This is a genomic window from Promicromonospora sp. NPDC060204 (assembly GCF_042728455.1).
Lineage (GTDB): Bacteria > Actinomycetota > Actinomycetes > Actinomycetales > Cellulomonadaceae > Promicromonospora.
In genome coordinates this window covers 1-40,539 of record NZ_JBHWZO010000018.1, presented here as the reverse complement: position 1 = coordinate 40,539, position 40,539 = coordinate 1, and the positions used below count along the sequence as shown (strand labels likewise).

Genomic DNA, 40,539 nt, shown 5'->3' with positions numbered 1-40,539 from the left:
CCCGGGGGCGCGTCGCGGCAGCGGGCCTGCGCGATGAGGCAGGGAGAACACGGGACCGTCAGCCCACCGCGGTGAGCGTGAGCACGCTCGCGTAGTCGCCGGCGGGGGTTTCCAGCGGGATGCGCAGGTCGAGCGCGGCGTCCGCCGTCACCGAACCGGACGCGTGTCCCGCCGGCGCGGACACCAGGGTGGCGCCCGCGGTCAGGCCGGAGCCGGTGCCGGGCCGCACCAGCGCGCCGGCGACGGCGCCCCCGGTGTTCTCAGAGACCGACGGCGACCAGCCCAGGCTGCTGCCCGGGAAGGACGCCGAACCACCGGTCGCGAAGAAGTCGGTCGCCGTGCCGTTGATGCTCCACGCCGGGCCGCCGGCCCGCGTGTCGCTCACGGTGACCCGCTTGAGGTCGCCCGTCGCGGTCAGCGCGCCCGCGCCCGCCTCTGCGGTGCCGAGACTCACGGCCCCGGCGCCGCCCACGACCGTCCACGTGAACGCGCCGGGCTCGCCGGGCTCGCCCGGGTCCTCGCCCTCGGGCACGGTGACCTCCAGGTCGATGTCGCCCGAGGAACCGCCCGGCGTCGCGAACGACACCGGGACGCCCAGCTCCTGGGCGGCGTTGGCCGCCGCCCCGCCCGCGGCGTACGTGTAGACGCCGTAGGTTCCGGTCGCGGTGTCCGACGGCGCCGCCGCGAGCTCCGCCGTGAACGTGCCGTCCGGGTTGAGCAGCACGAGCTGCCCGGCCACGTTCGGGAAGTCCGCCTTGACCTGCGAGTACGACGGCTCCGGCAGCGCCCACTTCTGGGTGAGCACCGTCCGGGCGCCCGAGCCGGCGCCCTCCGACGGCCGCCACGGGTTCCCGAAGGAGCCGAAGACCACGTACACGCCCGTGGGCGCGCCCGCGGCGACCGGCGGTCGGCCCGAGGTGTTCACGTTGGCCGCCGGGTCGAAGCCCGAGCCGGTGGCGGTGACGGTCTCGCCGTCGGGGTCCAGCCCCGACGCCTTCGACAGCGTGACGGTCGGGTTCCACTCCTCGGGCTCCTCCGTCGGCGCGCTGGTCTGCGCGCTCACGGTGAAGCTGTCCAGCGCGGCGCCCTCGGCCAGGAAACCCTGGAGCGCGGCGGCGCCCTCCGCCGTCAGGGTCACGCCGGTCCCGGAGACGGTGACGGCGTCGGCAGCGACGTCCACCGTGGTGGTCGCCACCTCGCCGAGCACCACGTCGTCGCCGCCGTAGGTGCCGGGCTCGTAGCCCAGGTTGTTCTCCGGGATCTCGACGGCGAGGTCGCCCACGACGCTGCCCGCACCGCCGTCGACCACGACGGCCACGTCCTTGACCGTCACCGTGAAGGCGTGCGACGGGAAGTGGAAGACGGCGCCGCCCGCGCTCGCGACCGTCAGGTTGTCCGCGTCGGTGACCGTGCCGCCCGTGACAGGCAGGAGGTAGGGGAGGGTCTCGTTCGGCGGGGTGGTGTCGAGGTTGGCGGCCGGCGTGCCGTCCTCGTCGAACTCGCCGGGCGCGACGAGCGTGATGCGCTCGCCGACCGCGACCGCCCCGATGGGCGGGAGCGCCGCCGTCTGGCGCCCCACGTAGTTGCGGAAGCTCTCGCGGAAGCCCCAGGCCAGGTCGCCGCTGTCCGCGGTGACGTCGGTCGGTTCCGCCGCGGTGGCGGTCAGTGCGACGAGCGGCGCGGCGGCGAGCGCCGTGCCGAGCGTCGCGGCCAGTCCGGTGGCGATCAGAGCGTGCCCGCGGTGCCGCGTGCGGCCCGCCGGTCTGCTGCGTGTCATCAGTTCTTGCCTTTCTCTGGGGATGGACTGCGGACTGGGGGTCTCAGGGGTCGCGCCGCCGGAAGGGCAGCACGAGCCAGCCCTGCCGGAAGCCGAGGATCGCCACGGACGCGGCGACCAGCAGCACGGCGGTCAGGACGGCGAGCCGGCGGCCGGTGGCGCCGCCCGGGATCAGGCCGTCGGGGATCAGGGCAGCGCCGGCGGCGTCGAGCGTCGCGGCGGCGACGGGGAGGAACGAGGCGGGGGTGTCGGCGTCGGGCGTGGTGGTCGTGCCGCCGCGGGTGCCGCCCGTGCCGGAGCCCGATCCGGCGCCGGAGCCTGAACCGCCGCCGTTGCCCTCGGGTCCGGTGGTGGCTGGTGGTGCGGCAGTCGGTGGGTTGTCGGTGCCGCTGCCCCCGCCGCCCGTTCCGGTGCCGCCGTTGCCTGGGCCGGCGCTGCCGACGGACTCCGCGGCGTCGAAGCTGACGCTCACGTTCGCGGGTGTCTTGATCTCGTCCCGGGTGCCGGTGGAGTACCAGAACTCGGGCTCGCCGACGAGCTGGTGGAAGTTCACGAAGCCCTGCGGGAACGAGCCCCAGCAGCTCCCGGCCGGGTCCTCGCGGAGCTGTGGCACGCGGTCGCCGGTGCTCGCGCGCACGCCGCAGTAGTCGGGCACCAGGTGTCCGCCGCGGGAGTCGGGGTCGAGGCGGCGTCCGGTGAAGGTGACGAGCGACGCCCGGGTCGACGGCAGCGGCTCCCAGCGGGTCATGTCCTGCTGGTCGGTGCCGTAGCCGCCGAGCGTGCCGGTCAGCGCGCCGTTCCCGGCGGAGTCCAGGCGCAGCTCCGGGTCGGTGACCCACCAGTAGACCAGGCCGCCGTAGAACACCACGGTGAAGCTGCCCGTCCAGCGGATGCGCACCGAGCCGTCGGCCCCGCGCGTGCCGGTGCCGCCGGTGAGCACCACCTCGGCGCCCGTGGTGCGGCCCGCGGCGTACGAGACGGGTCGGCCGTCGGGCGACGTGCAGCGCGTGCCGAACGTGGCGGTGCGCTGGGCGGCGTCCGCGCCCCGGCCGACCGTGCGCAGCACCCGGACGTCGCCCGACCGCCCGTGGTAGAGGTCCTCGTCGGCGTCGGTCCAGATGCGCCCGTCGCCCGTGTTGCCGTCAGTGCCCGGGCGGCCCGCGACCAGGAAGTTGCACTGCCCCGCCAGGTGGCTCTCCGACCCGGCCTGCACGCTCACGGCCCAGCGCAGCTCGGCGTTCGTCAGCCTGCCGTCCTCGCCCCCGCCGGGCGGCTCGGTCCCGTCCTCGGGCACGGTCACCGTCAGGAGGAGGGGACCCTGGTCGTCGGACGTCGCTGCGGATGTCGCAGCCGACGCTGCGGTCGCCGCGGACAGGAGCAGCGTGAGCACGAGGGCGGCGGCCGTCGCGGCGCTGCGCCGACGGCGGGTTGCGCGGCTCATGCGTGGGCCTCCTGCTCGGCAGGGGCACTCGGTGCGCGCCGCTCCGATGCCGCGCGCCGGGGTGCGGCGCGCTCCGTCGCGGTGTCGCCGGCCGGTTCGTGCCCGGCGGCCTCGCCCGCGCTCGGCTCCCCGTCGTTCGTGTCGGCCTCGTTCGTGCCTGCGTCGTTCGCGCCTTCGTCGTCCGCGCCTGCCTCCGTGTCGTCGACAGGTTGTTCCGCGTCCGGCTCGGCGGACTCCGGTCCCGGAGAATCCTGCTCGGTCGGTTCCTGCTCCGCACGCCGCCGGTCCGCGCGGCGCTTCAATGATGTGACCAGGGACGACAGGATCACGACGAGCAGCAGCAGGGCCGCGACACCCACCGCGATCTCCTCCGGGCGCCAGGTGCCGTCGGCGTTCGCCCCGGTGCCGCCGTCGGCCCCGGACGCTTCCGCGGCTCCTGTTCCCGCAGCCCCTGTTCCCGCGGCTCCCGCGGCCTCCGCGGCCGAGACCTCGGCCGGGTCGCGGGTGACCGTCACCTCGGTCTCGATCGTCGTCCCGGAGGACGCGCCGGACAGCCGCAGCACGTGCGTGCCCGTGCGCAGGTACGAGGGCAGCTCCAGGAGGCCCGCGATCTCGCCGTGGTTGCCCGCGACGAGCGGCCCGACGGCGACCAGACCGTCGTCGAGCGTGACGCTCACCTGCTCGCCGGGCTCCAGGCCCTGGGCGCCGAAGCTCAGCACGCGGCCCACGACGGCCGTGGCCTGGTCCACGCCGAGGCTGGCCTTGGTGGGGCGGTTCTTCGTGTCGTCGGAGCCGGCGTCGTCCGAACCGGCGCCGTCGCCGGACCCGGTGCCGCCGCCGGGTGCGTCCGTCCCGGACCCGGCCGCGTCGTCCTGCGCGCTGCCCGAGCCCGCGCCGTCGCCCGATCCCGATCCCGATCCCGAACCCGAGCCCGATCCCGAGCCGGCGAACGTCACGGGCGTGAACGTCTCGTTGTTCGCATTGCGCACCCCGTGCGCGCCGATCGTGATGATGCCGCACTGCACGGCGGTGCAGTCCACGGTGCCGCCGTCGGCCGCTTTGAAGCGCGCGCCGGGGATCACGAGGTCGGTGGACCAGGTGCCGTCCGCGGCGATGGTGCCGCCGTTCGCCTCGGCCTCCGTGCTCGACCCCGGGAAGGCGACGAACCGCTGGTATCCCGCGTTTTGCGCGGTCTCGGCGTCGGGCACGTAGCGGTAGGTGTCGCCGGACACGCCGCCGCGGCTGGGCGCCCACGACCCGCCCGCTGGGTCCGCGACCCAGCCGAAGAACACGTACACGCCGCCGAATGCCTTGGGTACCGACTGGAACCCGCTGCCCGAGATGCGCACCGTCGAGGCCGCGCCCGGGTCGGGCTGCCCCGAGACGGCGACGCGGGCGGCGGCGTGCGCCGTCAGCACCGGGCCGAGCAGCGCGAGGGCGACCACGACTACGAGGGCGACCAGCGAGATCGCCGGGCGGGGCAGGTTGCGGGAGGTCATGCGGGGTCCTCGCTGAGGGCGTCGGTTCGGGCAGGGGTCCAGGCGGGGACCTGGGCAGGGAATCCGGTGCGGGCCTGCGCGTGGATCGGGTCGGGGGTCTCGGCGGGCGCCGAGGCGGGCTCTCCGCCGTGGCGGGGGAGCACCAGCAGCCCGCCCGTCAGGGGGTGCCGCACCACGTCGACGGGATGCTCGTAGACGCGGGTCAGCAGGTCGGCGGTGAGCACCTCGGCGGGGGCGCCGAGGGCGGCGACCCGACCGCCGTCGAGCACCAGCACGCGGTCCGCCCAGGCGGCGGCGAGCGCCAGGTCGTGCAGCACGACGACGACGGCGCCGCCCTCGGTCGCGTGCCGCCGCGCGTGGCGCAGCAGGTGCTCGGTGTGCCGCACGTCGAGGGCGGCGGTCGGCTCGTCGAGCAGCAGCAGCCGGGTGTCCTGGGCGAGCAGCCGCGCGAACGACGTGCGGGCCTTCTCACCGCCCGACAGCGTCGGGAAGCGTCGCCCGGCCAGACCCGCGACGTCGGCGGCGTCGAGCGCGCGGGCGACCACGGCGTCGTCGTCGGCCGGGATACCCGAGCCCTGCCTGCCCAAGCCCTGCCCGCCCAAGCCCTGCCCGCCCAAACCCTGCCTCCCGGCGCCCTGCCACGGCGCGCGCCCCATGCGGACCACGTCGATCACCCGGAACGGGAAGCTGACCTGGTTCTCCTGGAGCAGCACCGCGCGCAGTCGGGCCAGCTCGCCGGGCCGGACGGCGCCCAGCGGGGTGCCGGTCCAGGCCGCCTCGCCGGCGTCAGGGGCGCGGTCGCCGGCAAGGACGGAGACGAGCGTGGACTTTCCGGCCCCGTTCGGGCCGACGACGACGAGCACCTCGCCGGGGCGCACGTCGAGGTCGACGTCGTCCAGGAGGACGGCGCTCCCCGCCTCGACCCGGACCCCGGTCAGCGTCAGCAGCGCGCTCATGCCCAGCCTCCCGCGGTGCGCCGGGTGCGGCGGATGAGCCAGAAGAAGAACGGGCCCCCGACCAGCGCGGTGAGCATGCCGATCGGCAGGTCGGCGTAGCCGACGGCGGTGCGCGCCACGAGGTCGGCGGCCAGCAGCAGGACGGCGCCGCCGAGCGCGCTGAGCGGCACGAGCACGCGGTGCGCCGGGCCGACGGCCATGCGGACCAGGTGCGGCACCACGAGGCCGACGAACGCGATGATCCCGCAGAACGCGACGCCCGCGGCGGTGAGCACGGCGACCACCACGATGCTGAGCACGCGCAGGCGCTCGACGTCGACGCCGAGATGCCGGGCCGACCGCTCGCCCAGGGACAGCAGGTCGAGGCGGCGGGCCAGGAGCAGCGCGCCGACCAGACCGAGCAGCACGAGCGGCGCGACCACGCCGACGTACGCCCAGCGGGTCCCGTTGAACGAGCCGAGCTGCCAGAACACGATCTGCTCGCGGGCCTGCGTGTCGCCCAGGAAGGTGGTCAGGGCCAGGCCCGCGCCGCACACGGCGTTCACGGCCACGCCGGTGAGCACGAGCGTGACCACCTCGGTGCGGCCCGCCGACCGGGCGAGCCCGTACACGAGGAACGTCGCGCCGAGTCCGCCCGCGAAGGCCGCAGCGGCGGTGGTCCAGGGGCCGAGGGCGGTCAGCCCGAGCACGATCGTCACGGACGCGGCCACGGCCGCGCCGGACGAGACGCCGACGACGCCGGGCTCCGCCAGCGGGTTGCCGAACACGCCCTGCATGACGGCGCCCGCCGTCGCGAGCGCCGCCCCCACCAGCGCCGCCATCACCACGCGCGGGAACCGGATGGTCCACAGCGCGGCGTCGCCGTTCGGGTGGGACGGCATCGGGCCGACGTCGAGGCCCGCGTGGTGCAGCAGTGAGCCGATCACCTCCGCGGGCGGCACGTGGAGCTGCCCGGACCCGGCGGACACGACCGCGAGCACGCCGAGCGCGACCACGAGGCCGGCGGTGACGGCCGCGGTGCGGGCCGGTCGGGCGGGCGGCAGCACGCGGACGTCGGTCGCGACCGCGGTCACGAGACGCTCTCCGGCGCGTAGAACGCGCGGGCCAGCGCGTCGAGCACGTCCGCCGACCTCGGCCCGAACGACAGGATCTCCGTGTCGTCCATGGCGACGAACCGCCGGTTCTCGCCCGCCGGCGTCTGCGCCAGGGCCGGCACCTGCTCCAGCAGGCCGTCGACGCCGCCCACGGACTCCAGCCCGCCGGTCATGAGCAGCACGAGGTCGGGCTGCATGGAGATCAGCCCCTCGTCGTTCAGGGGGCGCATGCCCTTCCAGCCCACCTCGGCGGCGGCGTCGACCCCGCCCAGGCCCTCGATCAGCGAGTCCGCCCCGGACTCGTCGCCGAACAGGTAGTAGACGCCGGACTGCCCGCGCACGTAGAGGAAGATCACGCGCGGCAGGACGGCGGGGTCGGCGGGCGCCAGCGCCGCGACCTGCGCCAGCGTGTCGTCGACGGCGGCCTCGGTGCGCTCGGCCAGGGCGGCGCCCTCGGCGGGCAGGCCCAGGGCCTCGCCCGTGGCGCGGGCCAGGTCGGCGGAGGTCTCCAGGCTGCGGTGGCTGTCGAGCACCACGACGGGGATGCCGGCGTCGCGCATCTGCAGCACCACGTCCCAGGGGCCGAGCGTGGTGTCGGTGAGGATGACGGTGGGCGCCAGGTCGAGGATCGCCTCGCCGGTGAGCTCGTGGCCGTTCGACGTGACGAGCGGCCGGTCGGCGATCTCCGGGAAGCCCGACGACACGTCGCGGCCCACGACGCTGTCGCCCAGCCCGAGCTCGAAGACGATCCGCGAGAGCGAGCCGTACAGGTCGAGCGCCAGGATCCGGCTGGTGTCGGTGACGGTCACCTCGGTGCCCTGCGCGTCGGTGACGGTCGCGGGCAGCTTCGGCCGGGGGTCGTCGGTGATCGGGTCGACGGGACGGTCGGGCGTGCCGACCGTGATCTCGCCGGTCCAGGCGCGCGGGTCGGCGATCGGCTCCAGCGCGCTCAGGGGTTCGGTGCCGACCACGGCGCCGCCGTCGTCCGCGTGCCCGGCCGACGGGAGCTGCAGGCCGCACCCTGCGACGAGGACGGCGATGGCGAGCAGCACGGCGGTGCCGATGGCGCGGCGTCGGCGGGCCGGCCTGCTCGGGGTACGCGTCGCGGCGCGATCGGGGCCGGCTCCGGGCAGGCGCAACATCGGACAGCTCCCTCGTACGCCGGGACGGAGCCCGGTCTGGAATTAGGTGTACCTAACTTAGGCGAGGCGAGCCTGAGAAAGTCAAGTCAGGTCGACACTTGAGGTGATAAATCACCCGAGCCCTCGACCCCTGACAAGCAGGCGTTGGCCACAGCAGTTGCTGCCAGCCTGGGGCCGCATCTGGCAGCGACTGCTGTGCTCAACACCTGGGGGTGGCCGGGCGCGGGTGGCCGTCAATCGGTCGGGTGAGGTCGGCGGGTGATTGTCGGGACCCACCCGAAACGGAGGTGGTGGCGCGGTCGGCCCCGCCGCCACACTGTCCGGATGACCGAATCGACCGCCGCCGGACAGGTCCCCGCCGGTGGGGCCGGGCTCGGGCCCCGGATCGGCGTGGGGCGCGAGGCGGAGGTGTTCGCCTGGGGCGGCGACGCCGTCGTGAAGCTCTACCGCTCCGGGTTCGACGGGCACCACGCCGAGGCGGCGGCCCTGGCCGGGCTGGCCGGGCACGACGTCGCGCCGGGCCTCGTCGACGTCCTGACCTGGGACGGCCGCCCCGGTCTGGTGCTGGAACGGGTCGCCGGCGCGGACATGCTGGAGGTGCTCCGGCGTCGGCCGTGGCGGGTGCGGGCGCTCGCCCGGGCCCTGGCCGAGACGCACCTCGCCGTCCACGCGGTGCCCGCGCCGGCGGACCTGCCCGACGTCCGCCAGGTGCTGGCCGCCCGCATCGAGGGCGCGACCCTGTCCCGGGAGCTGCGCGGGTTCGCGCTACGCCTGCTCGACGGGCTGCCGTCCGGGGACCGCCTCTGCCACGGCGACTACCACCCCGGCAACGTCGTGGTGTCCGGCGAGCGGGTCAGCGTCATCGACTGGCCCAACGCCGCGCGCGGCGTGCCCGAGGCGGACCACACCCGGGCGATTCTGCTGCTGCAGTGGGCCGACGCGTCGCCCGCCGCCCCGCGGGGCGTGGCCGGGCTGGCGAACCGTGGGCTCGTCGCTGCCGGCCGGTCGATGCTCACCCGCGGGTACGCGCTGGCCTACGCCGACGGCACGCCGGAGCCCCTGCGAGACCTGGAGTCGTGGCTCGTGGTGCACGTCGCGGCGCGGCTGTCCGAGGGTGTCGTCGCCGAGCGCGCCCGGCTCGTCGACTGGCTCGTGCGGGCGCTGCACGCCTTCGAGGCCTGAGATTTCTTCGCTTTGAGGCGGCTCAAAGCGAAGAAACCCGGGCCTCGAAGGGGATCGGCCCCCGGGGGTCGCCGGGTCGGGCGACGTAGGGCCGGCCCGTTCGCCCGGCCCGTTCACCAGGCCGGACACCCTGCGCCCGGCGTAGCGTGGATCTCGGAGGTGCGGTCATGAGCGACTCACGGACGGGCGCCGCGGGCGGCGGCGCGATCTACGGGCTCGGCGTCATCGGTGCCTGGTTCTACTTCTGGCAGCAGGCCGACGGGTTCTGGGAGTTCGTCTGGGCCATCGTCCAGGGCCTCTTCTGGCCGGCGTTCATGGTGTACGAGGCGTTCTCGGCCCTGGGCGGATAGCCCTGCGGTTCCCGGCGGCACCGACGGCACCGACGGCACCACCGGTCCGGCCGCTCGCGCCCTCGAGCTCCCGGCCCGCGGCCCCTGCTCCGGCGACCGCCGCGTCCCGCGCTCCGTTACCTGCCGCGTCCCGCTCCGCCGCCGGCACCACGTGCCCCGTACCGAACCCGCGCGCCAGCGCCCCGCGCAGCCGCTCGGTCCCGCGCAGCCGCCCCTGGCCGTCCGTACGGCCCGGCGCCGCCGGGACGGGGACGACGGTCAGCCGCGCCCGCTCGGCGTCGTCCACCGGCTGGTGGATCTCGGCGTACCCGCCGTTCGGCATCCGCACCACCCGTCCCGTCTCGTGCCCGTGCAGCGCGATCTCCCGGTCCTTGCGCTGCAGCCCGATGCAGACCCGCCGCGTGACCTCGAACGCCAGCGCCGGCCCGACGAACAGCAGGACCTGCAGCGTGGTGATCACCGACTCGAAGGTCACGTTGAACTCCGTCGAGACGATGTCGGCGCTCGCGGCGCCCCACAGGATGCCGTAGAAGAGCGCGCCCGCCACGCCGATACCGGTGCGGACCGGGAAGTGGCGCGGCCGGTCCAGCACGTGGTGCTGCTCGCGGTCCTGGGTGACCCACGCCTCGACGTACGGGTAGACGACCAGCAGGCCGAAGTACACGGCGACGACGGCGAGCGGGACCAGCATGGCGAAGGTCCACGTCCAGCCGAACCACTCGGTCTCCCAGCCCGTCGGGACCAGGCGCAGCGCCCCGTCGAGGAACCCCATGTACCAGTCGGGCTGGCTCCCGGCGCCGACCTCGCTGACCGACGCCGGCCCGTAGGTCCAGACGGGGCTGATCGTTGCGGTCGCGCCGAGCAGCACGAGCACCGAGCCGGTGATGCCCATCATGCCGAAGGCACGGAAGGCGGCGTCGGGCCACAGGCGCAGCCCGAGCGACGCGACCGGCTCCGGCCGGAACTGCTTGGCCTGCCCGTCCCGCAGGGTGAGCGCCGCCCGCGCGATCAGGACGACGACGAGCAGCCCCGGCGCGATCGCCACGTGCAGCGGGTACAGGTTCTCGATGATCTGGCCCGGGAACGGCCCGCCGAACATCAGCCCGGCGATCCAGGTCCCGAGGAACGGGATGCTCAGCACCACGCCCTCCACGATCCGCAGGCCCGTGCCCGAGAGCATGTCGTCGGGCAGGGCGTACCCGCTCCAGCCGGCGAGCAGCACCAGCACGAACGCCGCCACCAGCAGCACCCAGCTCAGCTGCCGCGGCCGGCGGAACCCGCCGGTGAAGAACGTGACGAGCAGCTGCACGATGACCGACGCGGGCATGACGAGCGCCGCCCAGTGGTGCGTCTGGCGCAGCAGCAGGCCGCCGGTCTGCTCGAACGAGATGCGCATGGTCGAGGCGAACGCCTCGGTCACCGTCGCCCCCTGCAGCGGCCCGTACGGCCCGGTGTAGGTGACCAGCTCGTTCGACGGCGTGTAGGTGAACGCCAGCAGGATGCCTGTCACGGCCAGCACGACGAAGCACGTGAACGTCACCACGCCGAACAGGTTGGACCAGTGCAGCTGCACGCGCCGCTCGCCGAGCGCGGCGGCCCGGGCGCGCAGGCCCGCGGCCCGACGGCGGAGGTCAGCCCGCATCGCGCACCACGCTCAGCTCGGGGCGGACGGCGTCGGCGGCCGGCGCCCCGGGTGCTGTGGCTGCGGGCACGGTGGCCGCCGGTGCGGTGGCTGCCGGCGCGGTAGCCGTCGGCGCTGCGCCTGCCGGTGCCGCGGCCGGCGCGGCCGGGGCCGCCGTCTGCTGGCCCGAGCCCGCGAACGGGTCGCCGCCCGCGAGGAACGCCGCGCGGGGCGCCTGCACCGTCGAGAGCGGGATGATGTCGCGGCCGAACAGCACCGCGGACACCCACACGAGCAGCACGCGCACCTTGCGCTCCCAGGTCGGGACCGCCAGGACGTGGTAGCCGCGGTGCATGATCCAGGCCGGGAAGCCCTTGATGACCAGGCGCTTGTACTGGAAGATCCCGCGCCCGATGCCGAGGGTCGCGACCACGCCGAGGCTGTGGTGCAGGTACGGCCGGGGCTTTCGGCCGCGCAGGACGGCGACCAGGTTCTTCGCCAGCAGCTTGCCCTGCCGGACGGCATGCTGGGCGTTCGGCACGGTGCGCGCGCCGGGGACGGTCGAGGCCAGGTCGGGCACCGCGGCGTTGTCGCCGGCGGCCCAGGCGTCGGCGACGAGCTCGTCGTCGGTGCCGACGCGCAGGTCCGCGCGGACGCGGACCAGGCCGCGCTCGTCGACCGGCAGGTCCGTGTTCCGTGCCACGACGGGGTTGCTGCCGTTGCCGGCGGCCCAGACGAGCAGGCCGTTGCCGTACGACTCGCCCGTGGAGAGCATGATCCGGCCGTCGGCCGCCGAGACGACCTGCGTGCCGAGGTGGATGCGCCCGCCGCGCTCCTGCAGGTGCCGCACGACCCAGCGTCCGGGCTCGTCCGTCACCTCGGGCAGGATGCGCTTGTTGGCGTCGACGAGGTGGAAGGCCAGGTCGTCGCGGCCGAGCTCCGGGTACGAGCGCAGCAGGGCCGTGGCCAGCGAGAGCAGCTCGCCGAAGACCTCGACGCCGGTGAACCCGCCGCCCACGACGGTGACCGTCAGCAGGCGGCGGCGCTCGATCCCCGGCGGGAGCAGGGCGGCGCGGTCGAAGGCGGTCAGCAGCGCGTCGCGGATCGCGACGGCCTCCTCCACGTGCTTGAGGCCGATCGCCTCCTGCTCGATGCCGGGGACGGGGAACGTCCGGGTCACGGCGCCGGCGGTGACGACGATCGTGTCGTACGCGATCTCCCGCAGGGTGCCGTCGTTGGTGCGGACGGTCGCGGTGCGGTGCGCGTGGTCGATCTTGGTGGTGTGTCCGGCGATGATCGTGGTGTGGTGCAGGTGGCGCCGCAGCGACACCATGACGTGCCGTGCCTCGATCGAGCCGGCCGTGACCTCGGGCAGGAACGGTTGGTAGGTCATGTAGCCGTGCGGGTCGACGAGGGTCACCTCGGCCTCGCCCCGGCGGAGCTTCTTCTCCAGGCCCCACGCTGCGTAGAAGCCCGCGTAGCCGCCGCCGACGATCAGAATCTTCTCCATGACACCCTCCTGGTGGTCTTACCAGTTCGACAACACAGCGGGCCCGGACGTGACGTGGTGCTGGTCACACCCCTCTAGCCACGGACAACCCGAACCTGGATCCGGACCTCCGCCGCGCGCACGCTGATCGGGACCGGTCGGCCGACCGGTGGAGAACCCGTCGTGAGGAAGACCTGTCGTGAGCAAGCCCGCCGTGAACAAGACCGCCGTGAAGAAGACCAGCAGCCTCGCCACCAGCAGCCCCGTGAAGCACCGGCCCCGGAGGTACACCGACGTCGTCGTGCCCGACCTCACCGACCGGCGCGCCCTCGTGACCGGGGCCAGCGACGGGATCGGGCTCGGGATCGCCGAGCGGCTCGCGCGGGCCGGGGCCGAGCTCGTGCTGCCCGTGCGCAACCCGGCCAAGGGCGCGGCCGCCGTCGAGCGCCTTCGTGCGGCGGTGCCGGACGCCGTCGTCGGCACGCGCTCGCTCGACCTCGCCTCGCTGGAGTCCGTGGCCGCACTGGCCGACGGCCTCCTGGCGGAGGGCCGCCCGATCGACCTGCTGGTCGCCAACGCCGGGGTGATGACGCCGCCCAGCCGGCACACGACCGCCGACGGCTTCGAGCTCCAGCTCGGGACCAACCACCTGGGGCACATGGCGCTCGTCGGGCGGCTGCTGCCGCTGCTGCGGGCAGGCGACGGTCGTACGGCCGGCGCGCGCGTGACCACGATGTCGAGCGCCGCGGCGCGGTTCGGCAAGATCGACTGGACCGACCTCAACAGCGAGCGCGACTACTCGCCCGTACGCGCCTACAACTTCTCCAAGCTCGCCCAGCTCATGTTCGCCCTGGAGCTGGACCGGCGCAGCCGGGCGCACGGCTGGGGCATCGTGAGCAACGCGGCCCACCCCGGCACCACCTACACCGGCCTCTACGCGGCCGGCCCGGCCATGGGCACCGGCACCGGCACGGGCGCGGGCACCGGCTCGGGCTCCGGCTCGGGTGCCGGCGAGCCCCCGCGGATGGACACGGTCATGCGTCGGCTGCTCGCCCTCGGGGTGTTCGTGCAGCCGGTCGAGATGGGCATCCTGCCCGCGCTGCAGGCAGTCACCGACGTCACGGCCGGCGGCGGGACGTTCTACGGGCCCGACGGCGTTGGCCACTTCACGGGCAGCTCGGCACCGCAGCGCGTCTACGCCGCCGCGACCGACGAGACGGCCGCGAGCCGGCTCTGGGACGTCTCGGAGGACCTGACGGGTGTCCGGTTCCCGGGCGCGGGTTCCTGACCCGGCGCGGGTTCCCGAGCGAAGTCCGCAGAAGCAGGGCCTGCACACGCAGAGCTCGCACGACGAGAGTGAGGCGACGGCGATGGACCGCCAGCAGCTGGCCGACTTCCTGAGGACGCGCCGCGAGGCGCTCCAGCCGGAGGACGTGGGCCTGCCGCGCGGTCCGCGCCGGCGCACCAGCGGGCTGCGGCGCGAGGAGGTGGCGGCGCTGAGCGGCGTCTCCGCCGACTACTACAGCCGCATCGAGCAGCAGCGCGGGCCGGTGCCATCGGAGCAGGTGCTCGCGGCGATCGCGCACGGGATGCGCCTGAACCTCCAGGAGCGGGACCGGCTGGTCGAGCTCGCGGGGCACGCCCTGCCGCGCCGGGTCCGGCGCGGGGACCACGTCAACGTCGGCATGATGCGGATCCTGGACGGCCTGACGGACGCGCCCGCCCAGGTCGAGAACGTACTGGGCGAGACCTTGCGGCAGACCCGGCTCGCGGTGACGCTGCTGGGCGACGAGACGTCGTACACCGGGCCCGACCGGGTGCGGGCCTACCGGTGGTTCACCGACCCGAACGCGCGGGACCGGGTCCCCGAGGAGGACCACGAGCACCACGGGCGCACGCTCACGGCGCGGCTCGCGGCCCTGCAGGCGCAGACCGGCCCGCGGTCACCGGCGGGCGAGCTCGCCGTCCTGCTGCGCGACCGCAGCCCGGAGTTCTCACGGCTGTGGGACGAGCACCCCGTCGTCGGCCCGTACTGCGAGCCCAAGCGCCTGAACCACCCCGAGGTGGGCCTCGTGGAGCTGCACGGGCAGACCCTGCTCGACCCGGACCAGAACCAGGCCCTGACGGTCTTCACCGCCGTGCCCGGCACGGAGAGCTACGAGCGGCTCCAGCTCCTGTCGGTGGTGGGCTCCCTCTAGGCGCTCGCGGACGCCCGGGCGGACGGCGCAGGGACGACGCCGGCCGGGATGCTGGCGGGCTCCCGGCCGGCGTCATGTTCCAGCGCAGTTTCTAGCTCAGTCCGAGGTGGCGCGGACCGCGGTGACGATCGTCTCGGCCACCGTGACCGGGTGCGACACGCTGATCGCGTGCGACGCCCCGGGCACCCCGGTCACCACGCGGGCGCCGGCGCGCTCGGCCATGAAGCGGATCAGCTCGGCCGGGATGTTGCGGTCGGCCTCGCCGTACACGACCCACGACGGGAGTGTGCGCCAGGCCGGCTCGGCCGCCGACAGGTCGTCGGTCAGCGCGGCCTCGGTCACGGGCCGTTGCGTGGCGGCCATGAGGGCGGTGAGGTCGGCGTCGACGTCGGCGGCGAACTGCTCGCCGAACACCTCCGGGCGGATCGCGAGCTCGTTGCCGCCGGTGGAGACCGGGTAGGCCTGGAGGGCCGCGCCGAGGGTGCTGCCGGGGAACTTGGCGGACAGGTTGAACGCGTTCTCCCCGGTGTCCGGCGTGAACGCCGCGACGTAGACGAGGCCTACGACCTTCGGGTTGCCCGCAGCCGCCTCCGTGATGACCATGCCGCCGTAGGAGTGGCCGGCCAGGACGACCGGCCCGGGGATGGACGCGACGACGTCGCGCAGGTACTGCGCGTCACCCGCGACGGACCGCAGCGGGTTGGCGACGGCGACCACCGGGATCAGCTGCTGCTGCAGGTGCCCGACGACGGCGTTCCAGCTCGACGACTCGGCGAACGCCCCGTGGACGAGGACGACGGTGGGTGTGGTCATGACTGCTCTCCCTTGCTCGGTGCTGCCGTGTTGGGTGCTGCTGTGTTCGTCGGGTCGGTCTTGAGTACCTTGCGCAGCACGTGGACGGCCTGCTCCAGGGCGGCGGTCGTCGCGGCGGTGCCGCGCAGCGGGTTCAGCATCAGGAAGTCGTGGATCGTGCCGTTGTAGCGGACGGTCGTCGTCGGGACGCCGGCGGCGATCAGGTGGCGGGCGTACGCCTCGCCCTCGTCCCGCAGCACGTCGTTCTCGTCCACGACCAGGAACGCCTCGGGCAGCCCGGCGAGGTCCTCGGCGGTGGCCCGCAGCGGGGACGCGGTGATCTCGTCGCGCCGCTCCAGGTCGGGCAGGTAGGCGTCCCAGAACCACGCCATCGCCTTGGCCGTCAGGTGCGGGCCGTCGGCGAACTCGCGGTAGCTGCCGGTGTCCTGACCGGCGTCGGTCACCGGGTAGTACATCGACTGGTGCACGAAGGTCACGTCCCCGCGCTGCTTGGCCAGGATCGCCAGGGCGGCGGTCATGTTCCCGCCCACCGAGTCGCCGACGACGGCCAGCCGCGTGGCGTCCAGCCCCTCGGCGGCGCCGTGCCGGGTGATCCACTGCGCCGTGGCGTAGGCCTGCTCGATCGCCACGGGGTACTGCGCCTCCGGCGACCGGGTGTACTCCACGAAGACCACGGCGGCGCCGACGCCTACGGCCAGCTCGCGCACGAGCCGGTCGTGGGTGCCCGCGTTGCCGAGGATCCATCCGCCGCCGTGCACGTAGAGGATGGTCGGCAGCGGGGTGGGCAGCAGGTCCGGCAGCAGCTCCGGCCGGCTCGCACCGGACGGGTCGGTGCCGAGCGGCCTGACGATCCGCACCCGCACGTCGCCGGCGTCGGCCGGGACGGTGATCCACTTCTCGTCGACGTCCGGCTTCTCGATCGGCGCCGCCTGGACGTCGTCGAGGAGCTTGCGAGCTCCCTCGACGCCCAGCTCGTGGAGCCGCGGGGGCTTCGCGGTCGCCTCGGCGAACGCCTGGGCCGCCGGTTCGAGCACGTGCTCGCTCATGTTTTCTCCTTGCTCGCTCTGTCACTTGCTCCGTCGTGCCTGGTACCGAGCCTGTGGATGCATCTCGATGGTCTGCCGGGCCGGGGTGGCGGCTCGCGCAGCGCAGGACAGGAGTTCCGGGCCGTGCTTTTATCGGCCTCACACGTACGACCGGTCGGGGGCGCCGGCTGTGACGGCCGTTCGTCCCCGAGGTGATTCCATGACAGCAGGCGCCCCCGAGGCGGGCAGTTCCGAGCCGGGCAGTTCCGAGCCGGGCAGTTCAGAGCCGGGCGATCCAGCGCCGGGCGATCCAGAGCAGGGCCTTCCAGCGCCGGGCGATCCAGAACAGGGCCTTCCAGAGCAGGGCCTCGACGTCGCGGCCGCCGTCTTCACGGAGGTCCGCCCGCAGCTCTTCGGGATCGTGTACCGGATGCTCGGCTCGGTCGTCGAGGCGGAGGACGTGCTGCAGGAGACCTGGATCCGCTGGCACACCACGGACCGGGCCGTCGTCCGCAACCCGCACGCTTTCCTGACGACGACCACCACGCGGCTCGCCATCAACGTGCTGCAGAGCGCGCACACACGCCGCGAGACGTACATCGGCCCGTGGCTGCCCGAGCCGGTGGACACGAGCCACGATCCGGCGCTCGGCGCGGAGCGGGGGGAGGCCCTGGACGTCGCGGTCCTGGTCCTCCTGGAACGCCTCACGCCGACCGAGCGCGCCGCGTACGTGCTGCGCGAGGCGTTCGACTACGCGTACGCCGACATCGCCGACATCGTCCAGCTCTCGCAGGCGGCCGCCCGCCAGCTCGTGAGCCGGGCGCGCAAGCACATCACGTCCGGGCGGCGCAGCACCGTCCTCGCGAGCCAGCGCCGGGCCCTGCTGGAGGCGTTCGTCGCGGCGGCCCGGGCCGGCGACCTCGGGGGGCTGGAGCGGCTGTTCGCCGAGGACGTCGTCAGCCGGGCCGACAGCGGCGGCGTCGTCCGGCCCGCGGCGCGCGTCCCCGTCGTCGGACGCCGGAAGGTCGCCCGGCTCCTGGAGGCCTACGCCGAGACCTTCTGGGCCGGCGTTACCACGGGACCGCTGGAGGTCAACGGGCACTCGGCCATGGGTCTGGAGCGAGGCGGTGAGCTGTTCTGCGTGCTCACGCTCACCGCCTCGGACCAGGGCGTGCACGAGGTGCTGTGGCAGATGAACCCCGGCAAGCTGGGGCCGGTCAGGCTCGGCCGGCCGGGGAGCCGGCCCGCCGGAGAGCCCGCGAGCCGGCCCGGGACTAGGCCGCCGGGTTGAACGGGATGCCGGCCGGCTTCATGCGCTCCAGCCAGTACGTGAAGTCGCCGTCGTCGATCTTGATGCTCGCGCCGCCGAAGTCGGCGGTCATGAGGCGGTCGCGCAGCGACGTGCTGGGCCAGCCGTTCCAGCCGACGATCGGCGGGTAGCGCCAGGTGCCGTAGTGGTTCTCGGGCGGGTCGTCGTTGCCGTTGGCCAGGCGGAACAGGTGCGTGCTCGGCCCGTCCTTGTGGTAGACGATCTTGGGGTGCGAACCCTCGAACCGGACCTGTGAGCGGGGGTACGTCGCCGAGCCGCTGTGCTCGGTGATCGAGACGTGCTCCACCTGGTTGGTCGACTGGTCGACCCACACCACGACGTGTTCCCAGTCGTGCCGATGGCTGCCGACGGCCACGGGGCCGTCCATGGTCTGGTCCTTCTCGAAGTAGCTCGCGTACATGACGGCGCACCAGCCGTTGTTGCACTTGTCGCGCGCGTAGGTCTGCGACGCGTCCAGGTCCCACTGGTCGCGGCAGCTCCCGTTGACGGCGCCGCCGATCGCGAGGCCGGTCGCCAGGGTCCCGTCCGGGCCGATCGCGGACGTCGCGTAGCAGCCGTCGGTGTCGTAGTCGTAGGCGGGGGAGAAGGACTGCTCGTACCCGCCGGCGTTCTGCGGGAGGTTCGGCGGCGGGTCGGCCTGTGCGGCCGTGGCCGGGGCGACGAGCGCGAGCAGCGTGACGACGGCGGCCGCGACGATGCGGGCCGGTGCGTGAGGTGTCGGTCGACGGTCCGTGCGTTCCATGACGGGCCTCTCGTGAGTCTGCACTGTGGGTCCTGCACTGTGGGTCCTGCGGCGCAGGTTCTGCGCTGCGGGTTCTGCGCTGCGGGTGGGAACGGGTGAAAAGCCGGGCAGACGGATGGTATTGCCGCTGGGTACGCCGGGCAATGAGGGTGATCGCTTACGCGGGCGGACGCCGTTGACCGCGCACCGCCGGGGTCGCTATGTTCTTTATGGGCACAATCGTTCGGATAGCGAACATCGGGTCACGCCTGCGCGAGCATCACGTACAGCACCACGTTCAAGGGAGAACCTCAGTGCGACGTACTTTTTCTGCTGCCGCCCCCGTTCTTGCCGCCGCGACGGCGGTCCTGCTGCTGGCCGCGTGCGGGGGCACGTCCGGGGCCGGGTCCGGTGCCGGCGGCTCCGGGGACGGCGGGTCAGGGGCCGGGTCGGACGGCGGGCTCACGCCGGTCACGGTCGGCGTCATCCCGATCGTCGACGTCGCACCGATCTACTTCGGCGTGCAGGAGGGCTTCTTCGAGGACGAGGGCCTCGACGTCACGCTCGAGCTCGCGCAGGGCGGCGCCGCCATCGTGCCCGCCGTGGTGGCCGGCGAGTACCAGTTCGGGTTCAGCAACGTGACGTCGCTGCTGGTCGCGTCGTCGCAGGGACTGCCGCTCAAGGCCGTGGCGCCCGGCAACTCCACGACGGGCGTGGCCGGCGAGGACTTCAGCGCCGTCGTCGTCCCGGAGGACTCCGACGTGCAGGACGCCGCCGACCTGGCCGGCCGGACCGTCGCGGTCAACACGCTGAACAACATCGGCGACACCACGATCCGCAAGGTGGTCGCCGACGCCGGCGGCGACCCGGCCGCGGTGGAGTTCGTCGAGATGGCGTTCCCCGACATGCCCGCTGCCGTCGCCGGGGGCCAGGTCGACGCCGCGTCTGGCCGCGAGCGTGGCGCTGATCCTGACCGTGACGGGCGAGCTGCTGATCGGCACCCCCGGGATCGGCAAGCTGCTCGGGGTGGCGCAGTCCTCGGGGGCGGTCGCGTCGATGTACGCCTACGTGGTCGTCGCCGGCCTGCTCGGGGTCGCCGTGAACGTCGTGGCCCGCGCGCTGGAGCGCCGGACCCTGTTCTGGCACCCCTCGGTCCGCGGGGAGGTTGCGGCATGACGGGCACTCGGTCGGAGACGACGGCGGGCACTGAGTCGGAGACTGCGGCGGGCACCAGGTCGGCGACCGCGGCGGGCACTCGGCCGGAGACCACGACCGACATCGCGCGATCTCGCCGGTCGCGAGGGCCGGCGAGGTCCGGGGGCGAGGGTTCGGTGCGCCGAGGATCCGGGCTCGCGCGGGCCCTGCGGTCCGTCCTGCTCGTCGTCGGCCTGCCCGCCGTCCTGCTCGTCGCGTGGTGGTTCCTGACCGCCGGCAGCACCGTGTACTTCAACCCGCCCCTGCGCACAATCGTCGGCACGTTCGGCGAGACGTGGTTCGAGGCCCCGCCCGGCGAGGGCTTCGGCGGGAGCCGGCTCGCGACCGACGTGGTGCCGAGCGTGCTGCGGCTGCTCGCCGGGTACTCGGTCGCGCTCGTCGTCGGCGTCGGCCTCGGGGTGGCGATCGGGTCCTCGCGCGCCCTGCGCGCGTACTCCGAGCCTGTGCTGGAGTTCTTCCGCGCGATCCCGCCGCCCGTGCTGGTGCCGGTCCTGATGCTGTTCTTCGGCATCGGCACCCCGATGAAGATCGTCGTGATCGCCACGGGCTGCCTGTGGCCGATCCTGCTCAACACCGTCGAGGGCGTGCGCGGCCTGGACCCGGTGCTGCGCGACACGGCCCGGGCCTACCGGCTGGGCCGGGTGGCGACGGTGCGGCACCTCGTGCTGCGCGGCGCCGGCCCGCAGATCGTGACCGGCGCCCGGCAGGCGCTGTCGATCGGGATCATCCTGATGGTGATCAGCGAGATGTTCGCGGCCAAGGACGGACTGGGGTTCTCGATCGTGCAGTTCCAGCGCAGCTTCGCGATCCCGGAGATGTGGAGCGGGGTCATCCTGCTCGGCGTTGTCGGGGTGCTGCTGTCCCTCGTCTTCCGGGCCGTGACGAACACGGTCCTCGGCTGGTACCTCGGGTACCGGCGGTCACAGAACGGAGGTGCCTGAGATGAGCAGCTCGGCTGACGGAGCCGGCCCGGTCGAGAGGGCTGTGCAGGTTGAAAGGGCAGCGCAGGATGGGAAGAGCGCGCAGGCCGATAGGTCAGGGCCTGCGGGCGGGGCGCGCCTCGCCGTGCGCGGCCTGCGCAAGGTGTACGACGGCGGTGCGGCGCCCGTCGAGGCGATCGCCGACCTCACGTTCGAGGTGCGCCCGGGCGAGCTGGTGTGCGTCGTCGGACCCTCGGGGGCCGGCAAGACGACGCTGCTGCGCTGCGTCGCGGGCCTCCTGCCGCCGACGTCGGGCGAGGTGGTGCTGGGGGAGATGGCGATCACCGAGCCGCCGCAGGGCATGGCGGTGGTGCTCCAGGAGTACGGCCGCTCGCTGTTCCCGTGGATGACGGTCGCCCAGAACGTGGAGCTGCCACTGCGCGAGAAGGGCGTCGCGAAGGCCCGGCGGGCCCAGCTCGTCCGGGAGACCCTCGGGGCGGTCGGCCTGGACGACGTGACCGGCGCCTACCCCTGGCAGCTCTCCGGCGGCATGCAGCAGCGGGTGGCGATCGCGCGCGCCGTCGCCTACGAGCCGCAGGTGCTGCTCATGGACGAACCGTTCGCCGCCGTCGACGCGCAGACCCGGTTCGACCTGGAGGACCTGGTCCGCGAGCTGTGGCGGCGGCTGGGCATCACCGTCGTCTTCGTGACGCACGACATCGACGAGGCCATCTACCTGGGCGAGCGGGTGCTCGTGCTCTCGGCCCGGCCCACGGTCGTCCTGGAGGACGTCGCGATCGGCCTCGGCCCCGACCGCGACCAGCTCGAGACGCGCTCCGCGCCCGAGTTCGCCCGCCTGCGCACGCACGTGTACGAGCTGGTGCAGCAGGCCAAGCAGGGCGTGCGCAGCCTCGCGGAGGCGCGGCTCACCCATGCGGTCGGGGGCCCTGTCGGAGGCGCGGTCGGGGGAGCGGCGGGGGGACAGGATGCCTGATCCATCGGGGTCTGGTCTGTCTGGGTCTGATCGGCCTGGGCCTGGTTTGCCTGAGCCTGGCGTGGCCGGGCCCGGGCCCGGTCCGGACGGCGCGGGTCGGGACGGCGCTGGCCGGGACGGCGGCGCGGGCGATGTCGCGGACGTCGCCGGGACCGACGCCGAGGCAGAACCCGAGACTGGACCCGAGACGGAACCCGAGACGGAACCCGGCCGGTCGCCCGAGTTCGTGCAGTCCCTCGAACGCGGCCTCGCGGTGATCCGGGCGTTCGACGGCGACCGGCGGTCCCTGACCCTGAGCGACGTCGCGCGCGAGACGGGGCTCAGCCGCGCGTCGGCGCGCAGGTTCCTGCACACGCTCGTCGAGCTCGGGTACGTCGCGACGGACGGCCGCGCGTTCACGCTGCGGCCCGCCCTGCTCGAGCTCGGTTACGCCTACCTGTCGAGCCTTACCCTGCCGGACATCGCGACCCCGCACCTCGAGAAGCTGTCCGAACGGGTGAGCGAGTCCTCCTCGGTGGCGGTGCTCGACGGCGCGGACATCGTCTACGTCGCGCGCGTCGCCACGCGCCGCATCATGAGCGCGACGATCCGGGTGGGCACACGGTTCCCGGCCTACGCGACGTCGATGGGCCGGGCGATCCTGGCCCACGCCGAGCCCGCAGCGCTCGACGCCTACCTCGCGCAGGCCGCGCCGTCGGGCACCCTCGCGGCGCTGACCCCGCGCACGATCACCGACCCCGAGGATCTCCGGGCAGCGCTCGCCGAGGTGCGCGGGCAGGGCTGGGCGCTCGTGGACCAGGAGCTGGAGGACGGCCTGCGGTCCGTCGCCGCGCCGCTGCGCGACGGGACAGGCCGCGTGGTCGCGGCGGTCAACGTCTCGGCGCCGGTGCGGCGCGGCGAGATCGCGGAGATCCTGCGGCACGTGCTGCCCCCGCTGCTCAAGGCGGCCGCCGCGATCGAGGCCGACCTGGCGCGGATGCGGTAGGGCGGGCATGTCGAACCTCTGAACTGCTGAATTTCTGAAAAGCCGGGCCTGTGAACTGCCGAATCTCTGAACTTCTGAACCCTTGATGCCGAACCTCTGAACCCTTGAACCGTCGAACCTCGGGAGGACGTCTTGCCCGCACCAGCACCTGAGCGCACCGTCGTCGGCATCGTGGGCGGCGGACCCGCCGGGCTGCTGCTCTCGCACCTGCTGCACCGGTCGGGCGTCGACCACGTGGTGCTGGAGGCGCGCTCCCGTGAGGAGATCGAGCACACGCACCGGGCCGGGATCCTGGAGGCGGGCGCGGTGCAGGCCCTGGTGGACGCCGGCCTGGACCGCGTGCTGCGCGACGGGTCCCGGCACGACGGCATCGTGTTGCGCTTCGACGGCGCCGACCACCGCATCGACCTGACCGGCCTCACCGGCCGCAGCGTGTGGCTCTACCCGCAGACCGACGTCTTCGTCGACCTCGCGAACCGGCGCGCGGCCGACGGTGCGGACGGCGTCGGCCGCGAGGGCGCCCAGGTCCGCTGGAGCGCGACCGCCACGCACGTGCTCGACGGCGACTCCGACCGGCCCGGCGTGCTCTGGACCGACCCGGAGGGCGACACCCACGAGCTGCGCTGCGACGTGCTGGTCGGCGCTGACGGCTCCCACTCGACCCTCCGGCACACCCTGCCCGAGGCGCAGCGTCGCACGTTCGTCCACGAGTACCCCTACGCGTGGTTCGGCGTCATCGTCGAGACGCCGCGCAGCGCCCCCGAGCTCGTCTACACGGCGTCGGAGCACGGGTTCGCCCTGATCAGCCAGCGCACCGACACCCACCAGCGCCTCTACTTCCAGTGCGACCCCGACGAGGACCCCACCGCCTGGAGCGACGACCAGATCTGGGCCGAGCTGCAACGCCGCGTGGCCGGGCCCGACGGGTTCCGCCTCGTCGAGGGTCCCGTCGAGGAACGGTCAGTCCTGCGCTTCCGCTCGTCCGTCGTCGAACCCGTGCGGCACGGCCGCATGCTCCTCGCCGGCGACGCCGCCCACACCGTCCCGCCCACGGGAGCCAAGGGGCTGAACCTGGCGCTCGCGGACGTCGTCGTGCTGCACGACGTGCTGGAGACCTGGCTCGCGCGCTCGGGCTCGGGCGCGGGCGCGGGCTCGGGGTCGGACGGTTCGGGCGGCTCGGCCGGCTCGGGCGGACCCGGCGTTCGGGGAGGACGGGGCGGACGCCGGGACGACGCCGTGCTCGACGAGTACGGACGCCGCGTCGCCGAGCGGGTCTGGCGCGCCCAGCACTTCTCCGCCTGGATGAGCGGCATGCTGCACTCCCACCCGGGCGAGACGGGCTTCGCCGCCCGACGGCGCCTGGCCGAGCTGCGCACGCTCACCGCCTCGGAGTCCGGCCGGCGCTTCCTGGCGGAGGGCTACACAGGCTGGGGCCCGGTGCTCGGGCAAGGGGCGCTGTGAGCGCTCCGGAGCAGGACACGCGCGGGACCGACGACGACGTCGAGAGGGAGACGAGATGACGGAACGAGTACCCGCCCAAGGAGCCGCTGCAGCGCCTGCTGGTGCGCCGGCGGCTGCGCCCGCTACGGCATCTGATGCGGCCGCCGACACGCAGGCGCAGCTCAGCGCCGAGATCGAGGCCGCGCACCGGGCGTACGAGGAGGGCCTGGCGCAGGGCGCGCCGCGGGAGCACGGTCCGCGGCGGGACTGGCCGCCGTACCGCAGCTCGCTCCTGCGGCACCCGACCAAGGACCTGCACCACGCCGACCCGGAGACGATCGAGCTGTTCGCGCCCGTCTTCGGCGAGCGGGACATCGGCGCGCTGGAGTCCGACCTGACGGTGCAGCGGGGTGGCGAGCCGATCGGGGAGCGGATCGTGGTGCGCGGCCGGGTGGTCGACGGCCAGGGCCGGCCCGTCCGGCGCCAGCTCGTGGAGGTGTGGCAGGCGAACGCGGCCGGACGCTACGTGCACAAGCGCGACCAGCACCCGGCGCCGATCGACCCGAACTTCACCGGCGTCGGACGCTCGCTGACCGACGACGACGGCTGGTACCGATTCCAGACCATCAAGCCCGGCCCGTACCCGTGGAAGAACCACTTCAACGCGTGGCGTCCGGCGCACATCCACTTCTCGCTGTTCGGGACCGAGCTCACCCAGCGCGTCGTCACGCAGATGTACTTCCCGGGGGACCCGCTGTTCGCCCTGGATCCCATCTACCAGTCCATCCAGGACCCCCGGGCCCGCGAGCTGCTGATCGCGACGTACGACCACGACTTGTCACAGCACGAGTGGGCGACCGGGTACCGCTGGGACATCGTCCTGTCCGGGTCACACCGCACCTGGACCGAGCCGGAGGACGGCGATGAGTGAGCGGACGGCCGGGCTGACGTCCGAAGGGTCGCCCGAGCCCACGATCGAGCCGACGTCCAAGGGGTCGCCCGAACCGACGTCCGAGCCCGCGCGCGACGACCCGCTCCCGCCGACGCCGGGGCAGACCGTCGGGCCGTTCTTCGGCTACGCCCTGCCCTACGCCCGCGGTAACGAGCTGGTCGAGGCCGGCACACCGGGCGCCGTGCGCCTGCACGGGACCGTGTACGACGGCGCGGGCGCCCCCGTTCCCGACGCCCTGATCGAGATCTGGCAGGCCGACCCGGCGGGCGCCGTCGTCGGCCGGTCCGGCTCCCTCCTGCGCGACGGGACCTTCACCGGCTGGGGCCGCGCCGAGACCGACCGTGAGGGCGGCTACTGGTTCCGGACCCTCACGCCGGGCGCCACGGAGCCGGGCCGCGCGCCCTTCTTCGCGGTGACGGTCTTCGCGCGCGGCCTGCAGGACCGCCTGCACACCCGCGCATACCTGCCGGACGCCGGCCTGGGCGGTGCCCCGCGCAGCCTGGACCCGGACAGTGTCGCTCCGCGCGATGCCGCTCCGCGCGATGCCGCTCCGCACGATGCCGCTCCGCACGATGCCGCGCGGCACGACGTCGCCCCGCACGATGTCACCCCGCACGATGCCGGCATGGCCAGTGCTGCCCTGCACGACGCGGACCCGGCCGGTGCCGGCCTGCTGGCCGCAGAGCCGCTGCTCGCCTCGCTCGAACCCGGTCGGCGCGCCACGCTGGTCACATCGCGCGAACCCGACGGGTCGCTGCGGTTCGACATCCGTCTCCAGGGCGGCCCGGAGGGCGAGGAGGAGACCGTGTTCCTGACGTACGACACGGCAGCGCACCGAAGCAGGACGCACGGTGACCTGCGGGGCGGCGCCGATGCCTGACGTCGGCCTGCTGACCCCCGGCGCCGACGTCGCCCCGGGGTCCCCGGCCGCGCTCACCGACGACGTGGCGGTGCTGCGGGCGATGCTCCGCGTCGAGGCGGCCTGGGTGCGGGTCGTCGTCGGACACCAGGGCGACCACCACGTTGACGCCGCCGGTGGTGTCGAGTCCGCCGTCCGTGATGACCTGGACCCCGCAGCTGACTCGGCAGGTCCGTCCGGTGCGGTTGCCTCTGTCCGCGTTGCCGATCCCGATCCCGAATTCGACGCCGTCGCCAACATCCACGTCGACACCGATATCGACGCCGACGCCAACATCGACGGGGACCCCGACATCGACGCCGTCGTCGAGCGCCTCGCTGGGTCGGACGACGACGCGCTGGCCCTCGCGACGCAGCTGGCCCGTGCCGGCGGGGCCGGCGGAAACCCGGTGATCCCGCTGGTCGCCGCGTTGCGGGAGGCGGCGGGGCCGCGTCTCGCGCCGGCAGTGCACGCGGGCCTCACGTCGCAGGACGTGCTCGACACCGCGCTGGTCCTCGTGCTGCGCGACACCGCACGCGCCGCCGTGGCCGACCTCGACCGAGCAGCCGCGGCGGCGGCGCGCCTCGCGGCCGAGCACCGCGCCCGGCCCTCCCTCGCCCGCACCCTCGCCCAGGCGGCGGTGCCCACGACGCTCGGCGCACGGTTCGCCGGTTGGCTGCAGGGCATCCTCGCCGCGCGGGCCTTCCTGGACGCGGTCTCCGACGCGCTCCCGCTGTCCTACGGCGGCGCGGCGGGCGAGCTGTCCGGGCTGGTTGCGCTGTCGGGGGCGACCGAACTGTATGGAACGGTCGTACCGCCGGGGGCCACTGAGCCGTCCGTAGCGACTGAGCCGTCCGCCGCGACCGAGCCGTCCGCAGCGACCGAGCCGTCCGCAGCGACCGAGCCGTCCGGAGTGACCGGGCCGCTCGGGCCGACGGAGCCGGCAGGCGACACTGGGACCTCGCGCCCCGAGTTCGCCCTCGTCGAGGCCTGGGGTGCGGAGCTCGGACTGCCGGTCGGCCCGGCGCCGTGGCATGCCACGCGGACGCCGGTGGTCCGGATCGCCTCGGCGCTCGCCGAGACCTGCACGGCGCTCGGCAAGGTCGCGAACGACGTGCTGCAGGCGGTCCGGCCGGGCGTCGGTGAGCTGCGTGAGCCGCCCGCGCCGGGACGTGGGACGTCGTCGGCCATGGCGCACAAGCGCAACCCCGTGCTGTCGGTGCTCGTGCGGCGCTCCGCGATCGCCGCGCCGCACCTGGCCGCCCAGGTGCTCGGGGCGGCGGGGCTCGCCGTGGACGAGCGGTCCGACGGCGCCTGGCACGCCGAGTGGCCCGCCCTGCAGCTGCTCGCCCGGCATGCGATCGCGTCGGCGCACGCGGCGGCGGAGCTTCTGGAGGGTCTGGAGGTCGACACCGACGCCGTGGCCCGGAACCTGCGCGACGGCCTGCCGGGCGGCCTGTCCGACGGTATGTCCGACGGTATGTCCGGCACCGGACCGGCGCCCGACGTCGCGGCGGCTGCCGCCGTCGTCGGCCGCGTGCTGGACCAGTACGCCGAGCAGACGGGGCAGGGCGCATGACCGCGCGACCCAGGCTGGGCGCCGTCGAGTTCGTGCTGCGCGACGCCACCCGACCGCTGCTGGTGCTGGGCCCTTCTTTGGGCACGTCGGTGGCGGCGCTGTGGGGCGACGCGGTCGGGCTGCTGGCCGGAGCCAGCCGTTCTGTCGACGGCGATCGAGTCGCCGGGGGCGCCGGCGAGCTCGACGTGATCGGCTGGGACCTGCCGGGCCATGGCACGGCGCCGGCGCCGTCCGCGGACGAGCTCGAAGGGCTGAGCATCGGTGATCTCGCCGATGCAGTCCTCGGCGTCGTCGAGCGTGCGCAGGCGCGGCGCGGGGACGTCGGGGCGCCGTTCTGGTACGCCGGTGTCTCGGTCGGCGGGGCGGTCGGTCAGCGGTTGCTGCTGGACGCGCCCGACCGCGTGCTCGGCGCGGCCCTGATCTGCACGGCGACCTACTTCGGCGAGCCGTCGGGATGGGCCGAACGGGCTGAGCTCGTGCGGCGGGCGGGCACACCCACCCAGGTGGAGGCCGCGGCGCGGCGCTGGTTCGGGCCCGGGTTCCTCGACCGTGAACCGCAGGTGGTCCTCCGCCTGCTCGCCGGCCTGCAGACCGCCGACCGGTTCGGCTACGCCGCGGTGTGCGACGCCGTGGGCGCCCACGACCTGCGAGGACGGCTCGGCGCGGTCGGCGTCCCCGTCGTCGCGATCGCAGGCGGCGCGGACCCGGCGACGCCGCCCGCGAAGCTCCAGGAGATCGCCGACGCCGTCCCTGGCGCACAACTCCAGGTGCTGGACGGAGCGGCACACCTCGCGCCGGCGGAGCGGCCGCAGGCCGTGGCCGACCTGGTGCGCGATCTCGTCCGGGGAAGGGTGACAGCGTGACTGACAGCAGCAAAGTCCCGAACAGCGAGGTCCCGGACAGCGAGGTCCCGAACAGCGAGGTCCCGGACAGCAGTGAGGTCCTGGACAGCAACGAGGCCTCGGACAGCAGCAAGGTCCTGAGCAGCAGCGAACGGCCGAACCGCGGCGAGATATCAAGCATCGACGTGTCGTTGGACAAGGGCGAGATGTCGACTGCGGGCGAAGCATTGAGCATCGACGTGTCGTTGGACCAGGGCGAGGGGTCGGGCAAGTCGGGGTCGTCGATCGGGAGGGACGTGCCGGACAGCGGCGAGGTACTCCGTAGTGGCGATGCGCCGAACGCGGGCGACGCGCCGAACGCGGGCGATGCACGGAACGCGGGCGATGCACGGAACGCGGGCGGGGCACCGACCGGCGACCCGCCGGACAGCGGTGACACGGTGCGTGGTGGGGCCGTGTCCGGCAGCAGCGTCCCCTCAGGCAGTGCCCGCACAAGCGGCGCTCCCTCAGGCAGTGCCACCTCAGGCAGTGCCACCTCAGGCAGTGCCCGCGCAGGGGGTGTTCGCGCGAGCAGTGTTCCCCTCAGCGGCCCCCTGAGTCGTCGGCCCGAGCGGGGGGACGACGTGCGGCGTCACGACGGCGCCGCCGTCCGGCGTCAGGTGCTGGGCGACACGCACGTGGACAACGCAATCGTGGGCACGACGGCGTTCACCGCCGACTTTCAGGACCTCATCACCCGCTACGCGTGGGGTGAGATCTGGACTCGCCCGGGCCTGGACCGGCGGAGCCGCTCGATGATCACGCTGACCGCACTCATCGCCGGCGGGCACTGGGACGAGCTGGCGATGCACGTACGGGCCGCGGTCCGCAACGGGTTGAGCGTCGACGAGGTCAAGGAGGTGCTCCTGCAGACGGCGATCTACTGCTCGGTGCCGAGCGCGAACCACGCCTTCAAGATTGCCCAGCAGGCGCTGGCCGACGAGGGTCTCGTCTGAGTCCTGCAGCAGCCGTACTGCACCCCCTGTCCCGCACTATCTTTGGGGCATGACCAGCGCGACGCCGCCCGAACCGGGCGGCCCAGATTACGCAGTCCCGGAATCTGCAGCCCTAGATTCTGCAGCCCCGGATTCCGTCAGTTCTCCCGCCGACCGTTCTACCGCCGACCGCTTCCCTGCCGACCGCGGCGTCGGGGCCACGCTCACCCCGGGTTTTCGCGGGCGGCCGCGGCCCGCGGGCGTGACTCTCCCTCCCGGGCAGTACAAGGAGGAGGGCTTCCCGGTGCTCTCCGCCGGGCCGACGCCCAACGTCGACAGCCGGACCTGGAGCTTCACCGTCACCGACGAGTCCGGTGCCGCGAAGACCTGGTCGTGGGCGCAGCTGATGGAGCTGCCCCAGGAGAAGCCGACGGTCGACATCCACTGCGTCACACGCTGGTCCAAGTTCGGCACCCGCTGGCGGGGCGTGTCCCTGGACGTGCTGCTCGCGGACGTCGAGTCCACCGCCGACTTCGCGATGGTCGGCTCCTACGGCGGATACACGACCAACCTTCCGGTCGCCGACCTGCTGGGCGGCAAGGCGTGGATCGCGCACACCTTCGACGGCGCGCCGCTGCACCCCGAGCACGGCGGCCCCGCGCGGCTGCTCGTGCCGCACCTGTACTTCTGGAAGTCGGCGAAGTGGGTGCGCTCGCTGACGCTCATGCCGACGGACCGGCCCGGCTTCTGGGAGAAGCTCGGCTACCACGACCTCGGCGACCCGTGGCGTGAGCAGAGGTACCAGGGTGACTGAGGCGGTGGGCGCCCGGCTCGGGCAGCGCTACGCGGTCCCGTCCGGCTGGCAGGTCGCGACCCTGCTGGAACGACGTGCGGAGAGCGCCTCCGCGGAGACCCTCGTGCTCGACATCCCGCAGTGGCCCGGTCACCAGGCGGGCCAGCACCTCGACCTGCGCCTCACCGCGCCCGACGGCTACACCGCCGAGCGGTCGTACTCGCTGGCGAGCGGCCCCACGCCGTCCGGCAGCGGGGGTGTGGAGGTCACCGTCCAGCGCGTCCGAGACGGCGAGGTGTCGCCCTACCTGGTCGACGACTTCCCGCCCGGTGCGGCCATCGAGGTGCGCGGGCCGATCGGCGGATGGTTCGTCTGGGACCCGGAGCGGGACGCGGGCACGCCCGTCCTGCTCCTGGCCGGCGGCTCCGGGCTGGTCCCCGTGATGTCGATGGCCCGCGCACGCCGCCAGTCCGGCGACCGGACGCCGTTCCGCCTGATCTACTCGGTGCGCACGCCGGAGGACCGGCTGTACACCGACGAGCTCGACGCGCTCGTGGCCCGCGGCGACGGGTTCGAGGCCAGCACGATCTTCACGCGGGCGGTCTCCCTGACGGCACTGCGCGGCCCGCGCCGGCTGACGTCCTCGGAAGTGGCCTCGTGGGGTTGGCCGCCCGAGCTGGAGCCGCGGGTGTACGTGTGCGGTCCGACAGGGTTCGTCGAGGGGGTCGCCCGCATGCTTGTCGCCCAGGGCCACGACCCGGCCCGGATCCGGACCGAACGGTTCGGGCCCGCGGGGAGCTGACCAGCCCCCGGCGTCGATGGTCGGGTGGCGGGGCGCGCCCCCGCCTGGTGTCGATGGTCGGCTGGCGGGGCGTGCCTTTCCTGGTGGTGGTGACGGCGTGGTCGGACTCCGCCCGGACCGGGTGACGGTGATCGGTCGTCGGGCTCCGCCCGGCTCCGGTGGCGGCGGCCGGTGGGACTGCCCGGCCGGGTGGGACTGCCCGGCCGGGCCGGGCTGCTTCGGCAGCGCTTCGGCAACGGAACTGCTTCGGTGGCGGTGCGTCGTCGTGCGGCGCGGGTCGGTGACTCCCTTGGTCATGTGGTGCTCGTGCCTGTGGGGTGCGTGACGTGGCCGTTCGGGTGCGTGAAGTGCCAGCCGTCGTCGTAGTGCATGGCGATGTTCTGCGTGTCGACGAGGTCGTGGTGGTGGTAGCAGAGCAGGGCGGCGTTGGTGGTGGAGGTCTCGCCGCCGTGCGCCCAGTGGCGCAGGGCGTGGTGGACCTCGCACCGCGTCGGCGGTTGGTCGCACTCGCCGTAGACGCAGTGCTGGTCGCGGGCGATGACCGCCCGGCGCAGCTGCCCGGTGACCGTCCGTCTGCTCCGGCCGACGTCCAGGATCTGCGAGTCGGCTCCGAACACGATCCGGGTGACCTCGCTGTCGCAGGCGATGCGGCGCAGGAGCGAGGTCGGCACCGGGGTGCTCGTCTCGGTGAAAACCGCAGGACGCTTGATGTGGGGGACGCCGTCCGGGCCGATCGTGCTGGTCGGCCCGGTCGGCCCGGTCGGCCCGGACGGGACCGTCGGCCCGGTCGGCCCGGTCGGCCCGGACGGGACGGACGGGACGGTCGGCCCCGTCCGGACGCCAGGCTCGCTCGGCCTGCCCGCGCCCGGCTGCTCGGTGCCGCTCCGGGCCGTGAGGGCCTCGAACTCGGTCCACGAGACGGTCACGCTGAGGTGCGGGCGGACGGAGGCCCCGGTGCCGGTGCAGCCGTTGTCGAGCACGATGCGGCTCAGATCGGCGAGAGCCTGGGCGCGGCGCTGACCGGGGGTGCGGTCGTCGTCGGCGGCCGGTGCGCCCATGATCGAGCCGATCGCCGTGGTCAGCGTCTGGCCGTGCTCCTCGGTGAGGAACCCGCTCAGGTGGTAGCCGCCCAGCGTGGGTGCGACGTCGAGGTACTCGCGCTGTCTGGCCTTCGTGTAGCCGCGCTCGTCGGCCTCGGGGTCCGCGTGGCGGGCGAAGTAGCGCACCAGACCGCGGAACCGGTCGGGCCCGTTCTGGGTCGACCAGTCAAGCAGCTGCTCCTCCCAGGTCGGCGCAGCCGAAGTCGTCGGTGTCCCCGTCGTCGGGTCGCCCGGTACAGACACAGGCACAGGTCCAGCGGGTGCGTCCCCAGCGGGGCCCGGGTCAGGTACGGAGCCGGCCTGGTCGATGGTGGGCACGTCGACCGCCGGGGCGGCCAGGGCCTCGGTTCGGTTGGTGCTGGTGGTGGCGACGTCGACCAGCGCGCGGAGCTTGTCGACGCCGACCCGACCCGCCAGGGCCGCCGACAGCGTGGCGGGCAGATGGTCGCGCAAGGCCCTGGCCGTGCGGACGTCGCGTCGTGCGGTCCCCGTCTGGACGTCCTCGGCGCGGGCCAGCCAGACGGCGAACGTGCGAGCGCCCGTCTGGGCCCAGAGCCCGGCGGACTCGATCCGGGGCAGGATCGACCAGCGCACGGCATCCATGCGGGCGCCGGCCACGCGCAGGCGGGCGGACGCCGACACCAGACCCGGCGTCGTCATGACCTCATGCGCTGGTGTGGCGAGCTCGTCCAGGAGCGCATCGAGGTCGGTCAGGACATCCTCCAGGGCACGTGGGGTGCCTCCACGTTCTTCCCTTGCCATGGTTCACACCACCTCTCGTGCGCGGTCTCGAACGCCAGGACCGGGTCGGTCCAAGCCGCTGCAACGAGCCTATCGAACGAATGTGCTGCTGTTTGGGTGAGCAAAAGATCTGTGGATAACTCTTCGGTCCGCGAAGCGGCGGCTCCGGCGCTCGGTATCGCGCGCCTGACCGGCACCCACCCAGAAGAGCAGCGGGCCGGCCGGCCCCCCAGGACCGGCCGACCCGTCGGCCACCTCCGGGATCCGGCGGCGAGACGACCAGAACCCGCTACCGCCTACTTCCTACCGCCTACCTCCCACCCCGCCCCAGCTTCGACGGCCACCAGACCTTCCGGCCGATGTCGTACGTGAGCGCGGGCACCAGCAGCGAGCGGACGGCGAACGTGTCGAGCAGCACGCCGAACGCCACGATGAACGCGAGCTGCGCGAGGAACAGCACCGGGATCACCGCCAGCGCCGTGAAGGTCGCCGCGAGCACCAGACCCGCCGACGTGATGATGCCGCCAGTCAGCCGTAGCCCGCGCAGCACCCCCTCCTGGGTGCCGTGCACGAGCGACTCCTCCCGGACCCGGGTCATCAGGAAGATGTTGTAGTCGATCCCGAGCGCCACCAGGAACACGAACCCGAACAGCGGGACCGCCGGGTCCGCGCCCGGGAAGCCCAGCACGTCGTTGAAGACCAGCGCGGAGACGCCCATGGCGGTCCCGAACGACAGCACGGTGGTCAGGACGAGCAGCACGGGCGCGAGCACCGCGCGCAGCAACAGCATGAGGATGACCAGGATCACCACGAGCACGATCGGCACGATGACCGTGCGGTCGCGGATCGACGCCTCGTTCGTGTCCAGGTCCGTCGCGGACTCGCCGCCGACCAGGGCCGCGGGCAGCTCGTCGGCGTAGGCGGCGCGCAGATCGCGTACCGTCTGCTCCGCGGCCAGCGAGTCCGCGGCGTCGCCGAGCGTGCCCTGCAGGAGCACCGCGCCGTCGGACACCACGGGTTCCGGTGCCGGAGACCCGGGCGGGCCGAACGGCTGGACGCCGTCCTCGGTCACCGTGGCGGTGTTGCTCGCGGTGTCGGCGGTGATCGCGACGCCCTCGATCCCGTCGTCCGCCAGCAGGACGTCGGCCGCGCGCTGCAGGTCCTCCTGCGGCGCGATCACGTAGACCGGGCTGCCGGAGCCGGCCGGGAAGTGCTCGGCGAGCACCTCCTGCCCGTCGCGGGCCTCGGAGGAGCCCAGGACGAGCTCCGACTGCGGCACGCCCGAGGCCTGGAGCTGGGTGATCCCCACGCAGCCGAGGGCGAGCACGGCCGCCGTCGTGATCCAGATGGTGCGCGGCCTGGCGCGGATCGCGCGCGAGACCCGTCCCCACAGCCCGACCTCCTCGGCGCCGGACTCCGCCGCGGCGGGGTCGTAGACGGGGCGTCGCGGCCAGAACGCCGCCCGGCCGAACGCCAGCAGCAGGGCCGGCAGCAGCGTGAGCGCGGCGAGCATCGAGAAGGCGATGCCGACGGCGGCGACCGGTCCCAGCGTGCTGTTGGACCGCAGCTCGCTGAACAGCAGGCAGAGCAGGCCGGCGATGACCGTGCCGCCCGAGGCCAGGATCGGCTCGACCGAGCCGCGCAGCGCGCGCAGCGTCGCGGTCCACTTGTCCGGGGTGTGCAGCAGCTCCTCCCGGAACCGCGCCACGTACAGCAGGGCGTAGTCCGTCGCGGCGCCGATCACGAGGATGAACAGGATGCCCTGCGTCTGCCCGCTGAGCAGCAGCACGCCCGAGTTGGCCAGGTGCCAGACCGTCAGCAGCGCGATGCACAGCGCGAACATGCTGGTGGCGAGCACCGCCAGGGGCAGCAGCAGCGACCGGTAGACGATGATCAGGATGACCAGCACCGCGGCCAGCGCCACGCCGAGCAGCAGCCCGTCGATCCCGGCGAACGCCGAGACCAGGTCACTGGAGAAGCCCGCGGGGCCTGTGACGTACAGGTCGACGCCGGCGGGCAGGTCCTCGGCGAGGGTCGCGCGCAGCTCGGCGGTCGCCTCGCCCACGTCGGCGTCGCCGGACAGCGGTACGAAGGCCTGGGCGGCGACGCCGTCGTCGGACGGGATGGCGGGGGAGACGTCGCCGTCCACCACGTCCAGGTCGCCGGCGGTGGTGAGCCGGTCGCCGATGGTAGTGAGCTGGTCGTCGGTGAGCTCGTCCGGCGAGACGAAGACGACCAGCGCCGGGATCGCGTCGCCCTCGGTGAAGCCCGAGAGGCGCTCCTGCACCTCGGTCGCCTCGGCGGTCTCGGGCAGGTAGGCGGTGCGGTCGTTGGAGGAGACCTCGTCGATCCGGCCGAAGTACGGGCCGCCCACGGAGGCGCCCACGAGCCAGACGAGGATGAGGACGGCGGGCAGGGTCACCCGCAGCCAGCGCGGTACGCGCGACGTCGTGGTGCGGGGCGACGGGCCTGGGTTGGGTGCGGTGCTCATGCGACGACCCGCTCCCAGCTCGCCACGTCGCCGGGCACGGCGACGAACAGCGGGTGGGCGGCGGGCGTGCCGGTCGAGGCGAGACCCGACCGGTGCTCGGGCGAGCGGACGGCGACCTTGCGCAGCAGGTGCTGCCGCTCGAGGTCGAGCTGTCCCGTGGTCACGACGATCCTGCGGACGTCGCGCGTGCTCCGGTCCAGCGGCCGGGAGATGCGCTCGGCGTCGAACTGGTAGCCCCGCCGCGTCGCCTCGTCCCGCACCCCGTGGAGGTAGCTGGAGATGGCGGCGACCGGGTCCGGGTGCGCGGTGAAACGTTCGAGCTGGGGGTGTGCGGTGTATCCCGCGGTCCGGCCGAGGAGTACGGCCTGCGCGAGGAGCGCCTCGCGCCAGCAGGCGACGAGCCCCTGGCGGTCGAGCAGTGCGGGATCGAGCGACCAGAGCCTCATGGGCGTCGTCGGCTCCTTCTCTGAGAGGGGGCGCCCGCACCCCGCACCAGCCGCGGAGACCGGGGTACGAGGCACAGGCATGCCAGGGATGCCCGGAATTTAGCTAGCCAGGCTATATTCAAGTGTATGACGCAGTATGTGCAGGGGTAAAATCCGAGCGTGGAGCCAGAACCCGTGCCGGATGCCGAGACCCAGCCGTCGATGCTGGACCCCCGAGTCATGGACCCGGACGAGGAGATCGTGCACCGGGCCGGCATGGACGAGCGGGACGTCGACCAGGTCGTGCGCGTCCTGGAGGCCCTGCGCGGCTGGCACGAGACCGAGCGCCGCATGAGCGAGGCGTCGCGTCGGTACATGAAGCTCGGCGAGACCGACATGCGGGCCCTGCGCTACATCATCGCCATGCAGAACCACGGGCGCATCGTGACGCCGGGCGCGATCGCCGAGCACCTGGGCATCACAACTGCCTCGACCACCAAGCTGCTCGACCGGCTCGCCGCGGGCGGCCACGTGCACCGGTTCCCCCACCCGTCCGACCGGCGCAGCCTCGCGATCGAGGTGTCCGTCGAGACGCGGCGCGCGGCGCGGGAGACCGTGGGGCGCAGCCACGCCCGGCGGTTCGACGCCGCGGCGCGGCTGACGCCCAAGGAGCGGGAGATTGTCGCGCGGTTCCTCGACGACCTGGCGAGCACGGAGCACGAGCCGGACTAGCGCCGGGCCGGGCCGCGCGCCCGGCCCCGCCCTCGGGCCCGGCCCGGGCGCGCGCTGGGCGCACCTCACGCCCGGCCCGGCCTCCTGCCCGGCGCACCCTCACGCCCGGCCCGCCCTCAGACCTCCAGCAGCACCCGGACGTCCCACGGGCCGAGCTCGATCCGCGCGCCCTCGGCCAGCTCCTCGCCGCTGAGCAGGTCGCGGACCGCGCCGGGCAGCACGAAGACGCTCGGGTCCCAGGACCACGAGTGCACGAACCGCACCCGCTGACCGGCCGGGTTCCGCGCTCCGGTCACCGTCTGCGACGGCGCCTGCGGGCGCCACCGCGGCGGTTCGGACCCGTCGTCCGACGCCGGCCCCACCGCAGTCGGCCCAGCCGTCGGCCCGGCCGTCGGTCCGTCCAGGACCGCCGGCCCGCTGTGCCGCGCCGCCCAGTCCAGGACCGCCCGGGCCAGCGCAGGGTCGGGCACGGTGCCGACCGTGGTGACCCGGCCTGTGCCGTGCGCTCTGGTGGTGACGGCGGGCCAGCGGCCGAAGTGCGGGTGGTCGTAGCTGACGAGCACGTCGGCGTCCAGGACCTGCAGCCCGTCGACCCAGCTGGTCGCGTGCGCGCCGGCAAGGGGGTCGTCGAGGGCGCCGTCGGCCACCTTGGAGCCGTCCGCGGCGTGCACGGGCAGCGGCGCGTCGATAGTGGCGAACTCGTCGTAGAAGACGCCGGCTGCCGCGCTCAGGTGCGCGGGCTTGCGCTCCGCTCGCGCGCGGGCCTCCTCGTCCTCGTACCCGGTGCGGATGCCCAGCACGAGGTGGCCGCCGGCCGCGGCGTAGCGCTCCAGCCACTGCAGCCAGGCGTCGTCGGCGATCGTGACGCCCGCCGCGACCAGCACGGGATGCTCGCGCGCGGCGTCCTCGGGGGTGGCGCCGGTGAGCTGGGCGTCGTGCACGAGCCGGGCCTGCAGGCCGGCGTCGAACGCCCCGCGGTAGAAGGCGTCGAAGATCCGGTGCCAGCCGCGCGGGTCCGGTCCCGCGCCGCCGCCGAGCTGCGGGAACTCGGCCAGCGACCACTTGCTCGGGTTGGACCAGACCAGGGCGACGTCGGCGTCCGGCGTCAGGTTCGCCACCGCGGGACCGGCCGTACGCAGCTCGGCGCCGAGCTCCGCGATCTGCCGGTAGACCCGGCCCGGCTCCAGCGAGTGCGGCAGCACGCCGCCCCAGTACGTCTCGGTGCCGTAGGGGAGCGTGTGCCAGTGCCAGTACTCGATCATGGTCGCGCCGCGCGAGACCAGCGCCCAGGCGGCCTGCCGCCACTGGCCGTCGTAGGCCGGCTCGTTCTGCCAGGGGCCGCCGATCGCCTGCGCGTTGGTCTCCGTGACGAGGAACGGCGCCTGCTTCGAGGCGTACATGCGGTCGGCCGTGGCGTACAGCGACCACGTCCCCGTGGTCATCCAGGCCTGGTCGTCGGTGACGCTCGGGGGCAGGGCCAGGTGGTCGCGCATCCGGTAGTACGGGTTGCCGGCGGTCACGTCCAGCTCGCGCGTGAGCGCGTCGTCCTGCACGCCCGGGCGCTCGTACGAGATGCAGGTGGTGACGAACTGGTCCTCGCGCGCGTACTCGCGCACGACGTCGGCCTGCCAGCCGATGAAGTCAGTGGTGAGCTGCGCCTGGAACCGGCGCCAGGCGAGCGCGTACTGCGGCTGAGCGTTGCCCGACGGCGTCCACAGGTCCGCCCACGAGGACAGCCGGTGCGACCAGTACGTCAGCCCCCACTCGTCGTTCAGCCGCTCGACCGAGCCGTACCGGCTGCGCAGGTGGTCGACGAACCGCTCGAAGACCTGCCGGTTGTGGAAGATCTCGTTCCCGGGCTCGTTGTCCACCTGGAAGCCGACGACGGCGGGGTGCGCCGCGTACCGCGCGACGACGGCGCGGATGACCCGCTCGGCATGGAACAGGAACGACGGGTGCGTGTAGTCGATCTCCTGGCGTGCGCCCCAGCCCATCGCCCGGCCGTCCGCCCGGACGACGTTGATCTCCGGGTAGAGCCGCGCCAGCCACATCGGCACCGCGTACGTGGGCGTGCCGAGCACCACCCGGATGCCGCGCTCGTGCGCGCCGTCGAGCACGGGCTGGAGCCAGTCGAGGTCGAAGCGCCCGTTCTCGGGCTCCCACGTGGACCACACCGACTCGCCGACCCGGATCACCGAGAACCCGGCCTCGACCATGAGGTCCAGGTCCTTCTCCAGCCGGTTCGAGAGCCGGTCCTCGGGCCGGTGGTACTCGGGGTAGTACGCGGCGCCGAACAGGACGCCGTCGGTCAGGTGGTGCAGGGGGCTCATGGCGGCCTCTCGGGTCTGTGCTGGTCGGGTGCGGGTCAGACGTGCGGGTGGGTGCGGGGGTGAGTGCGCAGCTCAGGTGTGCGGGTTCTCGGGTGGAGTGCCCTCGGGCGGCGGCGCCGTGCTCTCCCGGACCACGAGCTGGGTGGGGACCAGCCGGTTCCGCTCCGTGGGCGGCCGCCCCTCGACGGCGCGCACCAGCCGGTGCACGGCCAGGCGGGTGACCTCGGCGAAGTCCTGGCGCACGGTCGTCAGGGGAGTGGACAGGTACTCGGCCTCGGGGGCGTCGTCGAAGCCCACGACGCTCACGTCGTGGGGCACCCGCAGCCCGGCCAGCTCCACGGCGCGGACGGCGCCGATCGCCATGTGGTCGTTGGCGGCGAAGATGGCGGTGACGGGCGTGCCGGGGCGCGTGTCGTCGGTGGAGTGCGTGTCGTTGCTGGAGCCGGCGCGGCTGGAGCCGGCCCGCCGCAGCAGCTCCGCGGTCGCCTCGTACCCGGACCGGGGGCTCCAGTCGCCGTGCACCACCGGCGGTGCGGGGATGCCGGCGTCCGACAGTGCGCCGCGCCAGCCGGCGATCCGGCGGGCGGTGGCCGACCAGCCCGCGGTGCCGGCGACGTGGTGCACGGTGCGGTGCCCGAGCGCCAGCAGGTGCTCGGTGGCGGCCCTGGCCCCGGCCAGCTCGTCGGCGCCCAGCACCAGCTCGTCGGGGCGGGCGGGATCTGTGGTGCCCGAAGCGGTGGCCCCGGCCGGGTCGTCCGCCGACGTCGGCGAGTCGAACGTGAGGACCGGCAGCCCGCCCGGCAGGCGCAGCTCCGGGTGCCCCAGGTCGATCGGCTCGGAGAGCACGAGGCCCGCGACGTCCTGGGCGACGAGCTCGTCGATCGCGGCCTGCAGGTCGGCGACGCCGCCGCCCTGCGTGCGTGCGACGCTCAGGTGGTAGCCGGAGCCCCGCAGGGCGGCGTCGACGCCCTGGAGGATCGACGTCGGTCCGTACAACGCGGTGCCCATCGTGACCATGCCGATGCGCTGGTTCCGGCGGGTGACCAGGGCACGGGCGGCTGCGTTCGGGCGGAAGCCCAGCTCCTCGATGACGGTCTGCACCCGCGCGCGGATGGCGTCCGCGACGTGCGGCTCGTGATTGACCACGCGCGAGACGGTCTTCTGGGACACACCGGCACGGCGGGCGACATCCGTCATCGACACACGCTGTGTCGCACGCTGTGTCACACCCTGGGACACCCGTTGCGCGGCATCCATGGACCAGCTCCCTCGCTGTGCTCGGACCGTGTGACGGCCGGACTGACTACGTAGTCAACGGGGCCGAGCGAATCACGCTCTGACTACGCAGTCAAGGCCCCGGCCGCCGCCGTGCCGGCCGCCGTCGTGCCGGACGCCGTCACGCAGGCCGTCGCCTCGCGGGGCGCCGTCGCACCGGCCGCCCGCCCAGCCACGAGTAGCCGACGGCCATGACCGCGACCGTGCAGAAGATCCCGGCGGGCGCGACCGTCCCGGTCAGCAGCACGGCGGTGATCCGTCCGCCGGATGGCGGAAGCTGGCGCGAAGCGTGCGCCGTTCGGCGGATGTCCTCGTGGGGCCGAGCCGGACCCAAGCCGGGGCGGGGCTGGGCTAGGCCGACGACGTGCGCTTCTACCCCGTCATTGGGCCCGAAAACACCGTGTTTTCGGGCC

The 40,539-nt window shown here is 73.9% G+C and carries 33 protein-coding genes and 2 pseudogenes; 18 read left to right on the top strand and 17 right to left on the bottom strand.

Annotated features, from left to right (window positions below; genetic code table 11):
* Positions 1-58: 58 nt before the first annotated feature.
* Genes ACFWEJ_RS04355 through ACFWEJ_RS04330 form a run of 6 tightly spaced genes read right to left on the bottom strand, consistent with a single transcriptional unit; the run spans position 59 to position 7,909 of the window.
* The gene (locus ACFWEJ_RS04355) at positions 59-1,777 is read right to left on the bottom strand and encodes an HtaA domain-containing protein (RefSeq protein WP_377227978.1); all 1,719 of its coding nucleotides are present in this window, start codon (positions 1,775-1,777) and stop codon (positions 59-61) included.
* A gap of 43 nt (positions 1,778-1,820) precedes the next feature.
* Positions 1,821-3,218: a hypothetical protein gene (locus ACFWEJ_RS04350; RefSeq protein ID WP_377227977.1), complete on the bottom strand. Its 1,398-nt coding sequence runs from the start codon at positions 3,216-3,218 to the stop codon at positions 1,821-1,823.
* The gene (locus tag ACFWEJ_RS04345) at positions 3,215-4,717 is read right to left on the bottom strand and encodes a hypothetical protein (protein WP_377227976.1); all 1,503 of its coding nucleotides are present in this window, start codon (positions 4,715-4,717) and stop codon (positions 3,215-3,217) included. Before ACFWEJ_RS04345 ends, ACFWEJ_RS04350 begins: the two co-directional genes overlap by 4 nt.
* The gene (locus tag ACFWEJ_RS04340) at positions 4,714-5,673 is read right to left on the bottom strand and encodes an ATP-binding cassette domain-containing protein (protein ID WP_377227975.1); all 960 of its coding nucleotides are present in this window, start codon (positions 5,671-5,673) and stop codon (positions 4,714-4,716) included. Before ACFWEJ_RS04340 ends, ACFWEJ_RS04345 begins: the two co-directional genes overlap by 4 nt.
* Positions 5,670-6,746: a FecCD family ABC transporter permease gene (locus tag ACFWEJ_RS04335; RefSeq protein WP_377227974.1), complete on the bottom strand. Its 1,077-nt coding sequence runs from the start codon at positions 6,744-6,746 to the stop codon at positions 5,670-5,672. Before ACFWEJ_RS04335 ends, ACFWEJ_RS04340 begins: the two co-directional genes overlap by 4 nt.
* Positions 6,743-7,909 (bottom strand): hemin ABC transporter substrate-binding protein, encoded by a 1,167-nt coding sequence (locus ACFWEJ_RS04330; RefSeq protein WP_377227973.1) that lies wholly within the window; start codon positions 7,907-7,909, stop codon positions 6,743-6,745. Before ACFWEJ_RS04330 ends, ACFWEJ_RS04335 begins: the two co-directional genes overlap by 4 nt.
* Positions 7,910-8,233: 324 nt before the next feature.
* On the opposite strand from ACFWEJ_RS04330, the gene ACFWEJ_RS04325 reads away from it, so the two are divergent.
* Both ACFWEJ_RS04325 and ACFWEJ_RS04320 read left to right on the top strand, forming a co-directional pair.
* A complete protein-coding gene (locus tag ACFWEJ_RS04325; RefSeq protein ID WP_377227972.1) occupies positions 8,234-9,091 on the top strand; it encodes a phosphotransferase in 858 nt (285 codons plus the stop codon).
* A gap of 167 nt (positions 9,092-9,258) precedes the next feature.
* Complete coding sequence (locus tag ACFWEJ_RS04320; protein WP_377227971.1) at positions 9,259-9,441, top strand: hypothetical protein; 183 nt, start codon at positions 9,259-9,261, stop codon at positions 9,439-9,441.
* Here the strand turns inward: ACFWEJ_RS04320 and ACFWEJ_RS04315 are convergent.
* Positions 9,404-11,083, bottom strand: a complete 1,680-nt coding sequence (locus ACFWEJ_RS04315; protein ID WP_377227970.1) for a cytochrome bc complex cytochrome b subunit — start codon at positions 11,081-11,083, stop codon at positions 9,404-9,406. The two genes, ACFWEJ_RS04320 and ACFWEJ_RS04315, sit on opposite strands and share 38 nt — an antisense overlap.
* Positions 11,073-12,572, bottom strand: coding sequence for an NAD(P)/FAD-dependent oxidoreductase (locus ACFWEJ_RS04310; RefSeq protein ID WP_377227969.1), 1,500 nt, complete (start codon positions 12,570-12,572; stop codon positions 11,073-11,075). The genes ACFWEJ_RS04315 and ACFWEJ_RS04310 overlap by 11 nt, the downstream gene beginning before the upstream one ends.
* 244 nt (positions 12,573-12,816) lie before the next feature.
* Here ACFWEJ_RS04310 and ACFWEJ_RS04305 point away from each other — a divergent pair, with 244 nt between their 5' ends.
* Together ACFWEJ_RS04305 and ACFWEJ_RS04300 are read left to right on the top strand one after the other, a co-directional pair.
* Complete coding sequence (locus ACFWEJ_RS04305) at positions 12,817-13,839, top strand: SDR family oxidoreductase (RefSeq protein ID WP_377227981.1); 1,023 nt, start codon at positions 12,817-12,819, stop codon at positions 13,837-13,839.
* 82 nt (positions 13,840-13,921) lie between these two features.
* Entirely contained in the window at positions 13,922-14,749 is an 828-nt protein-coding gene (locus ACFWEJ_RS04300; RefSeq protein WP_377227968.1) for a helix-turn-helix transcriptional regulator, read from the top strand.
* A gap of 96 nt (positions 14,750-14,845) precedes the next feature.
* Here ACFWEJ_RS04300 and ACFWEJ_RS04295 read toward each other — a convergent pair whose 3' ends face one another.
* Positions 14,846-15,562 carry an alpha/beta fold hydrolase gene (locus ACFWEJ_RS04295; RefSeq protein WP_377227967.1) on the bottom strand — a complete coding sequence of 239 codons (717 nt, stop codon included), beginning with the start codon at positions 15,560-15,562 and terminating at the stop codon, positions 14,846-14,848.
* A complete protein-coding gene (locus ACFWEJ_RS04290; RefSeq protein ID WP_377227966.1) occupies positions 15,559-16,608 on the bottom strand; it encodes an alpha/beta hydrolase in 1,050 nt (349 codons plus the stop codon). The genes ACFWEJ_RS04295 and ACFWEJ_RS04290 overlap by 4 nt, the downstream gene beginning before the upstream one ends.
* A gap of 199 nt (positions 16,609-16,807) precedes the next feature.
* Here ACFWEJ_RS04290 and ACFWEJ_RS04285 point away from each other — a divergent pair, with 199 nt between their 5' ends.
* Complete coding sequence (locus ACFWEJ_RS04285) at positions 16,808-17,878, top strand: RNA polymerase sigma-70 factor (RefSeq protein WP_377227965.1); 1,071 nt, start codon at positions 16,808-16,810, stop codon at positions 17,876-17,878.
* On the opposite strand, the gene ACFWEJ_RS04280 is transcribed toward ACFWEJ_RS04285, so the two are convergent.
* A complete protein-coding gene (locus ACFWEJ_RS04280) occupies positions 17,862-18,659 on the bottom strand; it encodes an NPP1 family protein (protein WP_377227964.1) in 798 nt (265 codons plus the stop codon). The two genes, ACFWEJ_RS04285 and ACFWEJ_RS04280, sit on opposite strands and share 17 nt — an antisense overlap.
* 293 nt (positions 18,660-18,952) lie before the next feature.
* Between ACFWEJ_RS04280 and ACFWEJ_RS04275 the strand changes: the two genes are divergently transcribed.
* From ACFWEJ_RS04275 to ACFWEJ_RS04220, 12 genes and pseudogenes are all read left to right on the top strand, one after another.
* Positions 18,953-20,794, top strand: coding sequence for an ABC transporter substrate-binding protein (locus ACFWEJ_RS04275; protein WP_377227963.1), 1,842 nt, complete (start codon positions 18,953-18,955; stop codon positions 20,792-20,794).
* A 1-nt stretch (position 20,795) separates the two neighbouring features.
* Positions 20,796-21,767: an ABC transporter ATP-binding protein gene (locus ACFWEJ_RS04270; RefSeq protein ID WP_377227962.1), complete on the top strand. Its 972-nt coding sequence runs from the start codon at positions 20,796-20,798 to the stop codon at positions 21,765-21,767.
* 226 nt (positions 21,768-21,993) lie between these two features.
* Positions 21,994-22,752: an IclR family transcriptional regulator C-terminal domain-containing protein gene (locus tag ACFWEJ_RS04265; RefSeq protein WP_377227980.1), complete on the top strand. Its 759-nt coding sequence runs from the start codon at positions 21,994-21,996 to the stop codon at positions 22,750-22,752.
* Positions 22,753-22,884: 132 nt separating this feature from the next.
* Positions 22,885-24,213, top strand: a complete 1,329-nt coding sequence (locus tag ACFWEJ_RS04260) for a 4-hydroxybenzoate 3-monooxygenase (protein WP_377227961.1) — start codon at positions 22,885-22,887, stop codon at positions 24,211-24,213.
* Between the two features lie 55 nt (positions 24,214-24,268).
* On the top strand, positions 24,269-25,123 hold the full coding sequence (pcaH, locus tag ACFWEJ_RS04255; protein WP_377227960.1) for a protocatechuate 3,4-dioxygenase subunit beta: 855 nt from the start codon (positions 24,269-24,271) through the stop codon (positions 25,121-25,123).
* 43 nt (positions 25,124-25,166) lie between these two features.
* Positions 25,167-25,616, top strand: a pseudogene (pcaG, locus tag ACFWEJ_RS04250) (protocatechuate 3,4-dioxygenase subunit alpha); the annotation flags it as partial.
* Between the two features lie 201 nt (positions 25,617-25,817).
* Positions 25,818-26,024: pseudogene (locus ACFWEJ_RS04245) on the top strand (hypothetical protein); the annotation flags it as partial.
* A complete protein-coding gene (locus ACFWEJ_RS04240) occupies positions 26,017-27,621 on the top strand; it encodes a lyase family protein (protein WP_377227959.1) in 1,605 nt (534 codons plus the stop codon). The pseudogene ACFWEJ_RS04245 and the gene ACFWEJ_RS04240, both read left to right, overlap by 8 nt.
* Positions 27,618-28,484, top strand: a complete 867-nt coding sequence (locus tag ACFWEJ_RS04235) for an alpha/beta fold hydrolase (RefSeq protein ID WP_377227958.1) — start codon at positions 27,618-27,620, stop codon at positions 28,482-28,484. The genes ACFWEJ_RS04240 and ACFWEJ_RS04235 overlap by 4 nt, the downstream gene beginning before the upstream one ends.
* 572 nt (positions 28,485-29,056) lie before the next feature.
* Positions 29,057-29,458 (top strand): 4-carboxymuconolactone decarboxylase, encoded by a 402-nt coding sequence (gene pcaC, locus ACFWEJ_RS04230; protein WP_377227979.1) that lies wholly within the window; start codon positions 29,057-29,059, stop codon positions 29,456-29,458.
* A 241-nt stretch (positions 29,459-29,699) separates the two neighbouring features.
* On the top strand, positions 29,700-30,251 hold the full coding sequence (locus ACFWEJ_RS04225) for a sulfite oxidase-like oxidoreductase (protein ID WP_377227957.1): 552 nt from the start codon (positions 29,700-29,702) through the stop codon (positions 30,249-30,251).
* Positions 30,244-31,032: a ferredoxin reductase gene (locus tag ACFWEJ_RS04220; RefSeq protein WP_377227956.1), complete on the top strand. Its 789-nt coding sequence runs from the start codon at positions 30,244-30,246 to the stop codon at positions 31,030-31,032. Before ACFWEJ_RS04225 ends, ACFWEJ_RS04220 begins: the two co-directional genes overlap by 8 nt.
* Positions 31,033-31,325: 293 nt before the next feature.
* Here the strand turns inward: ACFWEJ_RS04220 and ACFWEJ_RS04215 are convergent, their stop codons facing one another.
* The 3 genes from ACFWEJ_RS04215 to ACFWEJ_RS04205 form a co-directional block, all read right to left on the bottom strand.
* Positions 31,326-32,894, bottom strand: coding sequence for a DUF222 domain-containing protein (locus tag ACFWEJ_RS04215; RefSeq protein ID WP_377227955.1), 1,569 nt, complete (start codon positions 32,892-32,894; stop codon positions 31,326-31,328).
* A gap of 289 nt (positions 32,895-33,183) precedes the next feature.
* A complete protein-coding gene (locus tag ACFWEJ_RS04210) occupies positions 33,184-35,364 on the bottom strand; it encodes an MMPL family transporter (protein ID WP_377227954.1) in 2,181 nt (726 codons plus the stop codon).
* Complete coding sequence (locus ACFWEJ_RS04205; RefSeq protein WP_377227953.1) at positions 35,361-35,810, bottom strand: pyrimidine dimer DNA glycosylase/endonuclease V; 450 nt, start codon at positions 35,808-35,810, stop codon at positions 35,361-35,363. The genes ACFWEJ_RS04210 and ACFWEJ_RS04205 overlap by 4 nt, the downstream gene beginning before the upstream one ends.
* A 159-nt stretch (positions 35,811-35,969) precedes the next feature.
* Between ACFWEJ_RS04205 and ACFWEJ_RS04200 the strand changes: the two genes are divergently transcribed.
* Positions 35,970-36,521: a MarR family winged helix-turn-helix transcriptional regulator gene (locus tag ACFWEJ_RS04200; protein WP_377227952.1), complete on the top strand. Its 552-nt coding sequence runs from the start codon at positions 35,970-35,972 to the stop codon at positions 36,519-36,521.
* A gap of 116 nt (positions 36,522-36,637) precedes the next feature.
* Here ACFWEJ_RS04200 and ACFWEJ_RS04195 read toward each other — a convergent pair whose 3' ends face one another.
* The 3 genes from ACFWEJ_RS04195 to ACFWEJ_RS04185 form a co-directional block, all read right to left on the bottom strand.
* Positions 36,638-38,851: a beta-galactosidase gene (locus tag ACFWEJ_RS04195; protein WP_377227951.1), complete on the bottom strand. Its 2,214-nt coding sequence runs from the start codon at positions 38,849-38,851 to the stop codon at positions 36,638-36,640.
* Positions 38,852-38,923: 72 nt separating this feature from the next.
* Positions 38,924-40,048 carry a LacI family DNA-binding transcriptional regulator gene (locus ACFWEJ_RS04190; protein ID WP_377227950.1) on the bottom strand — a complete coding sequence of 375 codons (1,125 nt, stop codon included), beginning with the start codon at positions 40,046-40,048 and terminating at the stop codon, positions 38,924-38,926.
* 199 nt (positions 40,049-40,247) lie between these two features.
* Positions 40,248-40,373, bottom strand: coding sequence for a hypothetical protein (locus tag ACFWEJ_RS04185; protein ID WP_377227949.1), 126 nt, complete (start codon positions 40,371-40,373; stop codon positions 40,248-40,250).
* Positions 40,374-40,539: the final 166 nt, after the last annotated feature.

Bases quoted from the DNA above. Each gene is read 5' to 3' on its own strand.
- ACFWEJ_RS04355 (WP_377227978.1), bottom strand. From the start codon at position 1,777: ATGACACGCAGCAGACCGGCGGGCCGCACGCGGCACCGCGGGCACGCT.
- ACFWEJ_RS04350 (WP_377227977.1), bottom strand. From the start codon at position 3,218: ATGAGCCGCGCAACCCGCCGTCGGCGCAGCGCCGCGACGGCCGCCGCC.
- ACFWEJ_RS04345 (WP_377227976.1), bottom strand. From the start codon at position 4,717: ATGACCTCCCGCAACCTGCCCCGCCCGGCGATCTCGCTGGTCGCCCTC.
- ACFWEJ_RS04340 (WP_377227975.1), bottom strand. From the start codon at position 5,673: ATGAGCGCGCTGCTGACGCTGACCGGGGTCCGGGTCGAGGCGGGGAGC.
- ACFWEJ_RS04330 (WP_377227973.1), bottom strand. From the start codon at position 7,909: ATGTTGCGCCTGCCCGGAGCCGGCCCCGATCGCGCCGCGACGCGTACC.
- ACFWEJ_RS04325 (WP_377227972.1), top strand. From the start codon at position 8,234: ATGACCGAATCGACCGCCGCCGGACAGGTCCCCGCCGGTGGGGCCGGG.
- ACFWEJ_RS04320 (WP_377227971.1), top strand. From the start codon at position 9,259: ATGAGCGACTCACGGACGGGCGCCGCGGGCGGCGGCGCGATCTACGGG.
- ACFWEJ_RS04315 (WP_377227970.1), bottom strand. From the start codon at position 11,083: ATGCGGGCTGACCTCCGCCGTCGGGCCGCGGGCCTGCGCGCCCGGGCC.
- ACFWEJ_RS04310 (WP_377227969.1), bottom strand. From the start codon at position 12,572: ATGGAGAAGATTCTGATCGTCGGCGGCGGCTACGCGGGCTTCTACGCA.
- ACFWEJ_RS04300 (WP_377227968.1), top strand. From the start codon at position 13,922: ATGGACCGCCAGCAGCTGGCCGACTTCCTGAGGACGCGCCGCGAGGCG.
- ACFWEJ_RS04295 (WP_377227967.1), bottom strand. From the start codon at position 15,562: ATGACCACACCCACCGTCGTCCTCGTCCACGGGGCGTTCGCCGAGTCG.
- ACFWEJ_RS04290 (WP_377227966.1), bottom strand. From the start codon at position 16,608: ATGAGCGAGCACGTGCTCGAACCGGCGGCCCAGGCGTTCGCCGAGGCG.
- ACFWEJ_RS04285 (WP_377227965.1), top strand. From the start codon at position 16,808: ATGACAGCAGGCGCCCCCGAGGCGGGCAGTTCCGAGCCGGGCAGTTCC.
- ACFWEJ_RS04280 (WP_377227964.1), bottom strand. From the start codon at position 18,659: ATGGAACGCACGGACCGTCGACCGACACCTCACGCACCGGCCCGCATC.
- ACFWEJ_RS04270 (WP_377227962.1), top strand. From the start codon at position 20,796: ATGAGCAGCTCGGCTGACGGAGCCGGCCCGGTCGAGAGGGCTGTGCAG.
- pcaH (WP_377227960.1), top strand. From the start codon at position 24,269: ATGACGGAACGAGTACCCGCCCAAGGAGCCGCTGCAGCGCCTGCTGGT.
- ACFWEJ_RS04240 (WP_377227959.1), top strand. From the start codon at position 26,017: ATGCCTGACGTCGGCCTGCTGACCCCCGGCGCCGACGTCGCCCCGGGG.
- ACFWEJ_RS04235 (WP_377227958.1), top strand. From the start codon at position 27,618: ATGACCGCGCGACCCAGGCTGGGCGCCGTCGAGTTCGTGCTGCGCGAC.
- ACFWEJ_RS04215 (WP_377227955.1), bottom strand. From the start codon at position 32,894: ATGGCAAGGGAAGAACGTGGAGGCACCCCACGTGCCCTGGAGGATGTC.
- ACFWEJ_RS04210 (WP_377227954.1), bottom strand. From the start codon at position 35,364: ATGAGCACCGCACCCAACCCAGGCCCGTCGCCCCGCACCACGACGTCG.
- ACFWEJ_RS04205 (WP_377227953.1), bottom strand. From the start codon at position 35,810: ATGAGGCTCTGGTCGCTCGATCCCGCACTGCTCGACCGCCAGGGGCTC.
- ACFWEJ_RS04195 (WP_377227951.1), bottom strand. From the start codon at position 38,851: ATGAGCCCCCTGCACCACCTGACCGACGGCGTCCTGTTCGGCGCCGCG.
- ACFWEJ_RS04190 (WP_377227950.1), bottom strand. From the start codon at position 40,048: ATGACGGATGTCGCCCGCCGTGCCGGTGTGTCCCAGAAGACCGTCTCG.